General features: G+C 39.9%; 24 protein-coding genes, 8 tRNA genes and 14 pseudogenes. 18 read left to right on the forward strand and 28 right to left on the reverse strand.

Annotated features, from left to right (window positions below):
* Positions 1-364 precede the first annotated feature (364 nt).
* The 9 genes from BTN49_RS09525 to BTN49_RS21130 all read right to left on the reverse strand — a co-directional run bounded on the left by BTN49_RS09525 (position 365) and on the right by BTN49_RS21130 (position 2,337).
* Positions 365-451, reverse strand: a tRNA-Leu gene (locus BTN49_RS09525).
* Between the two features lie 193 nt (positions 452-644).
* Positions 645-721 (reverse strand) — tRNA-Met (locus BTN49_RS09530).
* A 183-nt stretch (positions 722-904) separates the two neighbouring features.
* Positions 905-981 (reverse strand) — tRNA-Met (locus BTN49_RS09535).
* A 78-nt stretch (positions 982-1,059) separates the two neighbouring features.
* Positions 1,060-1,135 (reverse strand) — tRNA-Gly (locus tag BTN49_RS09540).
* A gap of 32 nt (positions 1,136-1,167) precedes the next feature.
* Positions 1,168-1,244: transfer RNA gene (locus BTN49_RS09545), tRNA-Met, on the reverse strand.
* A 78-nt stretch (positions 1,245-1,322) separates the two neighbouring features.
* A tRNA-Gly gene (locus tag BTN49_RS09550) sits at positions 1,323-1,398 on the reverse strand.
* A gap of 32 nt (positions 1,399-1,430) precedes the next feature.
* Positions 1,431-1,507, reverse strand: a tRNA-Met gene (locus tag BTN49_RS09555).
* Between the two features lie 150 nt (positions 1,508-1,657).
* Positions 1,658-1,731, reverse strand: a tRNA-Cys gene (locus tag BTN49_RS09560).
* A 426-nt stretch (positions 1,732-2,157) separates the two neighbouring features.
* A complete protein-coding gene (locus BTN49_RS21130) occupies positions 2,158-2,337 on the reverse strand; it encodes a hypothetical protein (RefSeq protein ID WP_146679349.1) in 180 nt (59 codons plus the stop codon).
* A 28-nt stretch (positions 2,338-2,365) separates the two neighbouring features.
* Here BTN49_RS21130 and BTN49_RS19350 point away from each other — a divergent pair, with 28 nt between their 5' ends.
* Positions 2,366-2,488, forward strand: coding sequence for a hypothetical protein (locus tag BTN49_RS19350; protein ID WP_263363889.1), 123 nt, complete (start codon positions 2,366-2,368; stop codon positions 2,486-2,488).
* A gap of 155 nt (positions 2,489-2,643) precedes the next feature.
* On the opposite strand, the gene BTN49_RS09565 is transcribed toward BTN49_RS19350, so the two are convergent.
* Positions 2,644-3,393 carry a molybdopterin-synthase adenylyltransferase MoeB gene (locus BTN49_RS09565; RefSeq protein ID WP_097357000.1) on the reverse strand — a complete coding sequence of 250 codons (750 nt, stop codon included), beginning with the start codon at positions 3,391-3,393 and terminating at the stop codon, positions 2,644-2,646.
* A gap of 9 nt (positions 3,394-3,402) precedes the next feature.
* On the reverse strand, positions 3,403-4,650 hold the full coding sequence (gene moeA, locus BTN49_RS09570) for a molybdopterin molybdotransferase MoeA (RefSeq protein WP_097357001.1): 1,248 nt from the start codon (positions 4,648-4,650) through the stop codon (positions 3,403-3,405).
* Between the two features lie 224 nt (positions 4,651-4,874).
* On the opposite strand from moeA, the gene folE reads away from it, so the two are divergent.
* Positions 4,875-5,537 carry a GTP cyclohydrolase I FolE gene (folE, locus tag BTN49_RS09575; protein WP_097357002.1) on the forward strand — a complete coding sequence of 221 codons (663 nt, stop codon included), beginning with the start codon at positions 4,875-4,877 and terminating at the stop codon, positions 5,535-5,537.
* Positions 5,538-5,563: 26 nt separating this feature from the next.
* Here the strand turns inward: folE and BTN49_RS09580 are convergent, their stop codons facing one another.
* Positions 5,564-6,754 carry an amino acid aminotransferase gene (locus BTN49_RS09580; protein WP_097357003.1) on the reverse strand — a complete coding sequence of 397 codons (1,191 nt, stop codon included), beginning with the start codon at positions 6,752-6,754 and terminating at the stop codon, positions 5,564-5,566.
* A 387-nt stretch (positions 6,755-7,141) separates the two neighbouring features.
* Between BTN49_RS09580 and BTN49_RS22500 the strand changes: the two are divergent.
* The 3 pseudogenes from BTN49_RS22500 to BTN49_RS09595 form a co-directional block, all read left to right on the forward strand.
* A pseudogene (locus BTN49_RS22500) lies at positions 7,142-7,463 on the forward strand (transposase); the annotation flags it as partial.
* A gap of 131 nt (positions 7,464-7,594) precedes the next feature.
* A pseudogene (gene tnpC / locus BTN49_RS09590) lies at positions 7,595-9,020 on the forward strand (IS66 family transposase).
* 28 nt (positions 9,021-9,048) lie between these two features.
* Positions 9,049-9,495: pseudogene (locus BTN49_RS09595) on the forward strand (transposase); the annotation flags it as partial.
* Between the two features lie 68 nt (positions 9,496-9,563).
* Here the strand turns inward: BTN49_RS09595 and asnS are convergent.
* Positions 9,564-10,964 (reverse strand): asparagine--tRNA ligase, encoded by a 1,401-nt coding sequence (gene asnS / locus BTN49_RS09600; protein WP_097357024.1) that lies wholly within the window; start codon positions 10,962-10,964, stop codon positions 9,564-9,566.
* A gap of 347 nt (positions 10,965-11,311) precedes the next feature.
* On the opposite strand from asnS, the gene queD reads away from it, so the two are divergent.
* The gene (queD, locus tag BTN49_RS09605) at positions 11,312-11,674 is read left to right on the forward strand and encodes a 6-carboxytetrahydropterin synthase QueD (RefSeq protein WP_097357005.1); all 363 of its coding nucleotides are present in this window, start codon (positions 11,312-11,314) and stop codon (positions 11,672-11,674) included.
* Between the two features lie 202 nt (positions 11,675-11,876).
* On the opposite strand, the gene queE is transcribed toward queD, so the two are convergent.
* The 3 genes and pseudogenes from queE to BTN49_RS09620 form a co-directional block, all read right to left on the reverse strand.
* Positions 11,877-12,542: a 7-carboxy-7-deazaguanine synthase QueE gene (gene queE, locus BTN49_RS09610; protein ID WP_097357006.1), complete on the reverse strand. Its 666-nt coding sequence runs from the start codon at positions 12,540-12,542 to the stop codon at positions 11,877-11,879.
* 433 nt (positions 12,543-12,975) lie between these two features.
* A pseudogene (locus BTN49_RS19715) lies at positions 12,976-13,291 on the reverse strand (transposase); the annotation flags it as partial.
* 131 nt (positions 13,292-13,422) lie between these two features.
* Positions 13,423-14,016 (reverse strand): recombinase family protein, encoded by a 594-nt coding sequence (locus BTN49_RS09620; RefSeq protein WP_223823847.1) that lies wholly within the window; start codon positions 14,014-14,016, stop codon positions 13,423-13,425.
* A 3-nt stretch (positions 14,017-14,019) separates the two neighbouring features.
* On the opposite strand from BTN49_RS09620, the pseudogene BTN49_RS09625 reads away from it, so the two are divergent.
* Positions 14,020-16,744: pseudogene (locus BTN49_RS09625) on the forward strand (Tn3 family transposase).
* Positions 16,745-17,336: 592 nt separating this feature from the next.
* On the forward strand, positions 17,337-18,353 hold the full coding sequence (fbp, locus tag BTN49_RS09630; RefSeq protein ID WP_097357009.1) for a class 1 fructose-bisphosphatase: 1,017 nt from the start codon (positions 17,337-17,339) through the stop codon (positions 18,351-18,353).
* A gap of 159 nt (positions 18,354-18,512) precedes the next feature.
* Here fbp and BTN49_RS09635 read toward each other — a convergent pair.
* Positions 18,513-19,206: pseudogene (locus BTN49_RS09635) on the reverse strand (IS1 family transposase).
* Between the two features lie 70 nt (positions 19,207-19,276).
* Here BTN49_RS09635 and BTN49_RS09640 point away from each other — a divergent pair.
* Positions 19,277-19,504 (forward strand): transposase, encoded by a 228-nt coding sequence (locus tag BTN49_RS09640; protein WP_263363890.1) that lies wholly within the window; start codon positions 19,277-19,279, stop codon positions 19,502-19,504.
* 73 nt (positions 19,505-19,577) lie between these two features.
* Here the strand turns inward: BTN49_RS09640 and BTN49_RS16085 are convergent.
* Positions 19,578-20,398, reverse strand: a pseudogene (locus BTN49_RS16085) (IS982 family transposase).
* Positions 20,399-20,560: 162 nt separating this feature from the next.
* Positions 20,561-23,614, reverse strand: coding sequence for a D-2-hydroxyglutarate dehydrogenase YdiJ (gene ydiJ / locus BTN49_RS09650; RefSeq protein ID WP_097357011.1), 3,054 nt, complete (start codon positions 23,612-23,614; stop codon positions 20,561-20,563).
* Positions 23,615-24,248: 634 nt separating this feature from the next.
* On the opposite strand from ydiJ, the gene BTN49_RS16095 reads away from it, so the two are divergent.
* The 5 genes and pseudogenes from BTN49_RS16095 to BTN49_RS21145 all read left to right on the forward strand — a co-directional run bounded on the left by BTN49_RS16095 (position 24,249) and on the right by BTN49_RS21145 (position 28,074).
* Positions 24,249-24,527, forward strand: a complete 279-nt coding sequence (locus tag BTN49_RS16095) for a hypothetical protein (protein WP_199399521.1) — start codon at positions 24,249-24,251, stop codon at positions 24,525-24,527.
* 46 nt (positions 24,528-24,573) lie between these two features.
* On the forward strand, positions 24,574-24,714 hold the full coding sequence (locus tag BTN49_RS21140; protein WP_394336673.1) for a transposase: 141 nt from the start codon (positions 24,574-24,576) through the stop codon (positions 24,712-24,714).
* A gap of 739 nt (positions 24,715-25,453) precedes the next feature.
* Positions 25,454-25,576 (forward strand): hypothetical protein, encoded by a 123-nt coding sequence (locus BTN49_RS18240; protein ID WP_394336674.1) that lies wholly within the window; start codon positions 25,454-25,456, stop codon positions 25,574-25,576.
* A 736-nt stretch (positions 25,577-26,312) separates the two neighbouring features.
* Positions 26,313-26,705, forward strand: coding sequence for a type II secretion system pilot lipoprotein GspS-beta (gene gspS2, locus BTN49_RS09665; protein ID WP_097357013.1), 393 nt, complete (start codon positions 26,313-26,315; stop codon positions 26,703-26,705).
* A 546-nt stretch (positions 26,706-27,251) separates the two neighbouring features.
* Positions 27,252-28,074 (forward strand): annotated as a pseudogene (locus BTN49_RS21145) (IS982 family transposase).
* A 350-nt stretch (positions 28,075-28,424) separates the two neighbouring features.
* Here BTN49_RS21145 and BTN49_RS09675 read toward each other — a convergent pair.
* The 5 genes and pseudogenes from BTN49_RS09675 to BTN49_RS09695 all read right to left on the reverse strand — a co-directional run bounded on the left by BTN49_RS09675 (position 28,425) and on the right by BTN49_RS09695 (position 35,987).
* On the reverse strand, positions 28,425-28,982 hold the full coding sequence (locus BTN49_RS09675; RefSeq protein WP_199399528.1) for a sugar transferase: 558 nt from the start codon (positions 28,980-28,982) through the stop codon (positions 28,425-28,427).
* A 585-nt stretch (positions 28,983-29,567) separates the two neighbouring features.
* Positions 29,568-30,119 (reverse strand): CDP-diacylglycerol--glycerol-3-phosphate 3-phosphatidyltransferase, encoded by a 552-nt coding sequence (gene pgsA / locus BTN49_RS09680; RefSeq protein WP_097357015.1) that lies wholly within the window; start codon positions 30,117-30,119, stop codon positions 29,568-29,570.
* 42 nt (positions 30,120-30,161) lie between these two features.
* Positions 30,162-31,988, reverse strand: coding sequence for an excinuclease ABC subunit UvrC (uvrC, locus tag BTN49_RS09685; RefSeq protein WP_097357016.1), 1,827 nt, complete (start codon positions 31,986-31,988; stop codon positions 30,162-30,164).
* A 1,397-nt stretch (positions 31,989-33,385) separates the two neighbouring features.
* Positions 33,386-34,005: pseudogene (locus BTN49_RS09690) on the reverse strand (transposase).
* A gap of 149 nt (positions 34,006-34,154) precedes the next feature.
* Positions 34,155-35,987, reverse strand: coding sequence for a response regulator (locus tag BTN49_RS09695; protein WP_097357017.1), 1,833 nt, complete (start codon positions 35,985-35,987; stop codon positions 34,155-34,157).
* A gap of 680 nt (positions 35,988-36,667) precedes the next feature.
* Between BTN49_RS09695 and BTN49_RS18245 the strand changes: the two are divergent.
* Positions 36,668-36,922, forward strand: a pseudogene (locus BTN49_RS18245) (IS30-like element ISVsa7 family transposase); the annotation flags it as partial.
* Positions 36,923-37,074: 152 nt separating this feature from the next.
* Here the strand turns inward: BTN49_RS18245 and BTN49_RS09700 are convergent.
* Entirely contained in the window at positions 37,075-37,398 is a 324-nt protein-coding gene (locus BTN49_RS09700; protein ID WP_097357018.1) for a transposase, read from the reverse strand.
* Positions 37,399-38,340: 942 nt separating this feature from the next.
* Here BTN49_RS09700 and BTN49_RS18250 point away from each other — a divergent pair.
* Positions 38,341-39,097, forward strand: a pseudogene (locus tag BTN49_RS18250) (IS5 family transposase); the annotation flags it as partial.
* Positions 39,098-39,360: 263 nt separating this feature from the next.
* Positions 39,361-40,117 (forward strand): annotated as a pseudogene (locus tag BTN49_RS22505) (transposase).
* A 618-nt stretch (positions 40,118-40,735) separates the two neighbouring features.
* Here BTN49_RS22505 and BTN49_RS09725 read toward each other — a convergent pair.
* Both BTN49_RS09725 and BTN49_RS18255 read right to left on the reverse strand, forming a co-directional pair.
* Positions 40,736-40,999 carry a GrxA family glutaredoxin gene (locus BTN49_RS09725; protein ID WP_097357021.1) on the reverse strand — a complete coding sequence of 88 codons (264 nt, stop codon included), beginning with the start codon at positions 40,997-40,999 and terminating at the stop codon, positions 40,736-40,738.
* Between the two features lie 382 nt (positions 41,000-41,381).
* A pseudogene (locus tag BTN49_RS18255) lies at positions 41,382-41,809 on the reverse strand (transposase); the annotation flags it as partial.
* 95 nt (positions 41,810-41,904) lie between these two features.
* Between BTN49_RS18255 and BTN49_RS22510 the strand changes: the two are divergent.
* Positions 41,905-42,152: pseudogene (locus tag BTN49_RS22510) on the forward strand (IS982 family transposase); the annotation flags it as partial.
* Positions 42,153-42,197: 45 nt separating this feature from the next.
* On the opposite strand, the gene BTN49_RS21150 reads toward BTN49_RS22510, so the two are convergent.
* The coding region (locus tag BTN49_RS21150) for a zinc ribbon domain-containing protein (protein WP_146678983.1) at positions 42,198-42,354 on the reverse strand (157 nt) is incomplete at its 5' end.

A 42,354-nucleotide genomic window follows, 5' to 3' on the forward strand; every position in this document is an offset into this window, starting at 1 on the left:
GGCTTTTGCTAAACTTTCCTTCTTGTCTGGGAAGGACACCTAATTTCTTCCAGTATCCAACAAAGAAATAAGCACTTTCGGCACCATAGTTGTATTGACTTTATAGTTAACTTGCTGGTGGGGCTTATCGCGTATTCATTTCAACTAAAGAAGCCGATCATCAAGATGATTAGGTTTGATAAGCAAGCACTTATGCAGAACTAAAGTTGACTAAGAATCAAGACAACCTGTACATAGCCTATGTAATCGATTTAAACTTTAAACATAGCAAAAATTTAGAGTTGCAAAAATTTAGAGTTAACCTGGAATCTATTACACCTGACAAAGATAGCATCACTGTAACCCTGTAACGCTTTGTTACTTATGGTGCCCTGAGCCGGATTTGAACCGGCACAACTTTTCCGTCGAGGGATTTTAAATCCCTTGTGTCTACCAATTTCACCATCAGGGCTACGCTATTCGACTGTGATGATTTCCACCCTCGTAATATCCTAGTTACCACTTTAGCCATTTCTCATATCTTATCCAAGATCTAAGTGGAGGGAGGGAATATTTCTAATGTGTGAATTCAATCATAGCTGTTTCGAGACTACAAGCTAAACTCGCTCTATGCGATTACACTGCATGCAATCGGTAACTTAATATGGTTGCGGGAGTCAGATTTGAACTGACGACCTTCGGGTTATGAGCCCGACGAGCTACCAAACTGCTCCATCCCGCGTTTGTCCTTATAATTAAAGTACGATGTCATCGTACTCCCAAATATAACCTGAGAGAGCCTGAACATTAAAATTTATAGCAACACCAGGTGTTGAATCTTGTCTGTCTCAACCTTTGTAGAATTACACTTTATGCAGCCGAGGTGATCACACATACTATTAAGTGTAAGCCCAATAAATAAACTTGGTTGCGGGAGTCAGATTTGAACTGACGACCTTCGGGTTATGAGCCCGATGAGCTACCAGACTGCTCCATCCCGCGTCCCTACTTATTCACTTTAGTACTATAACATCGACTCCTGACTAATTTGCGTTTGCTGTCAAGACGTAAATTAAAATTTGGAGCGACACACGAGGTTCGAACTCGTGACCTCAACCTTGGCAAGGTTGCGCTCTACCAACTGAGCTAGTATCGCATATTTTTCATCGAGAGCCTAATAAATAAATTTGGTTGCGGGAGTCAGATTTGAACTGACGACCTTCGGGTTATGAGCCCGACGAGCTACCAGACTGCTCCATCCCGCGTCCCTACTTCTTCACTTTAGTACTATAACATCGACTCCTGACTAATTTGCGTTTGCTGTCAAGACGTAAATTAAAATTTGGAGCGACACACGAGGTTCGAACTCGTGACCTCAACCTTGGCAAGGTTGCGCTCTACCAGCTGAGCTAGTGTCGCATATTTTTCATCGCGACCCCAATAAATAAATTTGGTTGCGGGAGCCAGATTTGAACTGACGACCTTCGGGTTATGAGCCCGATGAGCTACCAGACTGCTCCATCCCGCGTCCCTACTTATTCATTTTAGTACAATAACAATTAAACTGGATTAATCTCCATCGAGACGAAGACCAGAATTTAGAGTGGGATACGAGTTGCGAGTTCGTGTCCTTTAATCTTAGCAAGATCTCACCTTACCAGCTGAATTAGTGTCGCCATGGAGGCGTGTCACGGAGTCGAACCGAGGTACACGGATTTGCAATCCGTTGCATAGCCATTCTGCCAACACGCCTTATCTCACCCACTTAACAGTGTAAAACTTCTCTGCGGTAGGGACTGGCATTTTACATAAGTTTTTAAGACTGTCACGTATTAATTATAGGGTATTCGTATGAATCTTCATTCTTTGGTCACTTAGGTAAAGCTTGCTAGTGATTTTTCTGTAAAAATACAGAGTTTATCATACAGAGATTTTAGTTCAGGGGAACGCCTATTTTGCTCGACTTGGTTTTCAACATATTTAAGGTCATGTACCTCAAACCCGCCAAGTTATCAGTGGTATTTTTGCGCTAAATCTGGAAAGAATTTTCCTTGTATACTCACCTCCAAGATCCAATGCATGGATTTTATGTCCCAATGGTCTCTAATTGCGTCACTTGCTTGCTGTGATATCAACGTTGTTGAGCTAATCTAACCTGAGCGGCACATAAGAAATGAACTAAATGTCAAAGTCGCGATCTGATCGTTTGAAAAAAACTATCGACTGCATAAGCAAGTGCTTATGCAGATCTGATGTTAATTCAGAAAATTCGTTGGTGAGGTAGCGGCAAATAAAGTGGATGTAGTAGGTTTTGAAATCTCGATACCTAGATTGATGGAAAGATATCACTATCGTCATCACTTCGCTAACTGAGAGGTAAAAAGGCTTGTTTCTTTGTTTGACACCGGAAGAAATTAGGTGTTTTTTCCATGATAGAGAAGAAGGTCAGGCAGAAGTTGTCGACATCGACGACAATAACATTCTGAGTTATTCATGCCCAAGTCCTTAATGCAGTTAATAGTTTTTTTCAAACGATCAGATCGCGACTTTGACATTTAGTTCAGTTCTTATGCACAACTTAGGTTAGTTAAGATCTTTGGGGAAACAACGCCTATATATGTATCAATATTGATAATATGACTTAGAATAACAAGAGGGAATGTTTCAGTTATTGCATACTGAACAGTATGCATTCTTAAGAATAGTAAATCTATGCCACTTACTGTCCATTGCATCAAACATCATCAATTTACCAGAAGGTAGAGGGCTAAAACGAGAGATGACTTTGATTGCCTCAAGTGCTTGCATTGCACCGATGATACCCACCACGGGTGATAATATTCCCATCTCAGTACAGTTCGATTCTTGATCTCCAAACATAGTGCTAAGGCACCGGTAGCAGGGTTCATTTTTACTATATGTGAATACGGATACTTGCCCTTCCAACCGTATTACAGCACCATTTACCAGTGGGGTTTTATGAGAAAAACAGAGACGATTGAGCTGATTCCGTGTTTCAATGTTGTCGCTGCAATCTAGCACTAGTGAATGTTTAGCAATCAGTGTAGACAGTGCTTCGTCGGCGAGTCGTTGCGCAATGATATTCACTTGGACATGCGGATTAAGTTGTCGCAATGCTTTCGCGGCAGATACAACTTTCAATTTGCCAATAGTACTGTCGTTATGCAATATCTGCCGCTGCAGATTAGACAGCTCAACAAAGTCGTTATCAACGAGTGTCAGAGTGCCAGCGCCTGCCGCTGCTAGGTATTGACTTGCAGTGCAACCTAATCCTCCTAGCCCTAGGATCAGTGTGCTGCTCTTCTTCAATGCTTCTTGACCGTAAAAATCAAACTTCTTGAGTGAGATTTGTCGATTGTATCTTAGTTCTTCTTCGGACGAAAGAATATCCACGGTTACCCTTTAATTTAATACAGCAAATACAGCATTGAACGGTTCAATTGTCACTGTTTCATTTACCTTGACGTATCCGCGGTTTTGTTCCAAAATTATGAAACAGTTGGCTATGGACAATCGGCTAAATGCTCCTGAGCTTTGATCGCCTGTTGAGGCTACCCACAGTTTATTGTCTGAATCTACATGATAGATTGCACATTGATAGTCAGTTCGCCCTAGAGATTTTTTGAAGGGTGTTGCAGCTGTGGCTTTCAATTTAATGGTGGGGATCCATTGAGTATATCCACCCAGTTTTGCTAGTAGAGGTTGAACTAGAACATGCAATGTGACTAACACAGCCATTGGATTACCTGGTAATCCACAAAAAAGAGTGTCTTTTACGGTGCCAAATGCGAATGGCTTACCAGGTTTAATGGCGATTCTCCAGAAATCAATTTTACTTTCTTGGCCAAGAGCATCCTTTATAAAATCAGTTTCACCTACACTGACACCACCGGTGGTGATAATAACATCAGCTAGATCTGCCGCTTGTAAAAAGGTATCGTGAAGTTGATCAAGACAATCTGGTATGGTACCAAGATCGATAGTATCGCAACTAATTTTATCAAGTATTGCGTGGATGGTATAACGATTACTGTCGTATATTTCACCTTTACCTAGTGTTTCCCCAACCTGACGAAGTTCATCTCCAGTAGAAAAAAAAGCCACTTTCGGCTTACAAATAACTGATACAGTGGCAATACCTAATGTTGCCAGCATAGGTATTTTTAGAGGGGTAAGCAGCGTACCTTTAGGAATGATGATCTCACCCACCTTTACATCATTTCCCATGGGGCGTATGTTCTGTTGAGCAAAGGGTGTGGTTGTAAATGTTATGTTGTTATAACCCTTTATCTTGGTTTGTTCTTGCATGATAACGGCGTCTGCACCCATAGGTATGGCAGCACCCGTCATGATGCGAATACAAGAGCCTTTTGGCCATTTACCTTCAAACGGCATACCCGCGAACGACTTACCGGCGATTGACAAGGCTTGATCATTGACTAAGTCAGCACATCGAATGGCATAACCATCCATAGCAGAATTGGAAAAAGGTGGTACATTTATAGGCGAGATAATATCTTTTGCTGTGATGCGGTTTTGAGCATATCTTAACGAGACCTGTTCTGTTTGTGTTAGTGATTTAGTCTTTTTAAGAAGAATAGAAAGAGCAGTTGAAATGGACATCAGTCCTAGTGTATTACAGGAATCCATAAATAAATTCTCATAGTTTTGAGTCAATCATGTTTAACACGGTAAATGAAAGGAGGTGTTATCTCAAATTTTACGGGCAAACTAAAGCTGATATACAAATCAAGGTGTAATTTTATTACTAATACCGTTATCCTTCGAAAATCTGAGATTAAAAGAAAATGACTCTTGTCCTTAAAACGAGTATCTGATTAGACAACAACACTGCAACGATCCGAGGTTTTTCTATGACAGCATTGAGCAATTTTGCCATCCTAGTTCGCGCAGCACTTATTGCGAAGGACATTGAAACACCCATGTATTCAAACTCAACGATGACCCCAGCAGAAAAGAAAGAAATAATTGAGTACCACATGCGGGAAATACTGTCGGTTATCGATCTCGATTTGAATGACGACAGTTTGATGGAAACCCCAGTACGTATTGCTAAAATGTACGTGGACGAGGTGTTTTCTGGATTAGATTACTTTAACTTTCCGAAAATTACAGTTATTGAGAACAAAATGGGCTGTGATGAAATGGTAAGAGTAAAGAATATTACAGTGACAAGCACTTGTGAACACCACCTCGTTACGATTGATGGGTTCTGTACAGTTGCTTACCTTCCAAAGGAGAAAATTATTGGGTTGTCCAAGATAAACCGTATTGTCCGTTTCTTTGCTCAACGTCCTCAAATACAAGAGCGTTTGACGCGTCAAATCCTTGTAGCTCTTCAAACGTTGCTGGAAACGGATAATGTTGCCGTACATGTGAATGCAACACATTCTTGTGTGAAAGCACGTGGTGTAATGGATGCGACAAGCGCAACGACTACAACTGCTCTGGGTGGTGTATTCAAAAAGAATGCTGCGTCTCGTGCCGAATTTTTTCATGGAATTGGTTGTTTATAATAGAGTGATTCACTCATGTGTTGTTATTATATTACAGCTACAATTGCTTTACACAGCAGATCCATGTTAGATTGCGTCATGCCTGCAACGCTAATTCGACCAGAATTAATGATGTATATACCAAACTCATCTTTCAAGCGAGTTACTTGACCTTTATTCAGGCCAAAGAAAGAGAACATACCGTTCTGACGTCCCATGAAACTGAAATCAGTACCAACGCTCTCTCTTCGAATTGTGGTAACAAACAGTTCACGCATTGCTTTAATACGGAGACGCATGTCTGTGACTTCTTGTACCCACTCTGTGCGTAGAGTTTCATCACATAAAATTTTGGTTACAATAGCAGCTCCATGTGCGGGTGGATTTGAGTAGATAACCCGTGCAATGCTTTTTACTTGGCTGAATGCAGTGGCTGCTTCTTGATCATTTCTACCAATCAATGTAAATGCACCCACTCGTTCGTTATACAATCCAAAGTTTTTAGAGAAAGAACTAGCAACCAGTAATTCTGGGCAAGTATTTGCGAAAATTCTGAGACCAGCAACGTCTTCTTCAAGGCCGAAGGCAAAGCCTTGGTAAGCTAAGTCGAACATTGGTAGCAAGTTCTTTTCATTACACAGATTTGCCAGCTTCTGCCATTGTACGTTATTTGGGTCAATACCTGTTGGGTTATGGCAGCAACCATGAAGCAGAACAATATCACCTGCGCTAGCAGTTTCAAGATGGGTCATCATTGCTACAAAATCTATATCTTTGGTTTCCGAGTTGTAGTAGGAGTATTCTGCTATTTCCAGATGGGCTGCTGTAAATATGCCGTTGTGGTTTACCCACGTTGGGTTACTTACCCAGACTTTAGCTGAACCAAGTTGACATTTAATAAATTCAGCGGCCAAACGCAGGGCACCTGTACCTCCTGGTGTTTGTGCTATTTGTATACGTTTGTCGTCGGTAAGGGTTGTATTATCGCCGAATAAAAGTTTTTGAACTGCTAATCCATACTCTGGTATACCAAGGATACTTAGGTAAGACTTGGTGGTTTCTTTTTCTAGCAAAATAGTTTCGGCTTTTTTTACTGTTGCTAAAACTTGGGTGTAACCAGATTCATCTTTGTAAATACCTACACCTAAGTTAATCTTATCAGTGCGTGGATCTGTCTTAAATTCTTCAGCAAGACCTAGAATCTGGTCGGCAGGAGCCGCCTTTATTTTCTCGAACATTTTTATGCATCCATGGTGTTATTAACAATAATTTTACCTATTTATACCATTTTGATTCATTTTAATAAAACTGAATTATTTTGAATTTTCGATTTTATCCGTTGATTCATTCATTAGCTTTCGTTACTCTATGATTTTATCAGTCTAATTTTCACTACTGATCGGAAAATTTAGAGTTATCTTAGGAAATAACAAGCTCAGTGATAGAAGTAAATTAGAAGTTCTTTCGTTTAATAGTCAATATTGGTACAGCACATTTCAGTAGAATTGAGCTTAGAAAATCGGAGGGCATGGTAATTAACCTGAGCTAAGCATAAGAAAGGAACTAAATACCCCAGTAGCGATCTGATCGTTAAAAAAAACTATCAACTGCATAAAAACTTGGGCATTAATAACCTAGACGCTATGTTCGTCGATGTCGACGACTTCTGCTAGACTTTCCTCCCTGCATCGGAAAACACCTAATTTCTTCCGGTTTCAAACAAAGAAACAAGCTTTTTTTACCTTTCAATTAACGAAGTGATGACGATAGTAATAGCTTTCTATCAATCGGGTATCAAGACTTCAAAACCTATTAGATCCACTTTGCTCTTACCTCACTCACCGTCAGGCAAGGCCGACAGGGATTGCCTTCGTTGATTCATCCAAGCTACAGGTTTGTTACAATCGACGCATTCTCAGACATCAGGTTTTTAAAGGTACCGCGAAATGAAGAAAAGGAACGATTGGGTGGTTCTACGTAATCGTTCACCGGTCCCCATTGAAAAGCAATAAGTGATGATAATCTCCCAATTGCTAATTTCCTATTGAATGACCTTCTCAGCCTAACAAACTGTCTTTATAAAAAAGAAGCATTCTGAAAATGAACCACCCACGGTAGATCAATTGAGCTCCGAGCAAGCCAACACACTTATCCGTGAACGATGGAACATAGCTTCTTGAGTACGCAAATAGGTTATTTTCTAGTTCACGGAACTCATCACGCTCTCCGTCGTCAAACTCCCCAGCAGCGAAGGACGCGCGAAAAAAGCTCAACACCCTCGCTGCCTAAATCAGGTGGGCGATCAGCCTAGCCATAAGGGATAAAAAAGACCTGCAAGCGAGCTCAAAAAGACCGATTCCATTATGTGTTGTTAGCTAGAGACCTGCTGCACTCAATGCGGTGGGAATGCTGTTCCGAATACGGAGTATACCTATAGGTATCAAATCTTTGAGTTACCCAAAGTATCCTTGAATATTACTGAATCTCAATTATTCCATGGTCGGTACCAGCACTGTAACCATACCGTCCAAACCAATTTGCCCGATGACGCCCCATCAGGTCAATTAGATCCTCGGCTGTTTAGTCACATTGCCGTTTTATCTGGTCAATATCACCCGAGTATTCGAAAAATACAGCGCCTTCTTATGGATAAATACGGTACGCATTTTTCTATCGAACTGATTAGTAAAACCCAAGGACGAGTCAGTAGTATGTTAACGCTGTTGCAGCAGGCTCTGCATCACCCTGTAAAACAATCTGCTGTTATTCATATAGATGAAATAACGCACAAACGAAATGGGGTAGCGGCTACCCGATGGATCTGGCTCTTCAGTGGTAGTCATGCGGTATATCAAACCATGCGTTATCGTCGTAATGCGGAAACAGCAAAAGCAATGCTGGATGAACAGTACCACGCGATAGTGATAACCAACCAATGTGGTAGTTATAACTGACTGGATTCTACGCGCCACCAGTTCTGTTTGGCACATGTCACCCGCAATTTACAACAAATGGCGGAGTACAGAAATAAGAGGTTTAACGTCTCATATTGGCAAACGTCTTGTTCTACTCTACCATGCAGTATTCCGAATTTAGCACCACTCTGAGCAAGGAAAGATTACCGACGTCGAGTGGCGGCAACAAATGTCTCGTCTTAGAAAAAACCTTTCGGCTTAGCTAAAAAAGGCGAACAAGTCCCAACATCTCGGTATACTGGAAGATGTTCCTATATCTTGAAGTACGAACAGGGACTCTGAGTGTTCCTTCATCATGAAGAAATACTGTTGACCAATGATGAAACTGAGCGATGTATTCGGAGCAGCGTCATCAATCTGCTTCGGTACCAGCTCTCACTTAGGAGAACAGTTCCGTTCACGTGTTCTGTCCGTGATGGAAGCCTGTAAGAAACGTGGGCTGTCTGGATTGAATGTCATTAGCGATGTAGTATCATCAGTGATCCGCAAACAATCCTATCCCGACGTGTTTAATCTCATAAACACCTAGTCAAGCTACCTCTGGTCAACGCTTACGGTTCTGCAGCTTCAAATTACACCTTATTATCAATAACTAAGGTGCATTATCTTAGTTAAAGTGACGACGGCTAACATGGATGATAGAAAGCCTATATCGGAAATGGCTAACGAACTTTGGGGGTGTTTATACGGAGACAAAGGTTATATATCTAATCCATTGCATCGGGAGAATGCAGACAAGGGAGTGACACTGATAACGGGTGTGAAAGAAAATATGAAACCAAAAGTAATGAAACTTTGGGACCGCCTAATGCTCCAGAAATTATTTATTATTGAAACCGATTTTGACCAACTAAAAGATATATCCCAAATCGAGCATTCTCGATACCTTAATTGTATTAGCTTTATGGTCAACTTGCGGGTGGGCTTATTGCGTATTCACTTCAAGTAAAAAATCGAGCATCAAGAGAACTCGGCTTGATAAGCAAGCGCTTATGCAGATCTAAAGTTAATTAAATAGCATATAAGAAAGGGGCCGCACATCTACGGCCTCTTTAGAACTATAAATCTAGATTTAGAAATTTGCGCTACGTGGTGAGCGTGGGAATGGGATAACATCACGGATGTTGCCCATTCCGGTGACATAAGTGACCAAACGATCAAATCCCAAGCCAAAGCCAGCATGCGGTACGGTACCATAACGACGCAGATCGCGGTACCAGTTGATGTGCTCTGCCTCGATGCCTCTCTCACGCATACGTGCGTCTAGACTTTCTAAACGTTCTTCACGCTGAGAACCCCCGATAATTTCACCGATACTAGGAGCAAGGACGTCCATCCCTGCAACAGTTTTACAGTCATCATTCATGCGCATATAGAACGCTTTTATGTCTTTCGGAAAATTTTTTACTACAACCGGTGCTTTAAAATATTCTTCTGCAAGATAACGTTCATGCTCAGAAGACAGATCAATACCCCAATTAACAGGGAATTTGAATTCACGCCCAGAATTTTTCAGTATTTTAATCGCATCTGTGTAGTCTATTTGTGCAAAATCAGACTCAATAAACTTTTGAAGACGTCTAATTATATCTTTGTCGATACGCTGAGAAAAAAATTCAAGGTCATCACAACGTTGTTGTAGTACCGAATTGAATACATATTTTAGCATGTGTTCTGCCAGCTTAGCAATGTCGTTTAGATCTGCGAATGCAAGTTCTGGTTCAACCATCCAAAATTCTGCCAGATGGCGGCTGGTGTTTGAATTTTCCGCTCGGAACGTTGGACCGAAGGTGTAAACCTTACTCAGGGCACATGCGTATGCTTCTGCATTTAGCTGACCAGAAACAGTTAGGAAGGTTTCTTTACCAAAGAAATCTTCGTTGTAGTCAACAGTCCCTTTGCTGGTAAGAGGTAGATTTTCAAAATCTAGTGTTGACACACGGAACATTTCACCGACCCCTTCGGTATCAGATGCAGTGATCAATGGTGCAGATACCCAGATATAACCATGCTCATAAAAGAAACGGTGAATAGCTTGATACATACAGTTACGCACTCGTGCTACTGCACCTATTACATTAGTACGTGGACGTAGGTGCGCCACTTCACGCAAGTATTCGATAGAATGACGAGTTTTCGCCATTGGGTAGGTGTCAGTATCGACCACCCAACCAACGACTTTTATACAAGTTACTTGTAGTTCGGAGGCTTGGCCTTGGCCTAGACTTCCTACAACTTTCCCAGTAACTTCGACAGAGCAACCTGTGGTCAAACGTAGCACTTCTTCTTTGTAATTATTAAGCTCACGAGGAACAACTACCTGAATAGGTTCAAAACAAGAGCCATCATAAACCGCAATAAAAGAGATACCGGCTTTTGAATCACGACGGGAGCGCACCCAGCCACGGACAGTAACTTCAACGCCAACTGCCGTTTTGCCGTGCAGCACGTCTGCTACGGGCATATAGTTCATAATTTGCATCTAACTCCGTTAAAAATTGCCCCATGTTCATCATAGGGTCATAGGGAAAAATAATTCGCATTTTAACTAACAATTTTACCTAGATACCGTTAATCTTCAAGATTTGTTATTAGATGCTAGTCTAATGGATAGATTCAGTTGTTATAATAACAATCCATTAAACTGTTTAAAGTTCGTACTGTTTGTTTGAGATTTTTGTGGAAATATGCATTTTCACATTGCTTGTAAAATGATAAACGCTGTACCGGATGATTCAGTTTGAGCTTGAAGACAATATTGGGTAGCATCACATTGTATAAACTCTGATCGCAGTAATATTTGCTCATAGGAATGTATATATGCAAACTGAACTATTTAAAGAATTTATGTTTGAAGCCGCCCATTTATTACCACATGTTCCAAAAGGACATAAATGTGGTCGGTTGCATGGACACTCATTTTTCGTGCGTATCTATGTTGCTGGTGATGTTATCCCATATACGGGATGGATTATTGATTTTTCGGAAATTAAAGAGGCTTTTAAGCCTCTCCTAGATAGGCTTGATCATTACTATCTTAATGATATTAGTGGGTTGGAAAACCCAACCAGTGAAGTATTAGCAAAGTGGATCTGGGATGAACTCAAACCAAAACTGCCCTGTTTGAGTAAGGTGATGATAAGAGAGACCTGTACTGCAGGCTGTATTTATATCGGCGAATAATCATCTGACGCACGTTGTTACATACCCCTGATCTTATAGTAAGATTATATATCCAATAAGTTCTAAGCTCAATCATTATGGATGGCAACGGACTAAGGTGTGTCTTGGTATTAATCACTTTAAATATAACTCTTTCTAATAAGAACTGTCACCATAAAAAACGGACGTTCTATACATAGCATAACTTATTACATGCATTCCCTTATATAATATTCAAATACTTATGTATTTGAATGGACAAGCGCCAATTACGTTTGATACAGGTTTTAATACACAGGGCAGTCGCCCGCGATTTCTGATTGATGGGTTGCAAGGTAATTTCTATCGAATCGAGTAACGTAATACCATCTAGAAGGGTATCGAGTTTCTCGATATCACTCTCTGTTGCTACAGGATGTTTGATTTCGTTTGCCCGCTGCAATACGCATTTTAATACTGGCAATTTCCCTCGCATGTTGATTTTAGGTGAAACTGTAACCCAAGTATCCTTACTGCTTTTTACTGGATAGGTGCCACTAGTTTCAATTTGGCAACGGTATCCCGATGACTCAAGACGCCAAGTGAGTGGTTGCAAGTTATAAATACACGGTTCTCCGCCGGAGATGACAACGTGCTTTGAAGAGTAATTCTGCTCTACGTATAACGCAATGATGTCAGCGTTGATAGAAGCCCATAGCGAGTTATCATTCGTTTTTGAAATAATAGTTTCAAAGTTACGTTCGTCAGTAGGCAAGGCACCCCATGTGTGTCGGGTATCACACCAAGGACAACCTACAGGACAACCTTGTAGGCGGATAAACACAGAAGGGACACCTGTGAAGATTCCTTCACCTTGAATGCTCTCAAATATTTCATTGACATTGTACATACAGCTTCAGTGGTCAAAGTTAAATTTTAGGAAAGATTATGTCAGTTAATCGTGCGACTGTCTTGGGTTGTTATGTAGGGCAGGGAAATGAAATAAGCGCAACAAACTAAAAATTTGATAAGTGAGTTAGCTGATTAAAAGATTTAGGTCTGCTATCACAGATAAACACAAGGTTGTTATTAATGAATACAATAGCCTTTACCAACAGTTAACTCAAGAGTGAGATTTATGCCCCCTTTAGAAAGGGAAGGAGACTGAGATACTTATCAATGAAATCTGGTATATTATAGCACTTTTGGTCGGCGTTGTTGATTAAATTAGGCCTATAATGCACTGCTCTCAGTGTTTTCTACAGTCCTAATGTATCTGCTGGCGAATAGGCATATCGCGTCTTATAACCTTATTCATCGCTTCACCAACTTGAGCATTGTAATTAACCTAAGATCTGCATAAGCGCTTGCTTATCAAACTTAGTCATCTTAATGCTCGGCTTCTTTACTTGAAATGAATACGCGATAAGCCCCGACAGTAAGTTGACATAACTACGGTGCCGTAAATGCTTGATTTGGAATATGTTTTTTAGTAGGTCAAAAACGGTTTCAATAATAAATCGTTTCCGGAGCATCAAGCGGTTCCAAAGTTTCATTACTTTGGGTTTCATATTTTTTCACACCCGTTATCAGTGTCACTCCCTTATCTGCACGTTCCCTCTCCAATGGACCAGAGATATAATCTTTATCTCCGTATAAGGGGTAGACAGGGAATTAGTAAATTATCCTACATTAAGGATTTAAAGACACAAAATAACACGTACTTTCTCTTCAATCGCCAACCTTAAAACCTAGCTTTTTTAAAAGTTCGGGGATGGTACAGGTAAAATTTATTTGTCTTTTGCTAAAAAACGACTAACTGTAGACGGATGTACTTGAAACAACCTGGCCGCATCAGCGCCTGTTTTTTTACCAGACGTAACCAATGAGACTATTTCGTCTTGCTGTTTTTTGGTTAGTTTCGGCCGACGCCCACCAACTCGCCCTTCTTTTCTGGCGGCATCTAGACCATTTTTTGTACGTTCTCGAAGCATAGCTCGTTCAAATTCAGCAAACGAACCCACTATCTGCATCATCATACGTCCAGCAGGGGCTGAGGTATCGATTGATTCTATGAGACTCAAAAAGGTCGCTCCAGCAATTTCTATTTTTTCTAAGATCGTTAGTAAATCTTTTAACGACCGCGATAGTCGGTCTAGTTTCCAAACTACCACCGTATCGCCGAGGCGCAATTGCTCAAGCAGACGCTGTAACTCAGGTCGATCCCAGCGGCCGCCAGAGGCTTGTTCCTCGAAGACCAGTTTGCACCCAGCGCTCTTGAGCGCTGCTACCTGTACTTGGGTGTCTTGATCTTGAGTTGATATTCGTACGTAACCACATTTCATTGTTGCGATAACCTGTTGCCATTTATTTTTATTTTGCAATATATTTGTGCAACGCGCAAACAACCATTGTTAACTCAACTAGAGCGTGAGGAGCTAAAAAGTATTCCGGGCGATGAATCAACGCTAATTCGGTTAACGTCATTCACACAGAAAGAAAAAGATCTCATCGATAAACGACGAGGTGATGCAAACAAACTTGGGTTTGCCCTTCAGCTTTGTTATCTCGATTACACTGGTGCAGTAATCGAAGTTGGTGTAATGCCTAACGCAAATTTAGTTACGATGGTGGCCAAGAATCTTAAGATCGATGTGAGTAAGTGGCACGATTACAGTGAACGACCAACGACTCGATGGGAGCACTTTAAGGAATTATATGAATTTTTCGATTTAACTCCATTTACAACAGTTCTCCGAGAAAGAGTGACTGAATACTTAACAGAGCTAGCAACTCGAACTGATAAAGGCATAGAACTGGCTAGAGACATGGTTATTTGGCTTTGCCAAGAGGGAGTTTTGGTTTCCTCGATTTCGGTCATTGAGCGTGTTTGTATTAAATCATTAACTGCTGGACGCAAGCGGGTTTATTCGACACTTACAAATGCACTGACTAAAAATCAAAAAACAGCATTAAACAGTTTATTAGATCATCATGATAAAACTCATACTTCGACATTAGTCTGGCTGCGCCAACCTCCATTGAAGGCAAATACAAAATATATCTTATTACACATAGAACGACTTTCCGTCGTTGAAGGTCTTGATTTGCCTGATGGCTTAGGCCGACTTATACATCAAAATCGATTGTTAAAAATCTCCCGTGAGGGAGGGAAGATGACGACTAAGGATTTGTCAAAATTCGAATCGAACAGACGCTATGCCACGTTAGCTGCAATTGCAGTTGAGGCTCGCGCAACCCTGATAGATCAGATAGTAGATTTACATGATCGCTTTATTAACCAGATTTTCAATAAAGCAAAACGAACGCAAACAGAGAAGCTACAGCAGTCGTCAAAAGATATTCATCACCAGCTCAATCAGTTCCAGAAAATAGGGCAAGCGCTGATCACGGCTAAACGGGAAGGGATGAACCCATTTGATGCAATAGAAAATGTAATGCCCTGGAGCCAGTTTGAAAATAGCGTTGGCAAGGCCACACAACTTACTACTAGCAACAACTATGATGTTTTGCACTTTGTAGCCGACGGCTATCAAACATTACGGCGCTATACACCGGCCATGTTGAATATTCTCAATTTAAAGGCGGCACCATCAGCCTCTGATTTGCTGCAAGCAATAAAAACAATACAGCAGATGAATAATGGAAACACACGTAGTGTGCCGAGCAATGCCCCGTTAAAATTTATTCTTAAACGCTGGAAACCGTTGGTATTAACCAACGGTCTTATCGACAGACACTACTATGAAATATGCGCGTTAACTCAATTGAAAGCCGCATTACGATCAGGGGATATTTACATTACCGGTTCGCGTCAATTCAAGGACTTTGATGATTATATGATGCCTTTAGCAGAATATCGTAATCTGGAAAAGAACCGCTCCTTACCTGTTAGTATTGATCCTCGATGCGAGAGCTATCTTGAGGAGCGATTATTGACACTCAACAAAAACTTAGGAACTGTCAATGACTTAGCTTCTAAGGGCGAATTACCGGATGCCTCAATCTCTGAAAGTGGTTTGCGGGTCTCATCGCTCAAACGCCTTGTTCCGTATGAGACCGAACTTCTAGCTTCAAAGATTGTAGGGCTTTTGCCACACATTAAAATCACTAACTTGTTGGCAGAGGTTGACCAGTAGACAGGCTTTACGAAGCAGTTTAACCACTTAAAAACAGGCAAAGAAGCGCCCGACAGAACATCGCTACTGACTACGGTTTTAGCAGATACTATTAACTTAGGTTTAAGAAAAATATCTGAGGCCTGCCCTGGCACCACTTATTCTAAGCTAGCTTGGCTTCAAGCCTAGTATGTCAGAGATGAAACGTAACTATGTTCAAAATATTAGCACTGCAATACGTGATTCTACCCACGTGTTAGACAGGCTTCTCTATCATGAGTCTGAACTCAGAATAGAGGAACACTATACCGATACGGCTGAGTTTACTGATCATGTGTTTGCGCTAACCCATTTACTTGGCTTTCGCTTTGCCCCAAGGATAAGAGATCTAAATGATAAGCGGCTATTTGTTTCAGCCTCGATTTTAAAGGATCTTCCAGCATTGTCTTCAATGATAGGTCAGAAACTCAACATTAAACTCATCGAAGACTATTGGGATAACATATTAAGGCTTGCCTCATCAATTAGACAGGGATCTGTGACCGCGTCTCTAATCTTGCGCAAGCTAGGAAGTTACCCGAGGCAAAACGGTCTAGCACTCACGCTAAGGGAGTTTGGGCGGCTTGAGCGTACGTTATTCATGCTGGAGTGGATTCAAAGTCCGAAGCTCAGACGACGAGTCCAAGTGGGTTTAAACAAAGGTGAAGCTCGTAATGCGCTTGCACGTGCCGTTTTCTTTAACCAACTGGGTGAAATTAGAGACCGTAGTTTTGAGCAACAGCGCTACCGCGCCAGCGGCTTAAATCTAGTCACAGCGGCAATTGTTCTTTGGAATACAATCTACTTGGAAAAAGCAGTAGAAACCCTTAGAAAACAAGGTATAGAGGTTGATGACAAGCTTCTTCAGCATATATCGCCCTTGGTCTGGGAGTACATTGCATTAACTGGAGAGTACCGTTGGCCAAGCCCTTAGCGTAGGATAATTTACTAATTCCCTGTCTACCCATATAAACACCCCAAAGCTCGTCAACGGTTTCCGATACAGGCTTTTTATCATCATATCCAGCTTAACTCCATGATGCTCTGATTGTAGAAATTATGATTAGTTCAAATATTTGACAACCGCACCGATCAACATTGACATCACAACCCCTACCTTTAAGGTGAAGTTGGTTCGTCAATATCGCCTTGCTATCCATAGATGGGAACTGAATTTCTACAATATTTGTATTCACCACGTGTTATCAGCCTTGAAAAATGACGGTGGTGCGATTTACAGTACACGTCAATGACAGTTCCAAACTCGTATAAATAACTTCGTTACAAATAAAAGGTTCTACATTATAAACGCTATAATAAGCTTATTAAGTTCATTTCATATCTTCTTGTTCCAATGTTATTGGAGGACTTCATTCATCACCCGTACCTTATGGATGCAATGTCTGTGATACAAAGAATCAGCCAACGAATTCTGGTAAAATGTCAGTTTATCACTTGCGACATATACCTATGGATTTCAATCATTTTACCCAAGTATATAGTTCTCCACATTAAAAGGTTCTTAAATGTATAATATACGAACACTTGGCGAATTTATCATTGAAAAGCAGCAAGACTACCCACATGCCAGTGGCGAACTAAGCTCACTGTTGTCATCGATTAGACTAGCAGCAAAAATCGTCAATAAAGCAGTCAACAAAGCAGGTCTCGTCAATATTGCGGGCGCTTTTGGCAGCGAAAACATACAAGGCGAACAACAACAAAAACTTGACGTTTATGCTAACGAGAAATTTAAATCTGCCATGGCCGCACGTGATCAAGTTTGTGGTGTAGCAAGTGAAGAAGAAAATGATGTGGTAGATTTCGAGAAAGCGCTTGGCCGAAACGCAAAATACGTGATTTTGATGGATCCCCTTGATGGGTCTTCCAACATTGACGTGAATGTCTCTGTCGGAACCATCTTCTCCATATATCATCGGATATCACCAATCGGAAAACCTACTACGATTGAAGACTTTCTCCAGCTAGGCAACAAACAAATCGCAGCAGGGTACATCATCTATGGATCATCCACCATGTTAGTATACACTACCGGAAATGGAGTGCATGGTTTTACCTACGACCCCTCAATTGGCGTATTCTGTTTGTCACATGAAAGCATTATTATCCCACAAAATGGCAATATTTACTCTATCAACGAAGGAAACTACATCAAGTTTCCGTTAGGCGTGAAAAAATACCTCAAATACTGTCAAAAATATGTGCCAGACGAAAATAGACCCTACATCTCACGCTATATTGGTTCATTGGTGTCTGATTTCCACCGAAATATGCTTAAAGGGGGTATTTACTTATACCCAAGCACCGCCGTGTACCCAAACGGGAAATTACGTCTTCTCTATGAGTGTAATCCGATGTCTTTCATTATTGAACAAGCGGGAGGGACTGCTTCAGACGGTAGGCAACGCATCCTAGATATCCAACCGACAGAACTCCATCAACGCGTTCCTTTTTTTGTTGGTTCCCCCAACATGGTGGATAAAGTAGAAACGTTTCTCAAGCAATTTCCAGATCAGGAGTAACTAATTGACTGTGTTGTCTCATCTAGAGATTGGGAAGCTATACCTCATAGGTGGTATATAATCATGGTACTTTTTCACCTGTCACTTAACCGCAATCTGCAACTCCAATAATTTTGGATATAAGCAATCGGATCCTGTACTCAATGAATTGATTATGATTTAAAGGTAATACTCACGTTCAATGAATATACCGATCACTTTGTTGTGCATTTTCGTTGATTTTGAGTATCCAATCGTTTTTCGGTTGAGTCCTTTCAAGCGTGTACAGAGGGTTGATTTTTCCTCTCAATGTGTTGTGTATAGAGCTTGCTAACGAATGTATGTATTCTCGGGAGAGATATCATATACATTGAAACCGTCCGTACACCGAAATGCAACATTGAATATAGATAACCAATTGAAAAATAAATAGAATATCTTTCTTCTAAGACACCAAAATTCGTGAGCAATTATTTTTTAAATTGAGGCTCCCAAGCATACAAAAGCCAGCGAGGGATATTTTTGTTACCTACGAAAGACCGTTACTCATCTACTTCGCAGATACGCACCACTTCCTGTACATCAAGAGGGAATGTGATTACACAGCTTTGTGTAAGTTTTTTAAAACTCTGACAACCCCATTAATGCTAATGTGTAGCACTCGAGAGGAGTGACTAATACCAGAATTATTCATAGAAAGTTCAACAATTTATTCTTTTAGCCCCGCCTGACAAGTCATGTATGTATCTTCAAGCTGGAAGATTAGGTAATAGGCTTGGAAAAGATAACGTTAGTGTCTATCAAGGCCGATACCCTGGCTTTAAACCGTTTTTGTTTGCGGGCATAAACGACTTTTAACGTCAACGGTAGTTATAATAATCACCCTGAAAAAGCATATCTTTTTACACGAAGAAAAACCTATTGAATACATAACCACTTTTTGGATAAACATCGCTGCCATGAAGGCATGGCATTGTTTAAAGCATAACGGTCATAGTGACCGTGGGTTTATACTTTCGGACACCTCGATTGAAACGGCACTGATGGTGAAAGGTATTTTTAAGCTTCAACTTCATGGATTAAAAGGCTTTTCTAATTCGATTTTGACGTTGATGAATGTCCCGCTGAAATTCCCTACATCACTTGCATTAGTAAGTGTATGGAGACTGTAAAAGTTAAGTAACCTCAGATCTGCATAAGAGATTGCTTATCAAACCTAGTCATTTTGATACTCGGCCTCTTTGGTTAAAATGAATACGCGATGAACCCCGCCCGCAAATTAGCCATAAATCTGATACAACTACGGTGCCTAGAATGCTCGATTTGGGATGTATTTTTTAGTAGGTCAAAAACGGTTTCAATAATAAATCGTTTCCGGAGCATCAAGTGGTTCCAAAGTTTCATTACTTTGGGTTTCATGTTTTTTACACCCATTATAAGTATCACTCCCTTGTCTGCAAGTTCCCGCTCCAATGGATCAGAGATATAACCTTTGTCTCCGTATAAACACTCCAAATGCTCGTCAACCATTTCCGACACAGGCTTTCTATCATTCACGTTAGTCTTCGTCACTTTGACTGAAATAATGCTACCTTGGTCATTGACAATAAGGTGTAAATTTAAGCCGTAGAATTACCCCATCGTTCCTTTTCCTCTCTTCGAGGTACCTTTAAAAACATGATGTCTGAAAATGCATAGGTTGTGGTAAAGCTGTAGCTTAGATGAATCAACGAAGGCAATCCCTGTTGGCCTTGCCTGACGGTGAGTGAGGTAAGAGCAAAACGGAACCAGACCACCTTGCATGAGCTTAAATATTTTCGTGTAGCTGACTAATTCAGGAAATTAATGGTGAGACAAAAGCAAACAAAGTAGATGTAATAGGTTTTAAAGTCTCAATATCCTGATTGAGGGAAAGCTATCACTATCATCATCATTTCGCTCACGGAGAGGCGAGAAGGTTTATTTTTTTATTTGAAACCGGAAGAAAGGATGTATTTTTCCCATGCAGGGAGGAAAGTTTGGCAGAAGGCGTTAATATCGACAAAAATAGCGTCTAAGTTATTCATGCCAAGTCCTCATTCAATCGATAGTTTTTTAAACGATCAGATCGTGAGTTTAGCATTTAGTTCATTTCTTATATGCAGCTCAGGTTAATCTAACTATTGATATATAACAAGGAAATTTAAAGTTCTATTTTGCTTAAATTAATACCTCCCATTCCATGGAATTTATACTAGTTCTAATAAGATCTGAACCGGATGCCGTAGATCTTTTTGTTCTATCCGATTGACTTGACTTCGACACGAATACCCCGTCGCCATACAACGCGAATGGGGTAGTAATTTCAGCCTAGGTTTCCAACTTAATCCATAAATTCCTTTTGAGTTTTCTACTTTATCAGATTCATGACCAAAGGTACCTGCCATACCACAGCAACCTACAGTGATGACCTCTAGTTTTCCACCAAAGTGTTTGAATATCTTACCCCACTCAGCTTCAGCATTTGGTAACCTAGTTTTTTCTGTACAATGCGAAAAAAGATACCACACGTCAGTATCTACACTTTTCTTTTTTGGGTGATGTTGTATTTCACCCAGCAACCATTCATGGGCTGTTAATACCTGAAAATTACCGCGTTTATCACCAAGTATTTCATTATATTCATCGCGATAGCAAAGAACTAATGCAGGATCAACTCCTATTATGGGTACACCTAGATCAGCTACTTGGTTAAGAAATTTTGAGGTATTTAATGCTGTATTAGTGAATTTTTTTAAGAAACCTTTGATGTGTTGCGCTTTACCGTTCGGTTTGAATGGCAACAATAGTGGTTTCTTACCCAGTTTTTCAATCAAACTAATAAGATCAAGAATCAAAGGAGATTCATAAAAACTGGTGAAAGGATCCTGCATGATCAATACATATCGTTCTCGCTCTAATTCACTAAACGTTTGCAACCACAGGAGGTTAAACGTAGTGGCATTGTGTCCACACAATGATTCCATCAGAGTTGGTACAGACAAGGAAGGCGTATCAACATACCCTACCATCTTTTTAGTGACTACTTTGACCCATTCTGATTGAGTCATAGCATTAATGAGTACTGGCACTTTTGCCATCCAAGGTAACAAGGTTTCGATATTTGCAACCAAATAGTCTTTAGCAGGTCGCTGATAGCGACTATAGTAAAGATTAATAAAACGTGAACGAAAGCTTGGCACATCTACTTTGATTGGACATTGTGTCGCACAGGCCTTACACGCCAAACACCCATTCATGGCTTCCATAACTTCATGGGAAAAATCGTATTCTCCCTTTTTCGCCAACCAAGTATTCTTAAACCTAGGAAATATCTGAAAGAGTGACGATCCTTTTCCCATAATTTCCTTTTCAAGAGCTATCGGATCGAAATCTAGGTCGGACAATAAACGTAGCCATTCACGGACAATATCCGATCGACCCTTTGGCGAATGGCGTCGGTCGTAGCTGATCTTCATCGAAGGACACATAGGCGAACTTGTATCGTAGTCAAAACACAAACCATTGCCGTTACATTCCATCACTTGGCTGAAGCTGTTACGAGTAGCAATCGGGATTTGCCGGTCGAACGTACCTCTTTTTTCCCCGTCCACCTTTACCAATTCATCATTGCTACCGAATGGCGTACAAATTTTTCCAGGATTCATGCGGTTTTCTGGATCGAATGCTGCTTTTACTTTTCGAAGTTCATCGAAAAGCACTTCACCAAAAAATGCTCGGCCGTATTCAGAGCGGAAACCTTTTCCATGTTCACCCCACATCAATCCACCATATTTTGCCACCAATACAACTACACTGTCCGATAATTTCCTCATTAGATGCTCTTGATCGGGATCGCATAGATCCAATGCAGGACGAACATGAAGCACCCCCGCATCCACATGACCAAACATGCCATAATCCAGATTATGGCTATCAAGCAGTGCACGAAACTCAACGATATAGTCAGCCAGTTTTTCTGGAGGTACGCACGTGTCTTCCGTAAATGCAACAGGCCTCGCTGCCCCTCTAGTAGCACCAAGGAGACCGACGGCTTTTTTACGCATCCCATAGAGACAATTGATATAGGTTATATCATCGCAGACCTGATAACCAATAACACCCTGATCTTCAGTGGCCAATAAGGTATCTAAACGTTCGCATAGTGACTCGACTTGTGCAGAGACTGCCACGGCATCATCACCAGCAAACTCCACCAAATTGATGCCCTGCATATCTTTATCCGGCACATCAGTGAGAAGATATTTTACAGTATTCCAAACGATATCTTTACGAGCTAAATGCAAGACTCTGGAATCAATAGTTTCAATAGAAAGTGCGTTTGCTTCAACCAGTACAGTCGCATTTCTTAATGCAGAGTCAAAGCTATTGTATTTGATATTAACTAAAGTACGGACCTTTGGAATGGGCGTAATATTCAGCTTAGCTTCAGCAATAAAACCTAATGATCCTTCTGCACCACAAAGCACCCGTGCTATATCAAAAGTTTCTTGCTCTGGGTTATAAGCATTCTTAAGATCATAACCCGTCAGGAAACGATTGAGTTGAGGAAACTTATCTTCGATCTCCACACGTTTGTTACGACAAATATTAGCAACAGTTTTAAGCGCAATTCCCGCATAATCATTTCTTTCTAAGACATTAATATCGTCATAACTTAGCGTTTCTGTATCCAACTCTGAACCATCAGCAAGCACTGCTTTCAGTGACAAAACATGGTCAGACGTTTTTCCGTAACGTAATGAGCCTTGTCCTGATGCGTCGGTGCTGATCATACCCCCCACTGTAGCACGGTTACTGGTGGAGAGATCAGGTGAGAAAAAGAAACCGTACGGATGAAGTGCTTCATTCAGAGCATCTTTCACAACACCAGCTTGAACTCGTACCCACGCCCCGTCTGGATTAATTTCCAATACTTTTCGCATGTGGCGAGACACGTCCACCACAAGGTATTGCGTAAGTGATTGACCGTTTGTGCCTGTACCACCGCCCCTAGCAGCAAAACGAATAGTGATAAATCTACTATCTAGTGATACTTTTCCAAGCAGAGCCAAATCTTGTGTTGAGGTGGGGAAGACCACAGCTTGTGGCAAAAGTTGGTAAACAGAGTTATCCGTTGCAACAGCAAGTCGACTGGCATAACAGGTTTCAATATCTCCGTGAAAACCTCTTTCCCTAATTGTGTCTAAATATAGCACCGCTATTGGATCAAGCGTATGTCTATGGGTGAGTGCTGGTAACATCGTATTCCCTATCCCAGAAATTTCACTCTATATCCAATAAGTTAAAAAACCCTCCGTTCATATTGGCTACTAGTTAGTCCTAGTGTCCACTACTACAGGTATCATATTTTTTAACTGGAGTTGTCACCATAAAGATATAGTTCTTCTACACAGAAGAACATCTTATTGAACACAGGTTCAACAGTCTACTATTTATACCCCTCTTACTTGATGTTGCAGTTTCCTTAACTGCGATTCTAATTATTTTTGAAGTACAAGTCGATGTACTAATATTTCTAATTCTACTTCAACCAAAGAACAATGCAAAGTGGGTATCCTTACCAAACAGGGATAAAAATATCTAAAATAGAACTTTCCTGCTTTAATAACGCCAGTTCATTGCAACAAGACAATCACCCTATATAACTAAATAACCTGAGCTGCGCATAAGAAATAAAATAAATGCCAGAGTCGCGATCTGATTATTTGAAATAACCTATTGACTGCACAAGGATTTGTGCATGAATAACTTAGACGCCATTTTGGCGATATCGACGACTTCTGCCAAACCTTCCTTCCTGCATGGAAAAAATACTTAATTTCTTCAGGTATCAAACAAACACACAAGCTTTCTCGCCTCTCAGTTAGCGAAATGATGACTATAGTGATAGCTTTCCATCAATCAGGATATCAAGACTTCAAAACCTATTACATCTACTTTGTTTATCGCTACCTCACCAACAAATTTCCTGAATTAGTTAGTTACACGAGGATGTTAAAACTCATGAAATATGTCCTAGTTCCGCTTTTTTCTTACCTCACTCACCGTCAGGTGAGGCCGATAGGGATTGCCTTTGTTTATTCATCTAAACTACAGGTTTATCACACTTTACATATTCCACTGCATCTCGGGTTTGAGGAGATGGTTAAATGAAGTAAAGGTAACAACAAATGTTGATGACACAGAACCCCTACCTAATATGACCGATAATCTCTGGGGATCACTCTATGGAGATAAGGAGTATATATCTAGCTTCCTTAAACAAACACTTTCCGAGAAAGGGATTAGTCTCATCACTAATAAACGGAAGAACATGGAACCAAAGGTGATGAAGTTTTAGGATCGTCTTATATTAAGAAAATGATTTATCATCGAGTCAGTCTTTATCCGACTAAAAATATATCCCAAATAAAGCACTTTCAGCACCAAAGTTGGGTGAGATTTATGATCAACCTTATTACTAGAGTCATTACTTATACGTTTCCCTCCAACAAAGCTTAACCTTAAAATTACTCGGTTCTTAAAAGCAGCACTGATACAAAACTGAGGTTAATTATAGAGGAGGACAATGGTGGAAATCACTTTCCCAATTATACCTTAGATGGGGGAATGACTCCCAAGACACTTATCAATATAACGAATATATATAACTCGGTACAAAATAAAGGGATGTATTAGACTTTTTATTGACAACTGCCTATGACGGAATAAAAACGTTAGAGAACCAGAACCTCAACGGAGGTTTCCATTCCTGAGATAGGCAGAATTAGCAATTTGGGAAGTGACTAAGTTAATCCCTGAGTATCAGGGAGGTTCGTAGTGGAAACACGTTTAAAGCAAAGCAGCTTAGATTTAATACCTTTGAAATTTATTCATGCCTTTTATCTGTTCAAGCGTGCTAAATATATCACAGATAGGGACATACCTTAAGCCCCACCACATATAGTTTCTGGGAGGAAGAATCTCATTATAAATGAAGCTGTAAAGGCGGTGAAAGAGGATAAACTGGCAGAGTGTAAAAGGACAAAGGTTATAATAAACGCTCATTAGCAGAGACAGTACTGTTTTGCTATACACAGTTGCTCAGCCCTAAACTCACTCTTCGTAATTACAATGATCAAGTTAGTGAAGAGCTGGCAAATGTGAAAGTGATGAACAAAGTTTTAAGACTCGGTATACCTGTTCGCCAGCAGATAAATTAAGACTGTAAAAAAGATCGTGATCAGTACGTTATAGGCCTGATTTAATCAACAACGCCCATTTAATACAGTGCTTATGTGTAGCTCAGGTTACTTTAGTCATTCCGCCAGATAAAAAACGTTGAAATTCCTTACCTTAAAGGTGGCACACCCAATGTGGGTAAGATTGTCATCTTTAACTTTTCAGAAAAATGCTTGTCGACTCAAGCTTGTAAATAAGCAATAAATATATTCTTATACTATATATCATCTAACTTCGCATACAATACTCAAGGGAGCACCAGCAATATACCCTACGACCTGGAGGGTTCAGCTAAGCGACAAGTGCAGATGAGTCCTATGACCATGGAAAAGTCCCGTGGTCAACCACGACGTAGATGAAAGTAGAAGAGGTGCGGATAACCAAGAGGGCAAACAAGAATGTATTACGTCAAATTTCTACAAGATTTCGAGAAAAGTTTTCCATTACGCATGCAAGTGAGAGAAAATACTTCGCAAAATTTCGTAATCTCAACACTGAAGTATGCTCAGTGGTTCAGACAACCCCTGCCATCAATAGTGAACACTTTGGCAATGGGGTGAGGCTTAGCACCGGATTATTAAATTTAACAGCCACAAAGACCTAGCTGATTCCTACCTGTATATCGATATACGCATGTTTATAAAAACATAATCGATAACCCGTTTAGAAAAGTGCTGCAAGGCCGTGGCTAGCCTAAAAGACGTAAAGGATCTTCTGATGCAACTAATTTCAACTATGGGACGAATAATGCTTGCTAGCTTACTGGTAGTCCTAATTTCGGCATGTTCCAGTACATCTTACGAAGAAAAATCCAAAATATTTGCAGCAGAGCGCGCTGCCATGCTCAGTAGAATAGTGCCCGTTGATATGAATGGTTACAATCTAGTTCGTGTAAAAGCAGAGGGGAGCAACATTGAACTCACTCTGCTTTACACTGGGGGTATCGATGTCGTGCCTATTGTTCTTGTTAAGAATATTAAAAAGACGTACTGCTCTGATACTGAAGTAGTGTCTTTGATGGAAAAAGGTGTTGGCTATAAACTCATTTTTCGTGACATGCGTGGGCGACCAGTACTTGAGAACCTAATCAGCTACCAAGATTGTGAATAATAAAATAATGAAAGGCTAGTTACATATATAATAAGTAAGTTATGTGTATAACTGCTTGGATCTAAATAATAACTGCGGTACTTATGATCTAGCGTAAAAGATGAAGTAAAATACCGACAGGGGTACGCTCTTCTCTCCAAGAGAACAACTAGTACTTCCCTCAATTATCAATAGGTAATCTCTAGAAGAGATACAAAATTTCAGTCATTTTGGAACGGAGAATCTAAATTTATGATATCGCAAAGACAATCAGATTCCATTGTTCTTTAGTTTACTGATAGATGAAGAGGTACCGTAATAACGGTACTTCTTACCCTGAAATTCCTCAAGATCTATCGGCGAATAATCGCAAGTGAGCAAGAAAACATAAAATACTAATAGCTCAAGGAGCTTTCGTTTATTTGCTACTCTAAAAGAAAAGGATTGGAACTACTAGCTAATATCGCACGTACTAACTAACCTAAGCTGCGCATAAGAAATGAACTAAATGCCTAAGTCGCGATCTGATCGTTTGAAATAAACTATTGACTGCACAAGGACTTGGGTATGAATAACTTAGACGCTGTTGTCGTCGATGTCGACGACTTCTGCCAGACTTTCCTCCCTGCATGGAGAACAATGCCTAATTTTTCTGGTATCAAACAAAGAAACAAGCCTTCTCATCTCTCAGTTAGCGAAGTGATGACTATAGTGATAGCTTTCCATCAATCTGGATATCGAGACTTAAAAAACCTATTACATCCACTTTTTTTGTCACTACTTCACCAACAAGTTTTCTGAATTAGTTAGCTACACGAGGATGTTCAAGCTCATGCAAGATATTCTAGTTCCGCTTTGCTTTTACCTCACTCACCGTCAAGCAAGGTCGACAGGGATTGCCTTTGTTCATTCGTCTAAGCTATAGGTTTGTCACAACCTATGCATTCTCAGACATCAGGTTTTTAAAGGTAACGCGAAGTGAGGAAAAGAAATGATGGGGTGGTTTTATGGTTTCAAATTACACCTTATTATCAATAACCACGGTGGCATTCTCTAAGTCAAAGTGATAACGGTTAACGTAGATGATAGAAAGCCTATATCGGAAATGGTTGACGAGCTTTGGGGTGTTTATACGGATATAAAGATTATATATCTGATCCATTGGAGCGGGAACTTGCAGATAAGGGAGTAACACTGATAACAGATGTAAAAAAACATGAAACCCAAAGTGATGAAACTTTGGAACCGCTTGATGCTCCGAAAACTATTTATTATTGAAACCGTTTTTAACCAACTAAAAAACATATCCCAAATCGAGCATTCTCGGCACCGTAGTTGTATCAACTATATGGTCAACTTGCTAACGGGGCTTATCACGTATTCATTTTAACCAAAGAAGCCGAGTATCCAAATAACTAAGTTTGATAAGCAAGTGCTTATGCAGATCTGAGGTTAACTAATGTAGGAGCGCCCGTCACCCTGAAGGGCTTTATTGTTTAGTCTCAACCTATACACGGCAAGGAGGCAAGAGATATCGTCACTTAAGGCAGGGAGATAAAGGAGATCGAAGCGGTCGTTATAATGATCACCATGAAAGATTAGTCATTTTATATGAGAAGCAATCTGTTAAACAAATAACTATTTTAATCTAAAATAACTCAAAGAAAAAGAATAAAAATATTGTTTAGACAGTTAAAAATATATTGATATACTTTTTCTGTAACTAGGAAATAGAGAGACTTATATTTCTTTTATATTGTCACCTGAGCCTTTACCTATCACTGTTTGAATGATGTAAGTAAAGTAATTTCTCATCGACATGCTATCAATCATTCTCTTATCCCAAATAGCAAGTTTTTCTGGCGTAGACATATCTATAGCGTTTACTTGCGCTAACCCCGTGATACCTGGGAGAACCTTAAATACTCCATTTTTTTTGCGTTCTTCAATCAATCTATTTTGGTTAAATAAGCAAGGTCTTGGGCCAACCAAACTCATTTCACCTTTTAATACATTAATAAGCTGTGGAAGTTCGTCTAGTTTCATTTTACGTAAAATAGTACCAAATCTCGTTATTGATGAGTGACTTACTAAATGTGTGGCTACTGAGATGGTATCAGGTGCCATGGTTCGAAATTTAATCAGTGTGAATGGTTTTTGGTGTTTACCAACTCGCGTTTGATAAAAAACCGGATCTTTAGTATCGAAATATCCTACCACGATGATGATAAGCAACACGGGCCAAAGAAAGAATAAGCCTATTAGAGCAAAGAAGAAATCAAGAAATCTTATCATAATTTATGATTCAGTAGCATCTACTCTTACTCACTTTTCTCATCCAGTAAGACTATATATCCATCTCACTTAAAGTTCAGAATTATTAACTGTATTTGCTATAAGCCTCTTTACTTCTCAGTGTGGATCAACGTACGTAAGAGTAGCAGTTATTTATTCATTTCAGAAATACTTCTACTCATATTTTACCACTTCCAAGGGTGTTATTGATTAAATTAGGCCTATAAATACCCTGATCCCAATTTTTTTATAATCTTAAATTATCTGCTGGCGAACAGGAATATAGAGTCCTATAACTTTATTCATCGCTTTCACATTGGCCAGCGATTTACTAACTTAAGCATTATAATTAACATGAGCTGCGCATAAGAAATGCTAATGTGCTTTTACACAGTACGTAAAGACAGTAACAGACTTAAGAAGAGTCAAGAAGGAAGTGACTACCTTCGCTCAAGTACGGATCAACCATCGGCCTAAAGAATGTTTAAGGTTTAAGCATCCTACCGTTATTTTCAATAAAATAATATTAGCAGTTTGATTGGAAAATGCCGCACTTCACACTGAATTCAGGTTGTCTACGAAGCACGGTTAGTCAGTATCCAGCAGTTCATCCTTTGCAGCCAACATATATTGATACATTGACCAATAGGTCAATGTCGTTGCAATATACAGCGCGGTGTAGCCAATATATATAACAATATCGTTCTGTCGCCAAATCATCATCGTCAGTGCAAACATCTGTGCTACCGTTTTAAACTTTCCAATCAAAGATACAGCCACACTAGCATGTTTCCCCAATTCAGCCATCCATTCACGGAGAGCTGATATGATGACTTCCCGAGCAATCATAGTTGCGGCTGGAATCGTCACCAAAATGGTATGATAATGTTCTGCTATCAAAACTAATGCGATTGCCACTATGACTTTATCTGCAACAGGGTCAAGAAAAGCACCGAACCGAGTCGTTTGTTTTAGAGTTCTTGCGAGATAACCATCAAGCCAATCAGTTGCACCCGCAATTACAAAAATCAACGCGGCAACAGGTGCCGACCATTGGTAAGGCATATAAAACGCAACAACAAAAAAAGGAATTAATGCGATGCGCGTAAGAGTCAAGATAATGGGGGTATTAAGTCGCATAGTTTCTATTTCAGATGAATGAGTCGTTATGGTGCTTTAAACTCACTGTTGTTGCAATGATGAATGAATCTTCTCTGCTAAAACCCTACTAATTCCAGGTACGTTAGATATTTCTTCAATAGATGCGTATTTAAGTTTACGAATTCCTCCCATATATTTGAGCAATGCCTGTCGACGTTTAGGACCAATCCCTTCAATTTCCTGAAGGACACTGGTTGTTTGGGCTTTTGCTCGTTTGGCACGGTGTCCTGATATGGCATGGTTATGGCTCTCATCTCGAATATGCTGAATCAGGTGTAACGCAGGAGAATCAGATGACATTGAAAACCCTTTTCCTGAAACCTTGATTAAGGTTTCAAGCCCCAGCCGACGCGTAGTGCCTTTTGAGATACCAAGCATGAGCGGATGTTTGGGCCAATTAACTAGCAATCGCTTAACCACATTCCATGCACGATTAATCTGCCCTTTACCGCCATCAATCAAGATGACATCAGGAATCTTCTCGGGATCAATATTTTTGTTGTAACGGCGTTCTAACGTTTGTGCCATAGCCGCGTAATCATCACCTCCCGTAATGCCTGTAATATTGTAACGGCGGTATTCTTGGTTCACAGGACCATCTTGGTTGAACACCACGCAAGATGCTACCGTTTGCTTACCCATGGTATGACTAACATCAAAACATTCTATTCGCTTAATAGGTGCAATACCAAGAGCGCCAGACAATATAGAGAAACGATTATGGATGGTTACTTTGTGATTAATATTACTTTTCAACGCGCTGGTGGCATTGGTTAGTGCTAATTTCAAAAATTGTGCTCGTACACCTCGAGGTTTGCTTTGTAAGCATACTTTTCGCCTTGAAATCTTCGATAACGACTTTTCTAATAAATCAAGTTCTTCACCCAAATCTTGGTTAATAACAATATGGGATGGAATGGTGCGCCTATCAACCTGATTCAGGTAGAACTGTCCAATGAAACTTGATGCCAGTTCAAATACTTCCGTATCTACGGGCATTGTTGGGAAGTAATTTTTGCTACCTAATATTTTACCTTGACGAAAAAATAGCACATGAATACACGCGATCCCATTCTCAACAGACACACCAATGGCATCTAAATTATCATCGCTGTTTTGAGAGACAAATTGTTGTTCTTGTGTTATACGCAGAGCCTGAATTTGATCACGGTACTCCGCCGCTTTCTCAAAGGCTAACATCATACTAGCGGCTTCCATTTTTTTTATCAGTATTCGAATCACTTCTAGATCCTTACCGTCTAAAAACAATCGAGTAAAGTTTACCAGTTCTTTGTATTCCTCATCGGAAATCATTCCACTCACACAAGGTCCTGCACAGCGACCGATTTGATACATCAAACACGGACGTGAGCGATTTTTGTAAACGGAGTCTTGACACTGACGGATCGAAAATATTTTCTGCAATGAATATAAACTCTGCCTTACAGCACCTACATCTGGAAACGGTCCAAAGTACTCACCTTTGCACTTTTTTGTACCACGGTGAATAGACAGCCTTGGATGTTTATGCGCTGACATGAATATATAAGGATAGGACTTATCATCCCGCAACAAGACGTTGTAACGTGGTAAAAATTGCTTGATGAGGTTATATTCGAGAATGAAGGCTTCAGTTTCACTATGTGTAATTGTGACTTCTACATCGGCGATGTTTCTTACCAATGCACGCGTCTTTTTACATGGTACATAGCTCCGAAAATAACTTGAAAGTCGCTTTTTCAGCGATTTTGCTTTACCAACATAGATAATTTCATTGGAGGCGTTAACCATTCGATACACGCCTGGTTTATTTGATACAGTTTTTAGGAAATCTTGTGCATTAAACACAATGAATAGATGAGTTTAAATAGTTTATGTGTCTAGCAGACACTATGCAGATTGTTAAATGAGTCATTTTAACATTACTTTTAATTTCCAATTTACTAAATAATTGATAAGGATAATTATTATCTTTGTATGAATGATAACTCATCCCCTTAGAGGGGTACGTTGTTTTTTGATCAGTTGTGACCATCATTATCAGTAATTCTCGCCCAAATAAATATTCAACGGATTCTCAACTGAAGGTGAGAACTGACTTCGTGCCTTCTGTTATTCATCCTTAACTAAAATACAGAATTTATCACTACTCACCACAAGTATATACCCTAACAATCTGAGGATGAAGGTTTCAGCTAGTTCTCCTGATGTCATGCTCAAGGCATTCTATGTAGGTATAGTGAGCTTCATCAAAAAGAGATAACACCAAGAATGCACGTCACTAGACGTGCCCTCCGTGAAGGTGTCGATGTGCTGATTTTGAGTATCTGATTAGTGTTCCAATTGAGCCAATTTTAGCGAGTACGCGAATTTGAATTTACCCTTCCAATACCTTTCAGGGTGACAACTTTATTTAGAAAGCATGACACCTGCAGTGCTGTACACCCTGACTGTCGAGTTTCTGAGCATACTTACGTACCTTCAAACCTTTTAGTTAGATAACTTGTATCATTTATATAAATAAATGCGTTATACGTACCAAAGTAGCACTTTAGCACAGTCATCACGCTTGTTCCTACACTCTAGTTTTAGCTTGCTTATATGCTGACTAGCACTCAAATTCATAGACTGTTACTTTATACAGTCTATACCAAAATATAGACGAGAGACATCTTAATTCTGCCTGAATTCAGGTAGTAACTGTGACACCTCTGTTTTAACGTAGAAAAGAAACTACCTAAAGGGATACGCTCTTTTCTCCAAGGGAATAAGCTGTACTACTATGAATCATCAGCAGTTAGCCACGGAAAGTGGCTACTAAGTTTCAGCCTTTGGGAACAGATAATTCCAATCTTCAATATCATAAAGACAATCAAGTACCATCGTTTGTTAATTTACCGTGAATTGAAAAAGTACCGTAATAAAGGTGCTTATTGCCTTGAAATTTCTCAAGATCTATTAACGAATAAGCGTAAGCTAACCTCAGATCTGCATAAGCGCTTGCTTATCAAGCCGAGTCATCTTGATATTCGGCTTCTTTGGTTGAAATGAATATGCAATAAACCCCGCCAGCAAGTTGCTCATAAAGCTAATACAACTACGTTACCAAAAATACTTGATTTGGGATATGTTTTTTAGTTGATCAAAAACGGTTTCAATAATAAATCATTTCTGGAGTATCAGGCGGTTCCAAAGTTTCATCACCTTTGATTTCATGTTTTTTTCACACCCGTTATCAGTGTCACTCACTTATCTGCTAGTTCCCGCTCCAATGGATCAGAGATATAATCTTTATATCCGTATAAACACCCCCAAAGCTCGTCAACCATTTCCGATACAGGCTTTCTATCATCTACGTTAGCCGTTGTCACTTTGACTGAGAGAATACCACCGTGGTTATTGATAATGGAGTGTGATTTGAAACCGTAAAACCACCCCATCGTTCCTTTTCTCGCTTCGCGGTACCTTTAAAAACCTGATATCTGAGAATGCGTAGGTTGTGACAAACCTGTAGCTTAGATGACTTAATGAAGGCAATCCCTGTCAGCCTTGCCTGACGGTGAGTAAGGTAAGAGCAAAGCGGAACCAGAACACCTTGCATGAGCTTGAGCATTTTCGTGTAGCTAACTAATTCAGGAAATTTGGTGGTGAGATAGCGGCAAACAAAGTGGATGTAATAGGTTTTGAAGTCTCGATACCCCGATTGATGGAAAGCTATCACTATAGTCATCACTTCGCTAACTGAGAGACGAGAAGGCTTATTTCTTTGTTTGATACTAGAAAAATTAGGCATTTTTCTCCATGCAGGAAGGAAAGTCTGACAGAAGTCATTGACATCGACGAAAACAGCGTCTAAGTTATTCATGCCAAAGTCCTTATGCAGGAAATAGTTTTTCTAAACGATCAGATCGCGACTTGGGCATTTAGTTCATTTATTAGGCACAGCCTAGGTTATTTACTGAATACACGACCTTAAGATTCGTAATCTTTTCCTGCATATATCCCTTGATCGATTCACTGCGTGCCTAATGTAAGATGTGTCTTTCCAACCCAATTTGATATTACATCAATCAGATGTTTCTTACTGACAGGTTTTGCTATAAAGTCATCCATGCCAAGCTTTTTACACTTTTCTCGGTCTTGTTCGCTGACATTCGCTGTCATGGCGAGAATAGGCAGTGTTTTACCATGTTCATTAAGGTGACGTATGACGTCACACGCTTCAAAACCATCCATTCCAGGCATTTGCAAATCCATTAATATAAGCTCAAAGTGATCACTCTTGATAGCAGCTATCGCTTCATGACCGTTGTTAGCAGTAAGGACAGTGAATCCTACTTTCTCTAACATTGTTCTGGCTACCATCTGATTGGCTAAATTATCTTCAACAAGCAAAATATGGGTGTCTTTAGTAGGACTATAAGAGTGTTGTTCCTCACCGAGGTGCTGGTTATCTCTGTGGTAGCGCATTTTGCATGGTAAAAGAATTGTAAACTCACTGCCCACCTCAGTTTTACTATTGAGTAGCAGTTTTCCGTTTAGTAATTCAACCAATTTTTTTGAAATAGCCAAACCCATCCCTACACCACCATATTTGCGCGCAAAAGTCGCATCTTTCTGAGTAAAAGGTTCAAAAATAGTATTTTGGTACACGGGGTCAATACCTATTCCAGAATCTTTAACTTGAATTTTTAATCCTTTGGGGAAAACATGGCTCACAATTAATTCAATTCTACCTTCAGAGGTAAATTTCAGTGAATTATTTACAAGATTGGTTAATACCTGAGCGAGTTTTCCCTTGTCTGTGAACACTAAAAATCGGTGGTTTAGTTCGTCACAAAGAGATATAGATATTCCTTTTTTCTGTGCACTTGCTTCAAACAAGGTAAGAACACTTTTGGCAAGTATACTTACGTCAAATTCAGTTTCATCTACATTTAACGCTCCGACGTCGATCTTAGAGTAATCTAAAATGTCGTTGAGCTGACTCAATAGCAAGTTTGCAGCATCACCAGCCATTGCCGTTAAGGATTTACAACACTCAGGAAGATTTTCTTCTTCCAGAATGTCTAAAACACCTATGATAGCATTCATTGGAGTTCGGATCTCATGACTCATGGTAGCGATAAATTGGGACTTGGCAATGTTGGCCGAAACAGCTTCGCTTCTTGCTTCTTCTAGTGCTGCTTCATGTTCTTCATGATCTCGGATATACTCTTCTAAATTATCGGCACAGCTGTCTAGGCGAGAAAGTTCATCATGCCATTTATCAATGTCCGGATTCGCGTGAGCGATAGAAATGAGGCGTTGATTGATCCTTGCTATAGGTGAAAGAATCAAAAATTGAGATATTAAATATATGATTGTTGCCAAAGTAAGTAATGTGACGGCAGTGTATAGACGCATTTGATCGACATGATAGTTAATATCTTTCATCATTTGTTTTTTACTTAGTGAAATCCTCATTGAACCTACGTATTGATTGGCATAATTAACACTATTGGTGAAATTTAACGCCATAGGATTATCACTATGTGGCCGATCGCCCCATTGTCCGACCTGCACACCGTTTCTGTTAACGATAGAGACATAACAAAGATCAGGGTAGTGGATCGCGAGCCCTCTGAGTTTCTTATCCAAAAATCCCCGCTGATCGGCAATAACGTCTACTGCAAGTATTGAGGTTAATGCAGAAAAATTAGCTTTGATTTGTGTGTCCATTTGTTGTTCAAGATATTGCTTTTCAAACGAGCGGATAACTTCACCAGCCACATAACTCAATCCCCCTGTTAAACTAATAACCAGTGTGATGTATTTGAGCCACAAGGGTAAATGAATTATTTTCATTTTACTGTCTCCAGTTACAATCGTGGCTATAAATCGTATATCGAGAAAAGTTCCCGTTTCTCAGTTTGAATGCGAAGTTGCATGTCAATGTAGTAAATAGTCACAAGGTTAATCACTTCCCGTGCGAATTCGTCACTTTTAACAGTGATATTGCATGCAACTTGCCAATGTGTGAGTTTCCTAAATAGGTTATCTGAGTTATGCTTTTCTGATGTAACCCAGTGTGAGAGGCTGAGTGCTTAGATCTATTTTATATCGAGCAACGATTGACTGAGGGTGATTACTTTAGATAGATTGCCTAATACTTGGCTGTGCTCACTCCGCTACCAGTCGAGAAATAAAGCGCCATATCCCAGACAATTTTTACGGGGTATACTGTCATCGTCTTGCATCAGCAAGATAATCATAACGTTACCGAGTTTCATAAACTAGAAAACCAGATAAATAAACTGCTGAAACAAGGCACACAGCAGTTGTTTGTTCAAGCTATAGAAGCCGAGGTTCAATCCTTGCTCAATAATTTCACATCACGCCAAGCAAACGGAAAGTAGGGAGTAGTTCGCAATGGTCATTTGCCTAAGCGGCACCTACAAACTAGGCTCAGCAACATTAACGTTAAAATCTCAAAGGTTCGAGATATAACAGAGAGCTGGGCGAATAAAAGTTGAAAACATTCCAACAAGCTCATTTCTGGTCGCGTAGATATCAGTGATTGCCCATCTAGCGTCGATGACAAAATTGATATTTGGCATTGGGAAGGTAATACGGTTTACGGGCAAGATGGTTATCTTGCCACGTTGGTTGAACTGGTATCGAAACTGCTGGTAACTTACCGTGTTAAGAGCAAGTCTAAAAAGACGTAACACGGGCGATTAAAAAGCTGCTCAGGCCGTTTAAATTTATCTGTAAAACAATAACCGTTCGATAACGGAGGTTAGTTTGCAGATCAGAACAAAAACCATATCAATTAACCACTATCGGAAGTAAATAAATCGAAGAATACACCATGTTTTGGGAGGGAGAACCTAACCAACTCCATCCATTTCCTACAAAACATACATTTTCAAGGATTACGACCTGCTACCTCTTAGGAAAGCTCTACATAGCGGATACGTTTGATGTAGCTCATCATTGCATCCACCAAGTCTCCTGCTGCCATCGCTATCACTTCATACCACTTCTTAAAGATCGCTGTCGCTTGAAGACCATAATATCTCAGTCGTTGAAATCCTTTAGGCAGAATGTGCTGAACTAGCCTGCCAACAAATACCTGAGCATCCACTGTTTCATACGTTTTCAACTTCGTTTTATGTGCTTGATAGTAATACCTGACTTGATGACCGTCATACCCAACTATCTTAGATAAATCTATCGGTAGGGATGACAACAATGACGGCGATTCCACACACATTGGTCTTAAAGTATGCCTAAATCAACTCGGCTAAGCAGGCTTCCGCCAAGACCATAAACCCAGAATATAAACGCTTCTGATTGGAGTGAGTATGGAAAGGAATATGAAGTTGCTCAGGCAATGTTAAGACACTTTATCGATAGCTCACTCTAGGAAACAGGAGATCGCCTATTTTGATCATACTCTCCCGTGCAGAACACTTTCCACATTGCGGATAATCTTTCCCCTTACAACTAAAGTTAACTTTATGTTGCCCTTAACCGCAACCCAAGCATTGGTAAGTGGCAAAACCATTTTCTGAGCTTTTACACTTCAGCATCTTAGCGATTTCTGAATGATAATAATCAGTGTCATAGCGGGGATGACTGGATATTAATATGGCCCAATTCGTAGCGAAAATACGTTTAAATCGAAGTACTTCAATTTGATACCTTTGAAACTCATTCATGCCTTTTATCTATTCAAGCGTGCTAAATCTATCACAGATATGGGACATGCCTTAAGTCCCACCACATATAGTTTCTGGCAGGAAAATACTAGGTGAAAGAACATGCTAAAGGAACCTTCCACAAAGCCACTAACAGTCTGTTTTTTTGCTGTATTTCATAGAAAAGGAAAACGTTCATTCATAAGAGTTTTAGCACGCATACGTCACCAGATTTGATTAGCTGTAAACTGGTTATAAACTCATAATGTGATGTTCAGTGAAATCATTATTTACCGACACACATGGCATGACAAGGGTAATGGGGGCCTCTATACAAGGATCTTCCCCATCATGGCAAACCATACAAAATCAAGATGAGCAGCGTCGACAAGGTAAAGATAAAGAACCGTGTTAGCATTGAAAAATAGCCGGATACTGCAGATGAAAAGATTGAGGTTGATCATTTCGACATTGACACTGTTGTAGAAACTGAGCACAAATATTTTCTGCCTCCCGCGAGAGAAACGGCACTGATGGTGAAAGGTATTTTTAAACTCCTACTTCATAGATTAGAAGGCTTTCTTAATTCAGTGTTTACGTTGATGAGTGTCCCGCTGAAATCCCTTACATACACCTGCATTAGCAAGCATTCTAAGACCGTAAAAGTTAAGTACCCTTTGCCGAGTCTAGGTGTGGGCGCTCACGTCATTATTGATACCACAGGCCTAAAAGTATACGACGAAGATGACTAAAAAACGCGTAAACACGGGAAGGAGAAGCGGTGTATTTGGCGCAAACTTCATCTTGTCGGTAATGTGTCTACTTATGAAATTATTGCTGCAACAGTTAATCTAATTTCTATGGATGACAATGAGGTTTTACCTACATTGCTTAACCCATTACAACAAAAGATACAGCAAGGCAGTGCTGCCGAAGCCTATGACACAAGAACATGTCACCAAATACTGAAGAACAAAGGAATAACACCCACTATTTTACATCGAAGCAACGCGGGGTACTGGGAGACAGGGTATCCTAAAAATGAAGCTGTAAAGGCTTTATAAAGAGAACAAACTAGTGGAGTATTAACAGGACATTGGTTATAACAAACGCTCATTAGCAGAGACAGAAATGTTTCGCTATAAACAATTTCTCAGCCCTCAACTTACTCTTCGTGATTACAATGCTCAAGTTAGTGAAGCACTGGTAAATGTAAAAGCGATGAACAAAGTTCTAAGACTCGGTATACCTATTCACCAGCAGACAAACTAATACTGTAAAAAAGATTGGGATCAGTGCGTTATAGGCCTGATTTAATCAACAACTCCGCACCAATGGCGTTAACTCTTACTTTCAAGTGCCAATCATGAACTCCATAGCATCAACTTCCTTTTTAGAGTACCTTGCGTTCGCAGCATACTCTTGGCAAAACCACTTTCATCTAAGTAACTTGAACTACGCTTAAGAAATGAACTAAATACCAAAGTCGCGATCTGATCGTTTGAAATAAACTATGACTGAACAAGGATTTGAGCATTAATAACTTAGACGCTGTTTTTAGCGATGTCAGCAACTTCTGCTAGACTTTCCTCCCTGCATGGGACAAACACCTAATTTCTTCCGATGTCAAACAAGGAAAGAAGCCTTTTCGCCTCTACGTTAGCGAAGTGATGACGATAGTGATAGCTTTCCATCAATCGGGGTATCGAGACTTCCAAACCTATTAAATCCACTTTGTTTGCCGTTACCTCACCAACGAATTTCCTGAATTAATCAGCTACACGCGAATGCTCAAGCTCACACAAGGTGTTCTGGTTCCGCTTTGCTTTTACCTCACTCACCCTCAGGTAAAGCCGACAGGGATTGCCTTCGTTTATTCGTCCAAGCTACAGGTTTGTCACAACCTACGCATTCTCAGACATCAAGTTTTTAAAGGTACCTCGAAGGGAGGAAAAGAAACGAGGGGGTGGTTCTACGGAGATACAGGTATATCTCTGGTCTATTGGAGCGGGAACTAGCAGATAAGGGAGTAACACTGATAACGGGTGTGAAAAAAACATAAAATCAAAGGTGATGAAACTTTAGAACCGCCTGATACTCCAGAAATGATTTATTATTGAAACCGTTTTTGATCAACTAAAAAAGATATCCCAAATCAAGTATTTTTGGCAACGTAATTGTATTAGCTTTATGATCAACTTGCTGGCGGGGTTTATCGCATATTCATTTCAACCAAAGAAGCCGAATATCAAGATGACTCGGCTTGATAAGCAAGCGCTTATGCAGATCTGAGGTTAAGTAGATGATGGGTCTACCTTTTGCTTTATATTTCTCTATTTTTTTCGCTGAAGTATTGGCGTTTTTGTTTACAAGTTTTAGGATAAAATATGGTTTTTTAAAGGTGATATTGAGATGCTTCAATGCATAGTGAATTGCAAGTTGAGTGACATTAAGGCATTATGCTCGCTACCTCTAGTAATCATCAGGAAACTCCTCTACATCCTTAAGTAAAATATTCTCATCCATTTTTATAGCGGGTTTATGTCTAGGAATACAAGCCTCCAGCTTATTAGCTAAACAAAATGAGATCCGAATTTCAACATCAAAATGAACGCTTATCTGTTTAATCGTTAATTTGTGTTCTTCTTTGTAAACCAAAACTCGCTTGTGAAAATCTAAATTTTAAACCATTTGCGCATGGCGCCACATTAATAGTTATCTAGCTATAACACCTGTGCATTTTACCTGACGGCGAACAGAATTCTCGGCACCAGAGGTGTGTGTGGTTTATACTCAACCTAGCTTGCTAGGTTAATTGCTTATACATTCCAATCAAAGATACCAAGCATTAAAATCACTTAGCTTGGAAAATCCGTACGTATAAGAACCTTAGATTAAGTAAGTTTATGGTTACTCGTAAAGGTACAGGTTTTCTTTTACATATACTTCGAAATCTGTGAAACCGCCTATGTGGTTTTGGTCAACAAAGATTTGAGGTACGCTATCTACAGGCTTCCCAATAGTTTTTTCTAAATCTGCTTTGTTAACCCCTTCAGCATGGATATCCACATAGCGATAGTTGAAATCATCAAGTTTAGCTTTTAGCTTATCGGACAAATCTTTAGCACGGACACAGAAAGGGCAACCAAGACGACCAAAAATAACAACGAACATAATTTATAATCCCATTTTCTTTGTTGTGTTGAATACATATCAATTATGCCTTAACCAGTTGTAAGATAAAATAATTTTTTATCTCAATTCAATCTAAACCACCTATCAATAAGTAAGATGTACGCATATACACAACCATTATTATCATTGCAGAGATCTAAACCATAGGCATAGTTAGGAGAAGTCCTCCACATCTTTAATTCAGTGAATAAGGAGTACATTATTACAGAGTTTAATCCATTTACAGATTGTAGTGGCAGCCTAAATTTAGGCACTTAATTTAAAGGTGATATCATCACCGTATGATGGGAGCAGGTAACACAATGGGCATTGTTGATTAAATTAGGCTTATAACGCACAGATCGCAATCTTCTTTATAGTCTTAATTTATCTGCTGTCGAACAGCCATAGCAAGTCTTATAACCTTGTTCATTGCTTTCATATTTGCTAGCTATTCACCAACTTGAGCATTGTAATCACGAAGAGTAAGTTGAGGGCTGAGCAACTGTTTATCGCGAAACAGTGCTGTCTATGCTAATGAGCGTTTGTGATAACTGCTGGCCTTTTTCACTCCGCCAATTTATCTTCTTCTAACGCCTTTATAGCTTCATTTTTAGGATGCCCCTCCTCCCAGTACCCCGCGTTGCTTCGAGGTGGAATATTGGGCGTTATTCCTTTATTCTTTAGTACTTTGTGACATGTTCTTGTGTCATAGGCTCCATCAGCACTGACTTGCTGTATCTTTCGTCGTAATGGGTTAATCAATATTAGTAAAACCTCATTATCACCAACAGAAACTAGACTAACTTCTGTAATTAACCTGAGCTGCGTATAAGAAATAAACCAAATACCAAAGTCGCGATCTGATCGTTTGAAAAAAGCTATTAACTACATAAGGCTTGAGCATGAATAACTTAGACGCTGTTTTCGTCGATGTTGACAACTTCTGCCAGACTTTCCTCCCTGCATGGTAAAACACCGAATTTCTTTCGGTATCAAATAAAGAAACAAACCTTCTCTCCTCTCCGTTAGCGAAGTGATGACGATAGTGATAGCTTTCTATCAATCTAGATATCGAGAATTCAAAACCTATTACATCCACTTTATTTACCACTACCTCACCAACGAATTTCCTGAATTAACCTCAGCAACCGTATGTGACTACTCCCCGCCCTAATCGGGCTAGGCTTCTTGTTTCTTAGGCCGCAACTCGTTCGTGACGAGATTTACGCAAGCTTCCACAAGCAGTAACGACGTGTCCCGCCGCTTTTATTTCAATTATTCCTTGATGCTGAATATTCAAGGCTGCATTAATATCTCGGTCATGTTGAATGCCACAGTTAGGGCACTTCCAA

This window comes from Candidatus Enterovibrio escicola (assembly GCF_002464935.1).
Lineage (GTDB): Bacteria > Pseudomonadota > Gammaproteobacteria > Enterobacterales > Vibrionaceae > Enterovibrio > Enterovibrio escicola.

Coding starts and splice junctions, on each gene's coding strand:
- ydiJ (WP_097357011.1), bottom strand. CDS start 23,614: ATGTTACCAGCACTCACCCATAGACATACGCTTGATCCAATAGCGGTG.
- queD (WP_097357005.1), top strand. CDS start 11,312: ATGCAAACTGAACTATTTAAAGAATTTATGTTTGAAGCCGCCCATTTA.
- pgsA (WP_097357015.1), bottom strand. CDS start 30,119: ATGCGACTTAATACCCCCATTATCTTGACTCTTACGCGCATCGCATTA.
- BTN49_RS09695 (WP_097357017.1), bottom strand. CDS start 35,987: ATGAAAATAATTCATTTACCCTTGTGGCTCAAATACATCACACTGGTT.
- asnS (WP_097357024.1), bottom strand. CDS start 10,964: ATGAACTATATGCCCGTAGCAGACGTGCTGCACGGCAAAACGGCAGTT.
- BTN49_RS09580 (WP_097357003.1), bottom strand. CDS start 6,754: ATGTTCGAGAAAATAAAGGCGGCTCCTGCCGACCAGATTCTAGGTCTT.
- BTN49_RS16095 (WP_199399521.1), top strand. CDS start 24,249: ATGACTATAGTGATAGCTTTCCATCAATCAGGATATCAAGACTTCAAA.
- fbp (WP_097357009.1), top strand. CDS start 17,337: ATGTATAATATACGAACACTTGGCGAATTTATCATTGAAAAGCAGCAA.
- moeA (WP_097357001.1), bottom strand. CDS start 4,650: ATGGATTCCTGTAATACACTAGGACTGATGTCCATTTCAACTGCTCTT.
- queE (WP_097357006.1), bottom strand. CDS start 12,542: ATGTACAATGTCAATGAAATATTTGAGAGCATTCAAGGTGAAGGAATC.
- gspS2 (WP_097357013.1), top strand. CDS start 26,313: ATGCAACTAATTTCAACTATGGGACGAATAATGCTTGCTAGCTTACTG.
- BTN49_RS21140 (WP_394336673.1), top strand. CDS start 24,574: ATGACCGATAATCTCTGGGGATCACTCTATGGAGATAAGGAGTATATA.
- BTN49_RS09725 (WP_097357021.1), bottom strand. CDS start 40,999: ATGTTCGTTGTTATTTTTGGTCGTCTTGGTTGCCCTTTCTGTGTCCGT.
- BTN49_RS09700 (WP_097357018.1), bottom strand. CDS start 37,398: ATGTGTGTGGAATCGCCGTCATTGTTGTCATCCCTACCGATAGATTTA.
- BTN49_RS21130 (WP_146679349.1), bottom strand. CDS start 2,337: ATGACGATAGTGATATCTTTCCATCAATCTAGGTATCGAGATTTCAAA.
- folE (WP_097357002.1), top strand. CDS start 4,875: ATGACAGCATTGAGCAATTTTGCCATCCTAGTTCGCGCAGCACTTATT.